The sequence below is a fragment of the Streptomyces sp. NPDC055632 genome, from assembly GCF_053618675.1.
In genome coordinates, this window is sequence record NZ_JBSHHY010000008.1 from 57,672 (window position 1) to 114,880 (window position 57,209).

Annotated in this window: 45 protein-coding genes, 1 tRNA gene and 1 pseudogene (1 of these 47 only partly in view); 19 read left to right on the forward strand and 28 right to left on the reverse strand. The window is 73.4% G+C overall.

Features of this window, described 5'->3' with window-relative positions:
* Positions 1-7: 7 nt before the first annotated feature.
* The 13 genes from ACWGSR_RS13615 to ACWGSR_RS13675 all read right to left on the reverse strand — a co-directional run bounded on the left by ACWGSR_RS13615 (position 8) and on the right by ACWGSR_RS13675 (position 17,648).
* Entirely contained in the window at positions 8-1,237 is a 1,230-nt protein-coding gene (locus ACWGSR_RS13615) for an aminotransferase-like domain-containing protein (protein WP_453566271.1), read from the reverse strand.
* Positions 1,234-2,619, reverse strand: coding sequence for an MFS transporter (locus tag ACWGSR_RS13620; protein WP_376236191.1), 1,386 nt, complete (start codon positions 2,617-2,619; stop codon positions 1,234-1,236). The genes ACWGSR_RS13615 and ACWGSR_RS13620 overlap by 4 nt, the downstream gene beginning before the upstream one ends.
* Positions 2,616-5,228: an ATP-grasp domain-containing protein gene (locus ACWGSR_RS13625; RefSeq protein ID WP_453566274.1), complete on the reverse strand. Its 2,613-nt coding sequence runs from the start codon at positions 5,226-5,228 to the stop codon at positions 2,616-2,618. Before ACWGSR_RS13625 ends, ACWGSR_RS13620 begins: the two co-directional genes overlap by 4 nt.
* Before the next feature lie 155 nt (positions 5,229-5,383).
* Positions 5,384-6,634, reverse strand: coding sequence for an ATP-grasp domain-containing protein (locus ACWGSR_RS13630; protein WP_453566276.1), 1,251 nt, complete (start codon positions 6,632-6,634; stop codon positions 5,384-5,386).
* Entirely contained in the window at positions 6,631-7,920 is a 1,290-nt protein-coding gene (locus ACWGSR_RS13635) for an amidohydrolase (RefSeq protein WP_453566279.1), read from the reverse strand. Before ACWGSR_RS13635 ends, ACWGSR_RS13630 begins: the two co-directional genes overlap by 4 nt.
* Before the next feature lie 7 nt (positions 7,921-7,927).
* Positions 7,928-9,526, reverse strand: a complete 1,599-nt coding sequence (locus ACWGSR_RS13640; protein ID WP_453566281.1) for an MFS transporter — start codon at positions 9,524-9,526, stop codon at positions 7,928-7,930.
* Entirely contained in the window at positions 9,523-10,257 is a 735-nt protein-coding gene (locus tag ACWGSR_RS13645) for a hypothetical protein (RefSeq protein WP_453566283.1), read from the reverse strand. The genes ACWGSR_RS13640 and ACWGSR_RS13645 overlap by 4 nt, the downstream gene beginning before the upstream one ends.
* Positions 10,258-10,318: 61 nt before the next feature.
* Entirely contained in the window at positions 10,319-11,665 is a 1,347-nt protein-coding gene (locus tag ACWGSR_RS13650) for a diaminobutyrate--2-oxoglutarate transaminase family protein (RefSeq protein WP_376236175.1), read from the reverse strand.
* A gap of 4 nt (positions 11,666-11,669) precedes the next feature.
* Positions 11,670-14,045 carry a carbamoyltransferase HypF gene (gene hypF, locus ACWGSR_RS13655; protein ID WP_453566286.1) on the reverse strand — a complete coding sequence of 792 codons (2,376 nt, stop codon included), beginning with the start codon at positions 14,043-14,045 and terminating at the stop codon, positions 11,670-11,672.
* Positions 14,046-14,074: 29 nt separating this feature from the next.
* Entirely contained in the window at positions 14,075-15,103 is a 1,029-nt protein-coding gene (hypE, locus tag ACWGSR_RS13660) for a hydrogenase expression/formation protein HypE (protein ID WP_453566289.1), read from the reverse strand.
* 29 nt (positions 15,104-15,132) lie between these two features.
* The gene (locus ACWGSR_RS13665; RefSeq protein ID WP_365538520.1) at positions 15,133-15,717 is read right to left on the reverse strand and encodes a cysteine hydrolase family protein; all 585 of its coding nucleotides are present in this window, start codon (positions 15,715-15,717) and stop codon (positions 15,133-15,135) included.
* Positions 15,718-16,055: 338 nt separating this feature from the next.
* Complete coding sequence (locus ACWGSR_RS13670; protein ID WP_376236166.1) at positions 16,056-16,643, reverse strand: GNAT family N-acetyltransferase; 588 nt, start codon at positions 16,641-16,643, stop codon at positions 16,056-16,058.
* A gap of 204 nt (positions 16,644-16,847) precedes the next feature.
* On the reverse strand, positions 16,848-17,648 hold the full coding sequence (locus ACWGSR_RS13675) for a heme oxygenase-like domain-containing protein (RefSeq protein WP_366374858.1): 801 nt from the start codon (positions 17,646-17,648) through the stop codon (positions 16,848-16,850).
* Between the two features lie 409 nt (positions 17,649-18,057).
* On the opposite strand from ACWGSR_RS13675, the gene ACWGSR_RS13680 reads away from it, so the two are divergent.
* The gene (locus tag ACWGSR_RS13680; protein ID WP_453566292.1) at positions 18,058-18,981 is read left to right on the forward strand and encodes a LuxR C-terminal-related transcriptional regulator; all 924 of its coding nucleotides are present in this window, start codon (positions 18,058-18,060) and stop codon (positions 18,979-18,981) included.
* A gap of 60 nt (positions 18,982-19,041) precedes the next feature.
* Here the strand turns inward: ACWGSR_RS13680 and ACWGSR_RS13685 are convergent, their stop codons facing one another.
* The gene (locus ACWGSR_RS13685) at positions 19,042-20,001 is read right to left on the reverse strand and encodes an EamA family transporter (RefSeq protein WP_376236160.1); all 960 of its coding nucleotides are present in this window, start codon (positions 19,999-20,001) and stop codon (positions 19,042-19,044) included.
* Between the two features lie 108 nt (positions 20,002-20,109).
* Between ACWGSR_RS13685 and ACWGSR_RS13690 the strand changes: the two genes are divergently transcribed.
* Complete coding sequence (locus ACWGSR_RS13690) at positions 20,110-21,021, forward strand: LysR family transcriptional regulator (RefSeq protein ID WP_376236157.1); 912 nt, start codon at positions 20,110-20,112, stop codon at positions 21,019-21,021.
* 203 nt (positions 21,022-21,224) lie between these two features.
* Complete coding sequence (locus tag ACWGSR_RS13695) at positions 21,225-23,093, forward strand: glycoside hydrolase family 3 protein (protein WP_453566296.1); 1,869 nt, start codon at positions 21,225-21,227, stop codon at positions 23,091-23,093.
* Positions 23,094-23,146: 53 nt separating this feature from the next.
* Here ACWGSR_RS13695 and ACWGSR_RS13700 read toward each other — a convergent pair whose 3' ends face one another.
* The 6 genes from ACWGSR_RS13700 to speB all read right to left on the reverse strand — a co-directional run bounded on the left by ACWGSR_RS13700 (position 23,147) and on the right by speB (position 32,270).
* Positions 23,147-24,616 carry an aminopeptidase gene (locus tag ACWGSR_RS13700; protein WP_376328331.1) on the reverse strand — a complete coding sequence of 490 codons (1,470 nt, stop codon included), beginning with the start codon at positions 24,614-24,616 and terminating at the stop codon, positions 23,147-23,149.
* A gap of 99 nt (positions 24,617-24,715) precedes the next feature.
* Entirely contained in the window at positions 24,716-25,138 is a 423-nt protein-coding gene (locus ACWGSR_RS13705) for a hypothetical protein (protein WP_376231606.1), read from the reverse strand.
* An 82-nt stretch (positions 25,139-25,220) separates the two neighbouring features.
* Positions 25,221-28,940 (reverse strand): ABC transporter ATP-binding protein, encoded by a 3,720-nt coding sequence (locus ACWGSR_RS13710; protein ID WP_453566299.1) that lies wholly within the window; start codon positions 28,938-28,940, stop codon positions 25,221-25,223.
* 142 nt (positions 28,941-29,082) lie between these two features.
* Positions 29,083-29,388, reverse strand: coding sequence for a lysine transporter LysE (locus ACWGSR_RS13715; protein WP_376231601.1), 306 nt, complete (start codon positions 29,386-29,388; stop codon positions 29,083-29,085).
* Between the two features lie 75 nt (positions 29,389-29,463).
* Positions 29,464-31,146, reverse strand: coding sequence for a thiamine pyrophosphate-binding protein (locus tag ACWGSR_RS13720; protein WP_453566303.1), 1,683 nt, complete (start codon positions 31,144-31,146; stop codon positions 29,464-29,466).
* A 146-nt stretch (positions 31,147-31,292) separates the two neighbouring features.
* Entirely contained in the window at positions 31,293-32,270 is a 978-nt protein-coding gene (speB, locus tag ACWGSR_RS13725; RefSeq protein WP_376231595.1) for an agmatinase, read from the reverse strand.
* Between the two features lie 139 nt (positions 32,271-32,409).
* Here speB and ACWGSR_RS13730 point away from each other — a divergent pair, with 139 nt between their 5' ends.
* On the forward strand, positions 32,410-33,915 hold the full coding sequence (locus ACWGSR_RS13730) for a PucR family transcriptional regulator ligand-binding domain-containing protein (protein ID WP_453566304.1): 1,506 nt from the start codon (positions 32,410-32,412) through the stop codon (positions 33,913-33,915).
* Positions 33,916-33,932: 17 nt separating this feature from the next.
* Here ACWGSR_RS13730 and ACWGSR_RS13735 read toward each other — a convergent pair whose 3' ends face one another.
* A complete protein-coding gene (locus ACWGSR_RS13735; protein WP_376231589.1) occupies positions 33,933-34,538 on the reverse strand; it encodes a hypothetical protein in 606 nt (201 codons plus the stop codon).
* A gap of 163 nt (positions 34,539-34,701) precedes the next feature.
* Between ACWGSR_RS13735 and ACWGSR_RS13740 the strand changes: the two genes are divergently transcribed.
* From ACWGSR_RS13740 to ACWGSR_RS13755, 4 genes are all read left to right on the forward strand, one after another.
* A complete protein-coding gene (locus ACWGSR_RS13740) occupies positions 34,702-35,898 on the forward strand; it encodes a helix-turn-helix domain-containing protein (RefSeq protein ID WP_453566306.1) in 1,197 nt (398 codons plus the stop codon).
* Between the two features lie 104 nt (positions 35,899-36,002).
* Complete coding sequence (locus ACWGSR_RS13745) at positions 36,003-37,160, forward strand: acyl-CoA dehydrogenase family protein (protein WP_376231585.1); 1,158 nt, start codon at positions 36,003-36,005, stop codon at positions 37,158-37,160.
* On the forward strand, positions 37,161-38,069 hold the full coding sequence (tesB, locus tag ACWGSR_RS13750) for an acyl-CoA thioesterase II (RefSeq protein ID WP_376231582.1): 909 nt from the start codon (positions 37,161-37,163) through the stop codon (positions 38,067-38,069).
* Between the two features lie 19 nt (positions 38,070-38,088).
* On the forward strand, positions 38,089-39,039 hold the full coding sequence (locus ACWGSR_RS13755) for a cation diffusion facilitator family transporter (protein ID WP_453566310.1): 951 nt from the start codon (positions 38,089-38,091) through the stop codon (positions 39,037-39,039).
* A gap of 9 nt (positions 39,040-39,048) precedes the next feature.
* On the opposite strand, the gene ACWGSR_RS13760 is transcribed toward ACWGSR_RS13755, so the two are convergent.
* A complete protein-coding gene (locus tag ACWGSR_RS13760) occupies positions 39,049-39,828 on the reverse strand; it encodes a phosphatase (protein WP_053642224.1) in 780 nt (259 codons plus the stop codon).
* A gap of 78 nt (positions 39,829-39,906) precedes the next feature.
* Entirely contained in the window at positions 39,907-40,506 is a 600-nt protein-coding gene (locus ACWGSR_RS13765) for an SACE_7040 family transcriptional regulator (protein ID WP_453566313.1), read from the reverse strand.
* Between the two features lie 87 nt (positions 40,507-40,593).
* Here ACWGSR_RS13765 and ACWGSR_RS13770 point away from each other — a divergent pair, with 87 nt between their 5' ends.
* From ACWGSR_RS13770 to ACWGSR_RS13790, 5 genes and pseudogenes are all read left to right on the forward strand, one after another.
* The gene (locus ACWGSR_RS13770; protein WP_453566316.1) at positions 40,594-42,201 is read left to right on the forward strand and encodes a carboxyl transferase domain-containing protein; all 1,608 of its coding nucleotides are present in this window, start codon (positions 40,594-40,596) and stop codon (positions 42,199-42,201) included.
* A gap of 50 nt (positions 42,202-42,251) precedes the next feature.
* Positions 42,252-44,183, forward strand: a complete 1,932-nt coding sequence (locus ACWGSR_RS13775) for an ATP-binding protein (protein ID WP_453566318.1) — start codon at positions 42,252-42,254, stop codon at positions 44,181-44,183.
* 14 nt (positions 44,184-44,197) lie between these two features.
* Positions 44,198-45,115: a hydroxymethylglutaryl-CoA lyase gene (locus ACWGSR_RS13780; RefSeq protein ID WP_453566526.1), complete on the forward strand. Its 918-nt coding sequence runs from the start codon at positions 44,198-44,200 to the stop codon at positions 45,113-45,115.
* An 8-nt stretch (positions 45,116-45,123) separates the two neighbouring features.
* Entirely contained in the window at positions 45,124-46,284 is a 1,161-nt protein-coding gene (locus tag ACWGSR_RS13785; RefSeq protein ID WP_453566320.1) for an acyl-CoA dehydrogenase family protein, read from the forward strand.
* Positions 46,285-46,333: 49 nt separating this feature from the next.
* Positions 46,334-46,489: pseudogene (locus ACWGSR_RS13790) on the forward strand (pyridoxal-dependent decarboxylase); the annotation flags it as partial.
* Between the two features lie 121 nt (positions 46,490-46,610).
* Here ACWGSR_RS13790 and ACWGSR_RS13795 read toward each other — a convergent pair.
* Together ACWGSR_RS13795 and ACWGSR_RS13800 are read right to left on the reverse strand one after the other, a co-directional pair.
* Positions 46,611-46,751, reverse strand: coding sequence for a hypothetical protein (locus ACWGSR_RS13795; protein ID WP_453566323.1), 141 nt, complete (start codon positions 46,749-46,751; stop codon positions 46,611-46,613).
* 253 nt (positions 46,752-47,004) lie between these two features.
* A complete protein-coding gene (locus ACWGSR_RS13800; RefSeq protein ID WP_453566326.1) occupies positions 47,005-48,639 on the reverse strand; it encodes a beta-N-acetylhexosaminidase in 1,635 nt (544 codons plus the stop codon).
* A 193-nt stretch (positions 48,640-48,832) separates the two neighbouring features.
* On the opposite strand from ACWGSR_RS13800, the gene ACWGSR_RS13805 reads away from it, so the two are divergent.
* Together ACWGSR_RS13805 and glmS are read left to right on the forward strand one after the other, a co-directional pair.
* A complete protein-coding gene (locus ACWGSR_RS13805; protein WP_030210307.1) occupies positions 48,833-49,108 on the forward strand; it encodes a hypothetical protein in 276 nt (91 codons plus the stop codon).
* 71 nt (positions 49,109-49,179) lie between these two features.
* The gene (glmS, locus tag ACWGSR_RS13810; protein WP_376231545.1) at positions 49,180-50,997 is read left to right on the forward strand and encodes a glutamine--fructose-6-phosphate transaminase (isomerizing); all 1,818 of its coding nucleotides are present in this window, start codon (positions 49,180-49,182) and stop codon (positions 50,995-50,997) included.
* 125 nt (positions 50,998-51,122) lie between these two features.
* Here glmS and ACWGSR_RS13815 read toward each other — a convergent pair whose 3' ends face one another.
* Both ACWGSR_RS13815 and ACWGSR_RS13820 read right to left on the reverse strand, forming a co-directional pair.
* Positions 51,123-51,692, reverse strand: a complete 570-nt coding sequence (locus ACWGSR_RS13815; protein WP_453566329.1) for a GPR1/FUN34/YaaH family transporter — start codon at positions 51,690-51,692, stop codon at positions 51,123-51,125.
* A 163-nt stretch (positions 51,693-51,855) separates the two neighbouring features.
* Entirely contained in the window at positions 51,856-52,377 is a 522-nt protein-coding gene (locus ACWGSR_RS13820) for a universal stress protein (protein WP_376231539.1), read from the reverse strand.
* Between the two features lie 366 nt (positions 52,378-52,743).
* Between ACWGSR_RS13820 and ACWGSR_RS13825 the strand changes: the two genes are divergently transcribed.
* The 4 genes from ACWGSR_RS13825 (at position 52,744) to ACWGSR_RS13840 (ending at position 55,606) form a co-directional block, all read left to right on the forward strand.
* Positions 52,744-53,082, forward strand: a complete 339-nt coding sequence (locus ACWGSR_RS13825; protein WP_376231537.1) for a hypothetical protein — start codon at positions 52,744-52,746, stop codon at positions 53,080-53,082.
* A 422-nt stretch (positions 53,083-53,504) separates the two neighbouring features.
* On the forward strand, positions 53,505-54,674 hold the full coding sequence (locus tag ACWGSR_RS13830) for a helix-turn-helix domain-containing protein (RefSeq protein WP_376231535.1): 1,170 nt from the start codon (positions 53,505-53,507) through the stop codon (positions 54,672-54,674).
* 140 nt (positions 54,675-54,814) lie between these two features.
* Entirely contained in the window at positions 54,815-55,417 is a 603-nt protein-coding gene (gene orn, locus ACWGSR_RS13835; RefSeq protein WP_453566333.1) for an oligoribonuclease, read from the forward strand.
* A gap of 116 nt (positions 55,418-55,533) precedes the next feature.
* A tRNA-His gene (locus ACWGSR_RS13840) sits at positions 55,534-55,606 on the forward strand.
* Between the two features lie 160 nt (positions 55,607-55,766).
* On the opposite strand, the gene ACWGSR_RS13845 is transcribed toward ACWGSR_RS13840, so the two are convergent.
* Positions 55,767-57,209, reverse strand: partial view of a glycoside hydrolase family 18 protein gene (locus tag ACWGSR_RS13845; RefSeq protein ID WP_453566336.1) — the 3' portion only. 66 nt of this gene lie beyond the right edge of the window; the window shows 1,443 of its 1,509 coding nt (coding positions 67-1,509); its start codon lies beyond the right edge, outside the window — the gene reads right to left on this strand; its stop codon occupies positions 55,767-55,769.

Sequence of the window (57,209 nt, forward strand, 5' to 3'; positions counted from 1 at the left end):
GGGTGGTTCAGTGCGCGTCGGCGCGCGCCTTGTCGAAGGCCGTCGCCAGTCGGGAGACGCCCTCCCGCCGCTGCTCCTCGTCGAGGGTCGCGAAGGAGAGCCGCAGCAGCCGGGAGCCGTCCTGCTCGATGCAGAACGGCGCTCCGGGCACGAGCGCGAGCCCCTGGGCCAGGGCGTGCGCGTACAGCAGGTCCGAGGTGACCCGGGGGTCGTCGACGGAGCACCAGAAGAACAGGCCGCCGCGCGGGTCGTCGAAGCCGAGCCACGGCAGCCGCGCGCGCAGCAGCGCCGCCGTCGCCCGCGCCTTGTCCCCGTACAGGGTGCGCAGGCGGGCGAGGTGGGCGGGGAGGAACGACGGGTCGCCGAGGAGTTCGGCGAGGACGTGCTGCCCGAAGGTGTTCGTCTGGAGGTCGCTGCTCTGCTTGGCCGCCACCAGTTCGCCGAGCAGGCCCGCCGGGGCGGTCAGCCCGGCCACCCGGAACCCCGGGCAGAGCGTCTTCGACAGGCTCATCAGCCGGATCACCCGGTCGCCGTGCACGTCCGTGGACGGCAGCCGCTCCCCCTCGAACGCCAGGTCCCCGTACGGGTCGTCCTCAACGATCAGGAAGCCGTAGCGGTCGGCCAGGCCCGCGAGGTCCCGGCGGCGCTCCTCGGTGAGCACGCCGCCGGTGGGGTTGTGGAAGTGCGGGACGACGTAGACCAGTTTGGGCCGGGCGCCGGCCGCGAGCCGCTCCGCCAGGACGTCGGTCCGCATGCCGTCGCGGTCCGTGGGCAGCGGCAGGAGCCGGGCCCCGGCGCCCCGGAAGGACTGCACGGCGCCCAGGTAGCTGGGGTCGTCCAGGGCCACCTGGTCGCCCTCGTCGAGGAGCGTCCGGGCCACCAGGTCCAGGCCCTGCTGGCTGCCGCCGGTGACCATCGCCCGCTCCGGGCCGACCGGCGCGCCGGTCTCGCCCGCGCGCCGGGCCACCGCCTCGCGCATCGCCGCGGTGCCCGCCGTGGGGGCGTACTGGAGGGCGGAGGCGGCCGACCGGGAGAGGATCCGGTCCGTCACCTCGGCGAGCCGGGCCACCGGGAAGCTGTCGGGGGCCGGGATGCCCCCGGCCATCGACAGGACGCCCGGCGCGTTCGCGGCCGACAGGATGCGGTCGATGGCGTCCGAGCGGCCCCAGGAGGTGCGCCGCGCCAGGAGCCCGGAGAAGTCCCCCGCCGTCGCGGCCCCGCCGCCGTCGCCCGTCATGACGTCACCGCCGTCTTCTCCGACCCCTCCGGCTCCGCGCCGATCTGCGGCGGGAAGTCCTTGAGCCGCCACACCGGCGAGAGCAGCACCACGAGGACCGCCGAGAGGAAGGCCCCGGCGGTCACGAACAGCGTCTCGCGCAGGCCGATCAGGTCGCCCAGCCAGCCGCCGACGAGCGCGCCGAGCGGGAGCATCCCCCAGGACACGAAGCGGTAGCCGGCGTTCATCCGGCCGAGCAGTTCGTCGGGGGTGATCGACTGGCGCAGGCTGATGATGTGGATGTTGGCCATCGTGCCGCCCGCGCCGATCAGCGCGAACGCGGCGACGAACAGGACGAGGGTGAGGATGCCGTCGTTCGCCGGGGCCAGCGGGATGATCACGGGCGCGGCGCAGCACAGCACGAGCGCCGCCAGGATCGCGGGGCCGAGCCCCATGGACCGCTTCAGGCTCCGGGCGACCAGGGAGCCGCCGAGCGAGCCGACCGCGCCGGTGCCGAGCAGCAGGCCGATCGTCCCCGGGGAGAGGTCCAGGCGCCGGGCCGCGTACAGCACGAAGACGGTCTGGAGCGACATCCAGCAGAAGTTGTAGAGCCCGGACTGGAGGGCGCAGGCCCGCAGGTGGGCGTTGTGCCAGATGATCCGGATGCCGTCGCCGACGCTCTTCCACAGGCCGGTGCGGCGCTCGGGCACGACCGGCGGCGGCTCGGGCCTGCGGACCGCGAGCAGCGTGGCCACCGAGACCAGGTACGAGGCGCCGTTGATGAGCAGGGCGTACGGCGCCGTGACCCAGCCGATGAGCAGGCCGGCCAGGCCGGGGCCGCCGATCTGCGCGAGGGAACTGGTGCCCTGGAGCTTGCTGTTGCCCTCCACCAGGTGTTCCTTGCCGATGAGGGTCGGCAGGTACGACTGGTAGGCGACGTCGAAGACGACGGTGAGGACCCCGATGAGGAGGGCCGCCACGTACACGAACTCGATGCGCAGCAGGTCCGTCACGGCGAGCAGGGGGACCGCCGTGACGAGCAGCGCGCGTCCCACGTTCGCCGTGATCATCAGCGGGCGGCGGCGGACGCGGTCGACCCAGACCCCGACGAGCAGGGTGACGAGCAGGAACGGGGCGTAGGAGGCGGCGTTCACCAGGCCGACCTGGGAGGAGGACGCGTCCAGGGTGAGCACCGCCGTCAGCGGCAGGGCCAGGGTGGTGACCTGGGCGCCGATCTGGGAGATGCCCTCGCCCGTCCAGAACTTCATGAACTCGGCGTCGCGCCACAGCGCTCCGCGCTCGCGCCCCCCGGCGGCGGGCGCGCCGCCGGGGGCCGCCGGGCCGGCCGGCTCCGTGGAGCCGGCCGGGCCCGTCGAGCCGTTCGAGTCGGTCGACCCGGTCACGCGTCCCCCTCGGCGGAGGCCGGGTCGGCCACGTGGAAGGCGCAGCCGATCTGGGCGCCGCGCAGCATGCTGACGATGCCGACGGCCGGGTCGGTGACGCCCCGGGCCAGGGTTCCGGCGTACTTGCCGTCGACCATGAGGGTGCCGTAGGCGACGGCCATGTCCTCGGTGGTGACCCCGTCCTCGGAGAGGAACCGCTCGGTGGTCGGGAGCAGGCGGCGCTGGAGGACGAAGGGTCCGCCGACGGCCTGGTGGAGCTTCTCCACCCACTCCTTCTGGTCGGTGGTCCAGCCGGGGGTGACGCCGACGCCGCCGTAGAGCAGCGTGGGCTTGAGGACCAGGAGGTCCTTGTTGGCGACGGCGTACGGCAGGAGGTCGATCTTCTCGCCCTCGAAGGTGACCTTCTCGTCGCGGACGAAGCGGGTCCAGGGCAGGATCCGGTCGACGAGGGCGCGCTCGTCCTCGGTGAGGGCGGCGCGGTTGCGCTCGTCGCTGAGCATGGCGAGGCTGCCCTTGTTGCCGTACAGCTCGCAGTCGAGCGAGGCGAACAGCTCGACCTGTCCGGCCTCTGCGGCGTCCAGGAGCGGGTTGACGAGGTCGTACGTGCGCGGCTCGTCCGGCATCTCGCCGGGCAGGAACAGGCGGTAGACGACGTCGACGCGCCGCCCGTCGTACACGACCTTGCCCTCCTCGTAGGTGAAGTCCCCGAGGTGGCAGACGACCGGTTCGAAGCCGAGGTCCTTGAAGGCGGGGACGACGAACTCCATCCAGCACTTGGACTTCTCGAAGCCGTCGGGCCAGTCGGTGATGGCGAGCAGCGGGCGCTCGGTCCCGGCGAGGGACGGGGCCTGGCGGCGCAGCACGTCGGTGATGCGGGCCAGCGGGTCGGGGTAGACCAGGTTCTCGGCGGCGGCGAAGGCCGCGAACTCCTCGTCCTTGATCAGGGCGCGGGCGAACTCGCCCATCTGCCAGCCGCCGAGCGAGGTGCCGGTGTTCAGCTCCATGAGGCGGAAGCCGTCGGTCTCGCGGTAGAGGTCGGCGCGGGACAGCGGCGGGATCTCGTCGACCGCGCCGCGCAGGACCAGGTCGGCCTGGGTGGCGCTCATGCCGACGGCCTCGGCGAAGGCCCGCAGGTCGCCGCCGAAGAGGCGCTCGGGGACGGACTTGAGGAGTTCGAAGAGGCCGTTGAGGTCGCGTTCGAGGCCGGCGACGTCGTCGGCGCTGAGGAAGACGGGGCGGTTGAGGCCCTCGCCGCCGCCGGCGCCGTAGCGGAACCACTCGACGCCCCGGACGCCGGAGACCGTCATGCGGGCGGCGGTGCGCTCGTGGTCGAAGAAGCGGCGGGTGACGGCGTTCTCGACGCGCGCGCCGAGCTTGTGGGTGCTCGCGCCGGTCACCTCGGTGCGGGAGAGGCCCTCGGCCCGGTCCAGGGCGCGGCGGGTCTCGACCGGGTCCTCGCCGACGGCGACGAGGGCGGCGGAGCGCGGGGTGAGGCCGCGCGGCGGGAGCTGGAGCTCGTCGCCGGGCTCGACGAGGGCCACGGCCTCGACCAGGCCGTCGACCTCGGACGGGTCGGGCAGGACGACCCGGTCGATGGTGCCGTCGTACGAGGGGTAGAGGAAGCGGACCTCGCCGCTGAGCGCGCGGGTCGGGGTGAGGTCGGGGACGCGCTCGAAGGCGATCTCGGCGGCGGCGACCGCCAGGTCGATGCCGGTGGCGAGCTGGTGGACGTGCGGGATGAGGTCGCCGCCGAGGCGCCCGTTCAGCTCGATCAGGCGCGGCCCGTCGGCGCTGACGCGCAGCTCGGTGTGGGTGACGCCGTAGTCGACGCCGACGGCCCGGTGGGAGTCGCGGACCAGCTCCACGACCGCCTCGGCCCACGGCTCGTCCTTCCAGCCGGTGACCAGGTGGCCGACCTCCTCGAAGTACGGCTGGGGGCCGAGGCGCTTGCGGGCGACGCAGACGGGGGTGACGACGCCGTCCACGACGGTGCTGTCGACGCTCAGTTCGGGGCCCTCGACGTACTCCTCGACGAGGACGGTGTCGGCGGTGCCGGCGCCCTGGAGGCGGCTGGCGGCGGCGAGCCGGTAGGCCTGGCGCAGGCCGTCGGCGTCGCGGGCCACCATGACGCCGAAGCTGCCGCCGAGGGTGCGGGGCTTGACGACGACCGGGAAGCCGATGGCCTCGGCGGCGGCGACGGCCTCGTCCTCGCTCGCGGCCGGGGCGTGGCGGACGGCCGCCATCCCGGCGGCCTCCAGGGCCTGGCGGGTGGCGTACTTGTCGCGGCAGATCTTGGCGGCGGCCGGGTCCATGGCCCGCAGGCCGAGGCGGGCGGCCACCGAGGAGACGGCGGCGAGCGACCACTCGTCCCAGGTGACGATCGCGGCCTCGGCGACCTCGCCGCGCAGGTCGGCGACGGAGGGGAAGAGCTTGTGCGCGTCCGTCGTGTCGGCGATCCGGTGGGTGTCGACGTACTTCGCCTGCCAGCTGGGCGCCTCGGGGGCGATCAGGGTGACCTCGTACCGCGCGGCGAGGGAGGCGAGCGCGTACTCCCGGTACTGACGGATGCGGCTGCCGACCAGGATGACGCGCGGGCGTTCGGTGGTCATGACGGACACGGTGTGTGTTCCTTTCCGATGCGGGCGGTGCGTGGGGCCGGGGTGTGATCCGCCGGACTGGCCCCGGGTGTGGCAGGCGGTGCGGGTGGTGCCAGGATTTTGGTGGTGCGGGTGCGGGTGCGGGTGCGGCCCGGGGCGACGGCCGGTTACGCGTCCAGGGGCGTGCAGGTGAGCCGGAAGCCGTTCGCGGAGGCCCCGATGGCCTCCTCCACGGCCGCGGTGGACGGGCCGCGGAAGCGGAAGCGGGTGCCGACGTGCTCGTATCCGCTGATCGGCGGGACCCGTTGGCCGACGGGCACGTGCAGCACCGCGTACGGTTTGCGCTCCTCGGCCGGCGGCGCGGTCCAGTCGGCGCGTTCGACCAGGCAGGGCGCCGGGACGGGCAGCGGCAGGAGCAGGTAGCCGCCGACCTCGCCGGTCTTCGGGGCGGGCAGGACCGGCGCCCGGCCGAGCTGGATGTCGGCCGCCGCGGCCATCAGGTCGGCGCCGTGGACGTCCCGCCAGGTGAAGGGGATCTCGCCGCCGCCGACCCGGGCCCCGCACTCCAGGAAGACCGGGACGGGCCCGCCGTCCGCTCCCCGGGTGACGAACGCCTCCAGGTGGAAGACCCACGGCCGGCCGCCGCCGAGGGCGGCCCCGACGGCGGCGGCGAACGGCTCCACGGCGGCGAGCAGCACCGGGTCGTCCTCCTCGACCGAGCCCAGCCAGTTGCCCTGGGTGAAGTCGGCGCAGGTGCCGCCCACGTAGCGGGAGGCGGTCCAGCCGCCGAGCCGGTCGCCCTCCCACAGGCCGTCGATGTGCAGGATCGGGGCGTCCACGTACGTCTGGGCGAGGAACGGCTCGGCCGCGAGGTCGGCGGCCAGCTCCGGGTGCGCGTCCAGGTCGGCCTCGGAGTCGAGCCGGACCACTCCCCTGCTGGCGGTGCCCCGGTGCGGCTTGCAGACCAGCGGCCAGCCGTGGGCGCGCCCGAACTCCCGTACGGCGTCGGGGTCGGGGACGTGGGCGAGCGTCGGCACCGGGAGGCCGGCGGCGGCCACCGTCGTGCACATCAGGAGCTTGTCGCGGAAGACGGCGAGCTCCTCCGGGGTCTGCCCGGCGATCCCGAACTCCTCGCGGACCAGGGCCGCCGTGTCGAGGTCGCCCTCGTTGAGCGCGATCAGCGCCTCCGGCGGGCCGTACCGCTCGACGAGCGCGGTGAGGGCCGCGCGGACGGCGGGCAGGTCGTCGGTGAGGCCGACCGTGACGACGGCCTCGGCGGCCCCGGGGACGGAGGCGCGGCCGAGTTCGGTGCTGATGTAGGTGACCCGGTGGGTGCCGTGGTCGACGTAGTCGGCGTAGAGCGCGTGGGTGTCCCGCCAGCGGTGCAGGACCGTCACGTGCGGGCGGGGCCTGGTCATGCGGTCGTCTCCTCCGCGTCCGCCGGGGAGGCGGACAGCCAGGACAGGGCCGCCGCCACCATCGAGCGGACGCCGACGATCAGGGCGGGGCCCGACTGCGGGGCGAAGGTGGGGGCGTGGTTCTGCGGGATGTCCTCGTCCAGGCGTCCGGCGGCGAACGCGGCCGTGAACACCTCCGGGTCGAGGCCGCCCCAGAACCAGTACACGGACGGCACCCGGGCCGCCGTCGCCAGGATGCCGAAGTCCTCGCTGGCCGTGGTCGGGCCCATCGTCATCACGGCCCCGTCGCCGAAGGCCTTCCGGTGCGCGTCGGCGACCCGCTCGGCGGCGGCCGTGTCGTTGACCGTCATCGGCAGGTGGTAGACGGAGGTGATCTCCGGCTCCGCGGTCGCGCCGGCCGCGTCCGACTCGGCCTTCGCCAGGCGCTCGATGGAGGCGAGGACCTTGTCGCGGACGGGCGCCGAGCTGGTGCGGACGTTGATGCCGAGCTCGGCCGTGTCCGGGATGACGGCGGCCGTGGTGCCCGCGTGCAGCTTGCCGACGGTGACCACCACCGGCTCCTGGGCGGGGGTCTCGCGGGAGACGATGGTCTGGAGCCGCAGGACGAGCGAGGCGGCCATGAGGACCGGGTCCACGGCCGACTCCGGCTTGGAGCCGTGTCCGCCGCGTCCGAAGAGCTTGACGGTGATGGAGTCCGTGGCGCCCATGACGGTGCCGGGGCAGGTGGCGATGAGGCCGACGGGACCGGGGCCCACGTGCTGGCCGAGGATGACGTCCGGCTTCGGGAAGCGCTCGAACAGGCCGTCGTCGACCATCGAGCGGGCGCCGTAGCCGCTCTCCTCGCCGGGCTGGAAGACGGCCACGACCGTGCCCTTCCAGTGCTCCGTGCGGGAGGAGAGCAGCGCGCACGCCCCGATCAGGGCGGCCACGTGCAGGTCGTGGCCGCAGGCGTGCATCACCGGGACCTCGGTGCCGGAGTCGTCGGTGGCGGTCGCGGTGCTCGCGTACGGCAGGCCGGTGGCCTCCTTGACCGGCAGGGCGTCCATGTCGGCGCGCAGCATGACCACGGGGCCCTCGCCGTTGCGCAGGACGGCGACCACGCCGGTGCGGCCCACGCCGGTGGTGATCTCCCAGCCGCCCTGCGCCGCGAGCCGCTCCGCGACGAGGGCCGCCGTGCGCTTCTCCTGGAAGGCGAGCTCGGGGTGGGCGTGCAGGTCCTTGTAGTCGGCCTCCAGGGCGGGGAACAGCGGTTCCAGCGCGTCGAGCACTGCGGTCAGGGAGTCCATGGCGTCCTCACTCGGAGACGGGGGTGTCGGGAAGGGGGTGCTCGCGCACGCCCCAGGAGGCGAGCAGCGCCGCCGCGCAGGTGATCGCCGGCCACCACGGCACCCAGCCGCCGTGGCCGGCGGAGCGCAGCCACTCGGCGAGGGCCGGGAAGGTGCCGCCGAAGAGGCTGATCGCGAGGGCGGCGGGCAGGCCGACGGCGACCGCCCGGACGGCGGGCGGGAAGAGCTGCCCCGCGAAGACGTTGCTGACGGCGAGGGGCAGGGCGAGCAGGAACAGCAGCACCACCGTGACGACCGGGACGGGCACGCGGCCCGCGACCATGCCGGCGAGCAGCGGTACGGAGCCGAGCGCGAGCCCGGCGAAGCCGGTCCGCAGGACGGGCAGGGCCCCGAACCGGTCGGCCGCCTTCCCCGCGGCGAGCATGCCGCCGAGGAGCGCCACCATGCCGAGGAGCAGGGCCCCGGAGGCCTCCTCCTTGGTGGCGGCGCCCGCAGCGGCGGCGTACGCCGGGAAGTCGACCGTGAGGAAGTAGAAGACGGTGGTGGCGCCGGAGGTGATGGCGAACACCACGGAGAGCGGACCGAGGTGGGCCCGCAGGACGGGCCAGGGGCTCGCGCCGCGCGCGCGGGCGCCCTCGCGCTTCCCCGCCTCCTCGGCGAAGACCTCGCTCTCGGCCGCGCCGCGCCGGATCCACAGGGCCGTCAGGCCGAGCAGCGCGCCGAAGACGAAGGCGAGGCGCCAGGCGCCGTCCTCGACGCCCGCCTCCCCGAACACCCCGAGCAGGACGCTGAGCACGACGAACGACAGGGCGCTGCCGAGGACCACGCCGCCGTAGGAGATCGCGCTGTAGAAGTACCGGCTGCGGCCGGGGGCCGTCTCGGTGACGTACGCGGCGGCGCTCGGGTTCTCGGCGCCGACGGACAGGCCCTGCACGAGCCGGGCGGCGACCACGAGGAGCGGGGCCGCGATGCCGATCGAGGCATGGCCGGGAATCACCGCGAGGAGCAGCGAACCGGCCGCGATCAGGCCGACGGTGAGGGTGAGCCCGAAGCGGCGCCCCCGGGTGTCGGTGAGCCGCCCGATGACGACGCTGCCGAGCGGCCGCACCAGGAAGCCGAGCGCGAAGCCGAGGTAGGCGGCGATCAGCCGGGCGGTGGGCGAGGACCCGGGGAACAACTGCTCGGCGAAGTACGGCGCGAGCACGCCGTAGATCGTCCAGTCGTACGCCTCCACGACGGACCCGACGCTGGCGGCGAGGAGTTCGCGGCGGGGCTTGCGGGCGGGGGCGGGGGCCTTGCCGGCCGGGGTGGCGGGAGCGGGGGCCTTGCCGGTCGGGGTGGCGGGAGCGGGGGCCTTGCCGGTCGGGGTGGCGGGAGCGGGGGCCTTGCCGGTCGGGGTGGCGGGAGCGGGAGCGACGCCCTTGCCGACGACCGGCACCCCGGGTCCGGAAGCCACCGGCCCGGCGGAGTCCGGGGCCGCCGGGGCCGTGGGCACCGGGTCCGAAGCCGTCGCGTCCGGGGCGACCCGGGCCGACGGGCTCGCTGCTCCGGTGGGGGCCGGTCCCGGTGGGATCGCGGCCCCCGTGCCTATCTCGGAGGTGCTCATCCGGCCACCCCGTACACCCGTACGCCGTCCCCGTCGCCGTGTCCGGCCGGGTGCGGGACCGCGTGCAGGCGGGCGCCGACGGCCGGGAGGTCCGCCAGGCCGGTCAGGCCGGTGAGGACGGGCAGCCCGGCCTCGGCGAGGGCCTTGGCCGCGGGCCCGTCCCGCTCAGCGCTGTCGGTGGCGACCAGGGCGGCGCCGCGCTCGGCGAGGAGCGCGACGGCGTCCGGGGTGAGCCAGGGGCCGTCCGGGCGGCCGGTGTGGACGACGACGGCGTGCCCGGCCGGTTCGAAGGGCGCGAGCGCGAGCCGGTCGGCGACCGGTTCGGCCGTGCCCACGAGCCGGACCAGGGCGACGGGCAGGTCGACCAGGCCCCCGATGCCCTCCGGCGCCCCGGCGGGCCGGTCGAGGCGGGTGCCGGGGCCGGTCAGGTCGACCGTGCGGCGGACGGGGGCGCCGTCCGCCGCCCCGGCCGTCCCGCTCGTCCCGGCCGTCCCCGTGTTCCGCGAGCCCTTGTGCGGCTCCTGGATCAGCTCCTTGCGGCTGATGGTCGTGCCGCCGACCATCAGCAGCCCCAGGTGGCGCACGAGGAGTTCGCCGAGTTCGGCGTCGTCGATGTCGTCACCGGGGATGTCGAGGCGGAAGCCCTCGGTCCGCAGGGATCCGCCGTTGCTGAAGACCACCTCGGCGTCGAAGTCGACCCGCCACTGCCCGGCACCGGTTGCCGTCGTCATGTGCTTCGTTCCTTCACTTCGTCACGTGGTTCGCGTGGTGCGCCGCTCCGGGAGCGGGCCCTCAGGCGCAGTCGATGAGGGCCTTCTCCAGGGCGCCGACCACTTCGTGGAGCTCTTCCTCCGTGATGGTGAGGGGCGGAAGGAGCCGGAGCACGGCGCCGTGCCGACCGCCGCTCTCCAGGAGCAGTCCGTGTTCCAGGCAGGCCTTCTTGACGCGGCGGGCGCGGTCGCCGTCGGCGGGCCGGGCGCCCAGGGCGTCGGGCTCGCCGGCCGGGTCGACGAGTTCGATGCCCCACATCAGGCCCTTGCCGCGGACGTCGCCGATCTCCGGACGGGTCAGGGCGAGGCGCCGCAGCAGGCCGCCGAGCAACTCTCCCTTGACGGCGGCCTTCTCCACGAGTCCTTCTTCGGCCAAGACGTCCAGGGCGGCGGCGCCCGCCACCAGGGCGATCTGGTTGCCGCGGAAGGTGCCCGCGTGGGCGCCGGGCCGCCAGGCGTCGTACCTGCCGTGGTAGAGCATCAGGGCGAGCGGGAAGCCGCCGCCGACCGCCTTGGAGACGAGGACGGCGTCGGGTTCGATGCCGGACTCCTCGAAGGCCCACATGGTGCCGGTGCGGCCCCAGCCGGCCTGGATCTCGTCCAGGACGAGCGGGATGTCGAGGCGGGCGGTGATCTCGCGCAGTCCGCGCAGCCACTCGGGGGGCGCGGGGATCACGCCGCCCTCGCCCTGCACGGCCTCCACGAAGACGGCGGCGGGCTTGGTGATGCCGCTCTCGGGGTCGGTGAGCAGCCGCTCGATGTAGGTGAGGCCGACCCGGATGCCCTGGTCGCCGCCGAGGCCGAAGGGGCAGCGGTAGTCGTAGGGGTACGGCAGGTGGTGCACGTCCGGCATGAGCGAGGCCACCGGCTCCTTGGCGCCCAGGTTGCCGGTGAGGGCCAGCGAGCCGGCCGTCATGCCGTGGTAGGCGCCGTGGAAGGCGAGGACGGTGCGGCGGCCGGTGGCGGTCTTGAAGAGCTTGATCGCGGCCTCGGTGGCGTCCGCCCCGGCGGGCCCGCAGAACTGGGTGCGGAAGGTGTCGGCCATCGTGCCGGGCAGCTTCTCGTAGAGCGCCGACAGGAAGGCGTACTTGGCGGGGGTGGTGAGGTCGAGGGCCTGCTGCACCTGGCCGGATTCCAGGTACGCGCGGACCCGGCGCAGCACCTCGGGGTGGTTGTGGCCGAGGGCGAGGGTGCCGGCGGCGGCCAGGCAGTCGATGTACTCGGTGCCGTGGCCGTCGCGGACGCGGGCGCCGTGCCCGTCCTGGAGGACCTGGCCGAAAGCGGTGGCGTAGGTGCGGGCGCCGGATTCGCGGGCCTGGACGTACGCGTAGATCTCGTCCGGCGTGGGGGCGGTCGTGCGGGTGGTCACGTCATCACTTCCCAGGGGATGTACGGGCGTCCGCGACCATGACCTGGCCGAGGGCGATGCCCCCGTCGTTGGTCGGGACCTGTCGGTGGACGTAGGTGTCGAAACCGTCGGCGGTCAGCCCGGTCAGACAGTTGAGCAGCAGGAACTCGTTGAGGAACACGCCGCCGGAGAGGACGACCTGCCGCACGCCGGTCTCCTCGCGGAAGGCCCGGCAGCGGTCGCGGACCATCTCCACGACGGCGGTGTGGAAGCGGCGGCTGATGCGGTCGGCGGGCAGGCCGGCCGCGAGGTCGTCGGCCATGGCCCGGATCACGGGCCGGGGGTCGACCTCGACGGGGCCGTCCTCGTCGGGCGTGCGGGCGTCGAAGCGGTAGGCGGTCTCCGGGGCGGAGTCGCGGGCGAGCAGGCCCTCCAGCTCGATGGGGCCCTGGGCCTCGTACTCGGCCAGGGAGCAGACCCCGGCGAGCGCGGCGGCGCCGTCGAAGAGGCGGCCCATGCTGGAGGTGGCCGGGGAGTTGATCCCCCGGGCGGCCATGGTGGCGTACACGTGCCGCTGCTGCTCGTCGAGCGCGGCGAGGGCGGGGAAGGCGGCGACGGCCTTCTCCCGGTCGCCGTCGAAGGCGTCGAGGGCGAGGGCGTAGCCGGTGCGGACGGGTTCGCGGACGGCCTGGTCGCCGCCGATGAGGGGCAGTCGGCGCAGGCGTCCGACGCGCCGGTAGGCGGCGTAGTCGCCGAGGAGGAACTCGCCGCCCCAGACGGTGCCGTCCTCGCCGTAGCCGAAGCCGTCGAAGATCACGCCGAGGGTGGTGCCGGTGACGTGGTTCTCGGCCATGCAGGAGGCCATGTGGGCGTGGTGGTGCTGCACCTCGACGACGGTCCGGCCCGCGCCGTCCTCGTCGAGCGCCGCCCGGGTGGAGCGGAACTGCGGGTGCAGGTCGTGCGCGGTCAGGCGCGGCTCCAGGGCGTAGAGCCGGGCGAGGTGGCGGGCGGTGCGCCGGTGGGAGGCGAAGGTCTCGTCGTTCTTGAGGTCCCCGATGTGCTGGCTGAGGAAGACCTTGCTGCCGTGCGACAGGGCGACCGTGGTCTTCAGCTCGGCGCCGAGCGCGACGGCGGGCGCCACCTCGCGGCCGACGTCCACGGGGTACGGGGCGTAGCCGCGGGCTCGCCTGATGAACTGGAGCAGGGGCGCGTCGAGTGCATCGTGGACGGAGAGCCGGACGACGGAGTCGTCGACGCGGATCTCGATGTCGCGGTCGTGGTAGAGGATGACGTCCGCGATCCCGAAGAGCTGTTCCAGGGCCTCTTCGTTGCGGTACGCGATGGGGTAGCCGGAGATGTTGCCGCTGGTCATCACCAGTGCTTCCAGGCCGGGTTCGTCCAGGAGCAGGTGGTGGTGGGGCGCCGAGGGCAGCATGATCCCGAGGTTGGGGTTGCGGGGCGCGACCGACTCGGGCAGGGCGTCGGGCTGTTTGCGGGCGAGCAGGATGGGGCGGGCCGGGGAGCGCAGGACGTCGATCTCGTCCTCGGAGAGGACGGCGAGTCGCTGGGCGGTGGCCAGGTCGCGGACCATCACCGCGAAGGGCTTGGAGTCGCGGCGCTTGCGGCGGCGCAGCAGGGCCACGGCCTCCGGCTGGGTGGCGTCCACGGCGAGGTGGAAGCCGCCGACGCTCTTGACGGCGACGATCCCGCCGTCGGCGAGGACCTGGGCGGCGCCGCGCAGGGCGGTGTCCCCCTCGGTGGTGCGGCCCTCCCGGTCGGTGAGCAGGAGCCGGGGCCCGCAGTCGGGGCAGGCGTTGGGCTGGGCGTGGTAGCGCCGGTCGAGCGGGTCCTCGTACTCGGCCTTGCAGGCGGCGCACATGGTGAAGGACGCCATGGTGGTGGCCGGCCGGTCGTAGGGCAGGTCCTGGATGATGGAGTAGCGCGGGCCGCAGTTGGTGCAGTTGATGAACGGGTAGCGGTGGCGCCGGTCGCGCGGGTCGCGCAGTTCGCCCTGGCAGTCGCCGCAGACGTGGGTGTCGGCGGGGAGCAGGGCGGTGCGGACGCCGGTCTGTTCGCTGTGGACGATGGTGAAGGGGCCCGCGGGCACGCTGCCCGCGGGGAGCCCCCGGGTCACCACGACACCGTCGACGCGGGCGAGTTCGGGCGCGCGGTCCTTCAGACCGGCGGCGAACTCGGCCAGGGCGGCGTCCGGACCGGACGCCTCCACGAGGACACCCTCGGGGTCGTTGCGGACCCAGCCGGAGAGGCACAGTTCACGGGCCAGCTTGTAGACGAACGGCCGGTAGCCGACGCCCTGCACCACCCCGGTGACCCGCAGCCGCCACTCCTCGGCGGCCGGCGGGGAGGTCGCGGTGTCCGGCGGAGACGTCACGGTGCTCATGGTGATCCCCTCGTTTCCTGGTCGGATCCTCAGCAGAGCCGGGGCAGTTCGGCCCCGAGGAGTTCTTCGAGCTGCGTCTCCCGGCCGTCGGCGTCCCGCAGCAGCACCAGGGCCCCGGTGTCCTCGGAGACCTCGCCGATGGTCACGGCGTGCTCGCCGTACCGGAGCGAGCGCAGCGCCGCCAGGACGTCCGCCTCGGCGGCGGGGTCGACGAAGACGGCGAGGCAGCCCTCGTTGGCGCAGTGCAGCGGGTTGATGCCGAGCATGTCGGCCGCCATGGCGGTCTCGTGCTGGATCGGCAGGCTGGGGGTGTCGACCCGGATCGTGCGGCCGAGCTTCCCGGCGTACTCGTGGAGGACGGCGGTCAGTCCGCCGCGGGTGACGTCGCGCATCGAGCGGACGGCGCCGGCCGGCGCCCGGCCGAGGACCCCGTCGACGAGGTTGTTCAGCGGGGCGCAGTCGCTGTCGACGCGCTGCTCGAAGCCGAGGCCCTCGCGGATGGAGAGCAGGTGGACGGTGTGGTTGCCGATGGGGCCGCTCAGGATCACCTTGTCTCCGGGGCGCACGTCGGTCATGGAGAGCGGCTCGCGCTCGAAGACGCCGACGCCCGCGGTGTTGAGGTAGAGCTGGTCGGCCTCGCCCTTGCGGACCACCTTGGTGTCGCCGCCGACGATCTGCACGCCGGCCTCGCGGGCCGTCTCGCGGATCGACACGAGGACCTGGGTGAGGCGCTCGATGGGCAGGCCCGTCTCCAGGATCAGGCCGAGGGTGAGGTACTTGGGGCGGGAGCCGGCGACGGCGAGGTCGTTGACCGTGCCGCAGACGGCGATCTTGCCGATGTCGCCGTTGCCGAAGAACGGCGGGTCGACGACGAAGGAGTCCGTCGTCATGGCGATGCGTCCGGTCTCGACCGGGAGGATCGCGCTGTCCTCCATGATGCCGACGTAGACGTCGCCGAGGGTCTCGGCGATGAGCTGGACCAGTTCCTGGCTCAGCTTCGCCCCGGTGCCGTGGTCGAGGAGGATCTCGTCACTGCTGCCGGCCGTGCTCGCGGTCATGGCTGCTCCTGGGTCGGGGAGGGGCGCGGTCACGGGGTCTTGATGTTCTTGCGGGGCAGGGTGCCCTCGGCGTCGAGGACGCTGATGACCTCGGCGGAGTCGGAGACGGTGGCGCAGTAGCCGTCCAGCCACTCCAGGGCGCGGTCCTTGTCCTCCTGGCGGGCGGAGACGACGCAGTCGGAGGGGACCCAGATGTTGTAGCCGCGGAAGAAGGCGTCGGCGGCGGTGGTCTGGACGCAGATCTGGGTCTGCATGCCGGTGATGAGGACGGTGTCGACGCCGAGGGCCTGGAGGCGCTCGTGCAGGTCCGTCTCGTAGAAGCCGGAGTCCTTGCTCTTCTCCATGACGACGTCCTCGGGGGCGAGGAACTCCTCCAGGACCTCGGCGCCGCGGGTGCCGCGCTGGACCGGGAGGTGGCCGTCGTAGCGCTCGGCGTTCGGGTCGTCGGGGTCGTTGACGAGCTGGAGGTGGAAGACGTGGTGGCCGCGGCGGCGGATCTCGTCGAGGAAGCCGGTGAAGTGCGGGGTGGCGGCGGCGACGGCCGCGACGCGCTCGGGGTTCTTCTCCACGAGCTCGTACTGGAGGTCGTTGGTGAGGACGGCGATCTTGGACATGGGTGTGCCCTTCGGTGAGGCCGTGCGGGTGTGTGGGCGCCGGGCGCGCGGAAGGGCGCGGCGGCGGGAAGGGTGCTCCGGGACGGACGGCGGCGGCACGCCGGGCCGGGTGCGGGCACGGCGGGGCCGGCCCGCGGGGCGCGGGCGGGTCCGGGAGGGAGCTGGAGACGTACGCGCCCGGGGCGTCCGGAGGGACGGGGGCGGTACGGGAAGGGGTGGTGCGGGAGGAGCGGTGGTGCGGGAGGAGCGGTGGTACGGGAGGAGCGGTGGTACGGGAGGAGCGGTGGTACGGGAGGAGCGGTGGTACGGGGAGGGCGGGCGGTACGGGGAGCGCGGGGTCAGCCCGCGAGGGCGGCGCTCTCCCGCTGCGGCTCGTGCAGCCAGGTGCCGGTGGCCTCGAAGTGGGCCAGGACGTCGGCGATCCGCGCGTACAGGTAGTGGCCGGTGACGGCCTCGCGCCCGTCGAGGCGGGCGTAGTCGGGCAGCTGCCCGTACTCGCGGAAGCCGAGCCGCTCCCAGAGGCCGACGGGGCCGTCGCTGCGGACTTCGAGGGTGATGACCTCACAGCCCATGTCGCGCGCCTTGTGCAGGGCCACGGACCAGCCCTCCAGGAGGAACTCGCCCCGGCGGTCGGGGGCGATGACACATCGGCGCATGTCGACGATGTGGCGGCGGGCCGGCAGCGGGGCCCGGGCGAGGGTCACCATGCCGACGATCCGGTCGTCCTCCTCGTCGCGGACCGCGAGGACGTCGATCGCGCCCTTGCGCAGGTCGGCGTCGAAGGCCCGCATCAGCGGCAGGCCCTTGTCGAGCCCGACGGGCTCGTAGAAGCCGAGGGTCTGCTCCTTGACCGCGACGGCGTCCATCAGCTCGATCATCTCGCGCATGTCCTTCTCGGACAGTTCGCGCGGCCATTCGTATCGCATGGGTCTTCCCGTGGGTTTGCCGGACGGTGGGCAGCCCGCGGGGACACCGGACACCGCCGCCCGCGCCGCCCGGCGCCGCGGCGGGCGGCGTGGGGCGGGGGTATGGGTACGCGGTGTCCGGTGTCGCCGGGGGGTGTTCGGGTGCCGGGCGGGTCCGCGGCGCGCTCCGGGGCGGCGTCGCCCCGGAGCCCCGGACCCCGAGCGTCAGACCGCGGCGACCCGAGCCTGCAGGTTGGTCTGCACCGCGGCGCCGGGCGAGACCTGCGTCAGCTGCGACGGGTCGGACCCGAGGCCGAGGACCGTGGCGGCGTAGACCTCGACGAAGTACGAGACGAAGAGGGAGTTGATCTTCGTGAGGTGCTCGACGAAGCGCTCCTCGTCCTCCTCGTCCTTGATCACGCGCATGATCATGTTCCAGACCATGTCGACGTGGTCGTCGTCCTCGTCGAGCGCGAGGTGGGCACGGGCGCCCTTGGTGTTGTTGGCGCCGACGTGCTGCTCCATGATGTCGAGCCAGTCGGGCTGGGTCTTGCCCGCGATGTACTCGAGGTAGAAGCCGCTGATCATCGAGGCGAGCGGGCCCTCGGTGGCGAGCGTGTAGTAGAAGTAGCCGTTGAGCAGCTCGGTGGCGAAGGTCGGACGGATCGCGTAGATCTCCTCGTCCGTCATGCCGACCTTGTGCAGGTCGCCGGCGAACATGCGGTCGTGGCGGCCCTCCTCGGCGCCGTACAGGCCCCACTCCTTGGAGAGCTGCGGGTCGCGGGTGGCCCAGTAGTTGGCGACCAGCGGGTCCACGGCGCGCTTGAGACCGATCCGGATCATGGTCTCCACGTTGTGGCGCTTGTAGAGGTCCATGTCGAACTTGTTCGCGTCGAGCATGCCCTCCGCGCCCTTGCTCTTCTCGTAGAAGTCACGCTCGAACTTCAGGAGGAGCTCGTCCACGCGCTTGCGGAACTCGGGGCGCTGGAGGCTGGAGTACGTGTTGTACGACTTGCTACGAGGCATGGTCATCCCCATCCGAGGTCGTTGATCACTTTGCCCTGGCCGGATCCGGCGAGGAATGCGCGCTCTTCCTGGGTACCGGTCCCCTGGACGAGAAGGAAGGACAGAGCCGCGGAAGCCGTGATCGCGAGAATGTTTCTCGCTGCACGTGCCATGGAAAACCCCTACCTTTCGGATGAGCGTTGAGGTCGTCAGCGCTTCGCTCATCCTCCGGCGGAAAGCCGTTTCTAGGCCAGTCCCCTCTGGGATCATGTTGCTCCTGGCGGAAACATGACAGGGGGATACAGTGAATGAAACCGACAGAAGCGGTGCGATTACCCCGCCACTGCTCCACGAATCGGCGGATCGTTTGTACCGCTTCGTATCGGAATCGCCCAGGTGCACCGTCGAAGCGGCGGCGGAGGCCCTCGGCATGGACCGGCACGAGACCGACGAGGCCGTCCGGGACCTGCGCGAGCTGGGGCTGCTGAGCACCGACACCAGTGGCAACAGCGGCCCCACGGACACCGGCGGCACCACCGGTACCGGTACGGAACCCCTGGTCCCGCATCCGGTGGACTTCGCCCGCGTGAAGGTCCTCAACCCGCTCCAGCGGGAGCTGAACCGCGCTCAGGCGCTCGTCGACGAGCTCCGGAGCGGCCTGGACCGGCTGGAGCTGTGCACTCCGCACTCCCAGCACGCCCACTGCTCGCTGGAGGTCGTCCACGAGCTGTCCGACGTGCGCCGGCTGATCACCGGCTTCGCCGACGAGTGCTGCGAAGAGGCGCTCACCTCGCAGCCGGGCGGCGCCCGCGTGGAGGAGGTGCTCGTGGACAGTATGGACCGCACGACCAGACTCCTCGGCCGCGGGATCCGGATGCGGACGCTCTACCAGCACACCGCCCGCTTCAGCCCCGCGACCCTCTCGTACGTCGACCTGGTGACCCCCCTCGGCGCCCAGGTCCGCACCCTCGCGGGCGGTTTTCCGCGCTGCATCATTTTCGACCGGAAGATCGGAATCCTGCCGCTCGTCAACGATTCGAAAGGCGCCGTGATCGTACGGGACCCGCAGGTCGTCGCTTTCGTGGCGGACGCCTTCGACCGGGTCTGGACGACCGCTTCCGACCTCTCCCCCGAGGAGCGCCGTTCCGACCGGGTCGCGGCCACGTCCGAGATTCAGCACGCCATTATCTCGCTTCTCACCCAAGGGGAATCGGACAAACGAATAGCCCAGGTCGTCGGAATTTCCCTGCGGAATTGCCAGCGACACATCTCCCACATCATGAAAAGCATCGGCGCCCGCAACCGGCTGCACGCCGGCTACCTGCTGAGCAAGGAGCCGTTCGGCGGCCATTAGGGCGTGTCCGGCGGGCCCGGCCGTGATGCGCCGGACGGGCCGCCGGGGGTGTCCGGCGGATCACGGCCCGAGCGGGCCGCCGCCGGAGGGGCCGCCGCTGGGCAGCGGGTCCCGGGGAGCCGTCTCCCGTTCCGCGGGCGTCACCGCCGGCGGGGCCGGGGGCGGCGTCCCCTTCCACAGCGACGTCAGCGCCACGCCGCCGACGAGCAGCGCCGCCGCGCACCAGCGCAGACCGCTGATCCCCTCGCCCAGGAACAGCGCCGCCGACGACATCCCGAAGACCGGGACGAGGAGCGAGAACGGCGCCACGGAGGAGGCCGGATAACGGCGCAGGAGCCAGCCCCACGCGCCGAAGCCGAAGATGGTGGTGATCCAGGCGACGTAGACGATGACGCCGACGCCCGTCCAGTCCAGCCCGCGCAGCGCGGCGAGGTCCCGCTCGGGCCCCTCCACGAGGAGCGAGAGGACGAGCAGCGGCAGGACCGGCACGGTGCTGACCCAGACCATGAAGTTGAGCGCGTCGGGCGGGGAGGCCTTGCGGGTCAGGACGTTGGAGACGCCCCAGCAGACCGCGGCGCCGATCACCAGGAGGAAGCCGATCAGGGGGCCCGAGGTGCCCTCGTCGACCGCCGCGACCGCGATGCCCGCGAGGGCGATCGCCATGCCCGCCACCTTGACCCGGCCCGGCCGCTCCCCGAGGGCGACGAAGGCGAACAGGGCCGTGAAGACGGCCTGGACCTGGAGGATCAGCGAGGAGAGCCCGGCCGGGGCGCCCAGGTCCATGCCGATGAAGAGCAGGCTGAACTTGACCACGCCCAGGACGAGTCCGACGCCCAGGATCCACTTCCAGGCCACTTTGGGGCGGCCGACGAGGAAGACGGCGGGCAGGGCGGCGGCGAGGAACCGGAGGGCCGAGAAGAGCAGCGGCGGGAAGTGGCCGAGACCGATCTCGATGACGACGAAGTTGACTCCCCAGACGGCGGCGACCAGCGCTGCCAGGGCGATGTGTGCGGGGCGCATGGTCCGAGGATCCCCTCGGCAACCGTGTAGCACCAGCACGGATCGCTACATGATGGGATGTAGCAACGCTTCATCCCGCGCTCCTCCGAACCCTCCGAGGTGGTCACCGTGCTGGACATCGGCCGTCTGCGGGCCCTGCACGCCGTCTCCGTCCACAAGACGGTGGGCGCCGCGGCCGAGGCCCTGGGGTACACCCCGTCCGCGATCTCCCAGCAGATCACCAAGCTGGAGCGGGAGACCGGCACCACCCTGCTCGAACGGCAGGGCCGGGGCATCCGGCTCACCGACGAGGCCCACCAGCTCGCCGCCACGACGAGCCGGCTCCTCGCCCTGATGGAGGAGGCGGAGGTGCGTCTGGAGGAGCGGCGCGGCAAGCCCTCCGGGCGGCTCACGATCGGCTGCTTCCCGAGCGCGGCGCGCGGTCTGATGCCCCGGGCGCTCGCGGAGCTGACCCGGCGCCACCCCGACGTGGACGTCCGGCTCTCGGAGGTGGACACGCACCTGTCGGTCGACCTGGTGGCGCGGGGCGTGATCGACCTGGCCGTGGCGCACGACTGGGACATCGCGCCGCTGCCGGCCCCGCCGGGGGTCGAGCAGGCGGTCGTCGGCGACGACCTGTGCGACATCCTCGTCCCCCGGGACCATCCGCTGGCGGCGCGGGACTCGGTGCGGCGGGAGGAGCTGGCGGACGAGCGGTGGATCTCGCAGCCGCCGGGCTCGGTCTGTCACGACTGGCTCGTACGGACGCTGCGGGCGACCGGGTACGAGCCGCTGATCGTCCATCAGGCGGGCGAGAACCACACGCAGGTGGCGCTCGTGGCGGCCGGCCAGGGCATCGCCCTGGTCCCCCGCCTGGGGCGCGGGGCGCTGCCGCCGGAGGTGACGCCGATCCGCCTGGACCCGATGCCGAAGCGCCGTCTGCACGCCATGTGGCGCACGGGCGCGGCCCGCCGCCCGGCGATCCGCGAGACGGTGAGCACCCTCCAGGAACTCTGGCCGTCCATAGCGTCCCCGGCCTGACGGAACCCGTCCCCGGGCAGCACCCCGACAAACCCCCACCGACCGGCCGCCCCACAGCCCCGCCGCCGGGCGGTCCCGTACGCCTCCACTCAGGCCCGCCGCCAGGCGATTCCCGCGCGGGTCCTTGACCTGGCAGTTACTTTCCGGCTATCCGTGTCCCCTTGGAAGTTTCCTTCACCCCCGCACGGCCGGAAGGAGCATCAGTGCACCACCGCGCCCCCGCACCCCCCTCCGCCCCCGCACCCGCCCCCGCCCCCGCTCCCGTCCCCTCCCGACGCACCCTCCTCGCGGTCACCGCCGCCGCCGCGGTCGCCGCCGTCACCGGGACGGGCGCCCCCGCCCTGGCCGCCCCCGAGCGGCACGACGACCGGAGGCTCCGGCGGATCGTCGACCGCATGTCCCTGGAGGAGAAGGTCGGCCAGCTCTTCGTGATGCGGGTGTACGGGCACTCCGCGACCGATCCGGACCGGGCCGACGCCGACGCCAACCTCGCCGAGATCGGGGTCCGCACGGCCGCCGAGCTGATCGCGCGCTACCACGTCGGCGGGATCATCTACTTCTCCTGGGCCCACAACACCCGCGACCCGCAGCAGATCGCCGACCTCTCCAACGGCATCCAGCAGGCCGCCCTCGCACAGCCCGTCCCGGTCCCCGTGCTCGTCTCCACCGACCAGGAGCACGGGATCGTCTGCCGGGTGGGCGAGCCCGCCACCCTGCTGCCCGGCGCGATGGCCCTCGGCGCCGGCCGCTCGCACGCCGACGCCCGCCGGGCCGCGCGGATCGCGGGCGCCGAACTCGCCGCGATGGGCATCCGGCAGAACTACGCCCCGGTCGCCGACGTGAACGTCAACCCGGCCAACCCGGTCATCGGCGTCCGCTCCTTCGGCTCCGACCCGCGCGCGGTCGCCGGACTCGTCACCGCCCAGGTCGAGGGATACCAGCGGGCGGGGGTCGCGGCCACCTCCAAGCACTTCCCGGGCCACGGCGACACCGCCGTGGACAGCCACTACGGCCTGCCGACCATCACCCACACCCGGGAGCAGTGGGAGGAGCTGGACGCCCCGCCGTTCCGCGCCGCGATCGCCGCCGGGATCGACTCGATCATGACCGCGCACATCGTGGTCCCGGCGCTCGACCCGAGCGAGGACCCGGCGACCCTCTCCCGGCCCATCCTCACCGGCATCCTGCGCGAACGGCTCGGCTACGACGGCGTGGTGGTCACCGACGCGCTCGGCATGGAGGGCGTGCGCACCAAGTACGGCGACGAGCGCGTCCCGGTCCTCGCGCTCAAGGCCGGGGTGGACCAGCTCCTCAACCCGCCGAAGCTCGACGTCGCCTGGAACGCGGTCCTGAACGCGGTCCGCACCGGCGAGCTGACCGAGGCCCGGCTGGACGAATCGATTCTGCGCATCCTGCGCCTGAAGGCGAAGCTGGGCCTGTTCCGGCAGGCGTACGTGACCCGGGCGGGCGTCGAGCGGGTGGTCGGCGCGAAGGCCCACCTCGCGCAGGCCGACCGGATCGCCGAGGCGACCACCACCCTGCTCCTCAACGAGGGCGGCCTCCTGCCGCTGCGCCCCGCGCGCCACCGCTCGGTCCTGGTCGTCGGCGCCGACCCGGCCTCGCCCTCCGGCACCACCGGGCCGCCCACCGCGACCCTGGCGGCGGCCCTGCGGGAGCTGGGGTTCACCGCGACGGCGCTCTCCACCGGGACGGCACCGACCGCCGCGAAGATCGACGAGGCGGTGGCGGCCGCGGCCGGCAAGGACGCGGTGGTCGTGGGCACGTACAACGTCACCGCGACCAGCACCCAGCGCACCCTGGTGGCGCGGCTCGCGGCGACCGGGGTGCCCGTCGTGACGGTCGCGATCCGCAATCCGTACGACGTCGCGCACCTGACGGGCCAGCGGGCGACCCTCGCCGCGTACTCCTGGACCGACGTCGAACTCCGGGCCGCCGTCCGGGTCCTGGCCGGGCGGGCGAAGCCGGTGGGCCGGCTCCCGGTGCCGGTGCAGAGCGCGGACGACCCGGCCCGGGTGCTGTACCCGGTCGGGTACGGCCTGTCGTACCGCTGAACGACGGCGGGGGCGCGCCCGGACGGGCGCGCCCCCGCTTCACGCGCAGGGGGTCACGGCCGCAGGCCGTGCTCCCGCGTCGCCTCCTCGTCGACCGCCCGGTCGAGGCGGGCGTCGAAGCGGGCCAGCGGCTGCGCCGCCTGGGCGGCCGGGGCGGGGACGCCGGCCCAGGCGAGGATGCGGGCGGTGGCCTTCGCCCGCTCGGCCTCGACCAGGCCCTCCACGTTCGCTCCGTGGTTGGCGCCCGGGGCCACGTACACGTAGCTGTCGCGCGCGCCCTTGCCCAGGCGGAACTTCTCGGAGCCCCACGGGTCGTTGCCGCCGTAGACGAACAGCATCTGCCGCGCGTTGTTGCGGACCCAGGAGTCCACGTCCTTCATGGCGCGCGGGTCGAACTTCATCGGGATCTCGCGCGGCACGAAGTTGCGGGCGGGCTGGTAGCCGTAGCGGCTCAGGCCCTTGAGGTGCGGCTGCTTGATGAAGGGCGCGCCGAGCTGGGTCGCCGCCTGGTAGTAGTACGGCGTGTACGTCTCCAGGCCCTGGTCGGTGTAGGCGGACCAGCCGGAGTAGGCGTCGATCGTGTCGTACACCTCGTCGTCGGTCGCGGTCTTCGCGACCGGGATCTGATCGCAGACGTCCTGGCCGTAGTACTGCCAGAAGCCCCACACGAAGTCGAGGACGACGGCCTCGTAGGCCTTGTCGAGCGTGCCGACCGTGTTGAAGGTGGCGCCCTGCTCCTGGGCCCACGCCTTGTACTTGGCCTGGAGGGGGCCGCGCCGGACGAGCGCCTCGCGCTGGAGGTCGTTCAGGCGGTCGCGGCACTCCTTGGTGCCGACGGTCGCGAAGAAGCGGTCGTAGGCCGAGTCCTCGTCGTTGACCACGTCGTTCGGGGCGACGTAGGCGACGACGCCGTCCATGTCGCGCGGGTAGAAGCGCTCGTAGTAGGTGGCGGTCATGCCGCCCTTGGAGGCGCCGGTGGAGAGCCACTTCTTGCCGTAGATCTTCTTCAGGGCGGTGAAGATCCGGTGCTGGTCGCTGGCGGCCTGCCAGATGTTCAGCTTCGACCAGTCGGCCGGCTGCGGCCGGGACGGGGTGAAGAAGCGGTACTCCATGGAGATCTGGTTGCCGTCGACGATCCGGGTCGGCTCGGCCCGGCTCGGCGTGGTGCTCAGGTTGTATCCGCTGGTGCGGAAGACGGTGGGGCGGTCCGTGTCCTTGTGAAGGACCGAGATCCGCTGCTGGAACGTGCCCTTCCAAGGGCGCGCGTGGTCGATCGGCTGTTCGTAGTTCAGGACGAAGTAGCGGTAGCCGGCGTACGGCTTCTCCTCGATCAGGGTCATTCCCGGGATCGCCAGGATGCGGTCCTTGATGTCCTCGGCGGCGGCCCGGTCGGCGGCCCCGCCCCGCGAGTCGGCGACGGACGCGGTGCCGGTGTCCGTGTCCGCGGCGGTGGCCACGCCGGTGGAGCCCACGGTGCCTATCAGCACCGAGAGCGACAGCAGCAGCCTGAGCGACGTGCGCATGCACCCTCCCCATGATTCACAACGGTGTCGCGAACCTAGCGGGGGCAACGTGTGGACCGCCAGACCCAGTTGGTCCTTACTCGTGAACTTTCCTGTGCTTCAGCACAGGATCCACCCCGTGGAGGTCCCCCGGCCGGCCACCGAACCCGCCGCCCGGACGCAGCGGTTGAGGGCGTGCACGGTGAGGGTCCCGGTCTGCCGGTCGAACAGGCCGGACCTGACGGCGGGCCGGCCGCCGCGCGGCTGGATCGAGACGGACATGGGCCGGCGGGGCCCCGAGGCCCTGGCGACGGTGAGGGCGCAGACGTACTGCCGGGTCCGGTAGAGGCGCAGCTCCCCGGTGGGGAAGGCGATCGTCCGGGTGGGCCGCCCCTGACAGACGGAGACGGCGTCGGCGGTGCCGGCCCCCGGGCCGGCGGGGAGGGGCAGCAGGAGCAGCGCGAGGGCGGTGAGCAGCGGTACGAGGACACGGGCGGCCGGCCGCCGCCCGCGCCGTGCGGCCGGCGTGTCGTCCGTGGCCATGCGTTCCCTCCCGGGCGTAGCTCCGCACTGGTGTACGGGACTACGACGCACCGACCCCTCGAACGGTTGCCTCCGGCACGCCTCAGGCCTCGATCCGCGCCGGCTCCGCCTCCCCCACGAAGGTGCTCCAGAGCTTCGCGTACCGCCCGCCCAGGGCGAGGAGTTCGTCGTGGGTGCCGTCCTCCGCGACCCGGCCGTGGTCCATGACGACCACCCGGTCGGCGCGGGCGGCCGTGGTCAGGCGGTGGGCGACGACGAGGGTGGTGCGGCGGCCCGCGATCCGGTCGGTGGCCTGGTTGACCTGGGCCTCGGTCGCCAGGTCCAGGGCCGCCGTCGCCTCGTCCAGGAGCAGGACGTCCGGGTCGACGAGTTCGGCGCGGGCCAGGGCGATGAGCTGGCGCTGCCCGGCGGAGAGGTTCCGGCCGCGCTCGGCCACCTCGTGGAGGTAGCCGCCGTCGAGCGTGGCGATCATCTCGTGCGCGCCGACCGCGCGGGCCGCCGCCTCCACCTCGGCGTCGGTCGCATCCGGCCGCCCGTAGGCGATGGCGTCGCGGACCGTCCCGGCGAAGAGGTACGCCTCCTGGGGGACGACCCCGAGCCGGTGCCGGTACGCGGTGAGGTCGAGGTCCCGCAGGTCGGTGCCGTCGGCGGTGACCCGGCCGCCCGTGGGGTCGTAGAACCGCGCGACCAGCTTGACCAGGGTGGACTTCCCCGCGCCGGTCTCGCCGACGAAGGCGACGGTCTGCCCGGCGGGGATCCGCAGGTCGACCCCGGTCAGCGCCTCTTCCTCCTCCCCGTACGCGAAGGAGACGTCCTCGAAGGCGATCTCGCCGCGCAGCGAGAGCACGTCCAGGGGCGCGTCGGCGGCGGCCGTCGACGTCGGCTCCTGGAGGAGCTCCTGCATCCGCTTCAGGGAGACGGCGGCCTGCTGGTAGCCGTCGAAGACCTGCGAGAGCTGCTGCACGGGCGCGAAGAACAGGTCGATGTAGAGGAGGTAGGCGACGAGGGCGCCGGTGGTGAGCGTCCCGGCCTCGATGCGGTTCGCGCCGACGACCAGGACGGCCGCGGCGGCGGCCGAGGACAGCAGGGTGACGAACGGGAAGTAGATCGAGATCAGCCACTGGCCCCGGACGCGGGCCTCGCGGTAGGAGTCGCTGCGCTCCGCGAACCGCTCGGCGCCCGACCGCTCGCGGCGGAAGGCCTGCACGATCCGCAGCCCGGCCACCGACTCCTGGAGGTCGGCGTTGACGACGCTGATCCGCTCGCGCGCCAGCTCGTACGCCTTCACGCTGGAGCGCCGGAACCAGTACGTGGCCACGGCGAGGACCGGCAGGGTCGCGAAGACCACCAGGGCGAGCTGGAGGTCGAGCACGAGCAGCGCGACCATGATCCCGAAGAAGGTCACGACGGAGACGAAGGCGGTGACCAGGCCCGTCTGGAGGAAGGTGGACAGGGCGTCCACGTCCGTGGTCATCCGGGTCATGATCCGGCCGGTCAGCTCGCGCTCGTAGTAGTCCAGGCCGAGCCGCTGGAGCTGGGCGAAGATCTTCAGGCGCAGGGCGTAGAGGACCCGCTCGCCGGTGCGGCCGGTCATCCGGGTCTCGGCGGTCTGCGCGACCCACTGCACGAGCACGGTGACCAGGGCGAGCGCGGAGGCCGCCCAGACGGCGCCGATCGCGAGCCGGTTCACGCCCTCGTCGATGCCGTGCCGGATCAGGACGGGCAGCAGGAGTCCGGTGCCGGCGTCGAGGGCGACCAGGCCGAGGCTGATGAGCAGGGGCAGGCCGAAGCCCCGCAGCAGCCGGCGCAGGCCGTAGGCGTCCTCGGGGGCCACGGCCCGGGCCTCGTCGATGTCGGGGACGTCGGTGGCGGGCGGCAGGGCCGCGACGGCGGCGAGCAGCTCGGGGGTGGCCCCGGGCACGGCGCTCTCCCGGCCGGTGGCCCCGTCCCGTACCCACAGGGTGGGGGTGATGCCCCGCTCGGCGTCGAACTCGGCGTCCAGCTCGTCCCGCAGCGTGCGGTCCTCGGCCGGTGCCGGCGGGGTGACGTGGCCGGGCGAGACGGCGCCCAGCTCCTCGGGGTCGGTGAGCAGGCGGCGGAAGAGCGGGGAGCGCTCCTCCAGCTCGGCCTGGGTGCCGATGTCGGCGAGGCGCCCGCCGTCGAGGACGGCGATGCGGTCGGCGAGGTTGAGGGTGGAGCGGCGGTGGGCGATGAGCAGGGTCGTACGGCCCGCCATCACCGACTTCAGGGCCTCGTGGATCTCGTGCTCGACCCGGGCGTCCACGGCGGAGGTGGCGTCGTCGAGGAGCAGCAGCCGGGGGTCGGCGAGGATCGCGCGGGCGAGCGCGACGCGCTGGCGCTGGCCGCCGGAGAGGGTCAGTCCGTGCTCGCCGACCTTGGTGTCGTACCCCTGGGGCAGCTCGGCGACGAACCGGTCGGCCTGGGCGGCGCGGGCGGCGGTCTCGATCTGCTCCTGGGTGGCGTCGGGGGCGCCGTACGCGATGTTGGCGCGGACCGTGTCGGAGAAGAGGAAGGAGTCCTCGGGGACCAGGCCGACGGCGGCGCGCAGCGAGTCGAGGGTGAGCTCGCGGACGTCGTGGCCGCCGACGAGGACGGCGCCCCGGGAGACGTCGTAGAAGCGGGGCAGGAGGAGCGAGACGGTCGACTTGCCGGAGCCGGAGGCGCCGACGACGGCGACGGTCTCGCCGGGCCGGATCTCCAGGGAGAACCCGTCGAGGACGGGACGCCCGTCCTCGTAGGCGAAGGTCACGTCGTCGAACTCGACCGTGGCGGGGGCGTCGGCCGGGAGCTCCTTGGTGCCGTCCTTCACGACCGGCTCGGTGTCGACGAGGTCGAGGACGCGCTCGACGCCGGCGCGGGCCTGCTGGCCGACGGTGAGGACCATGGCGAGCATGCGGACCGGGCCGACGAGGGAGGCCAGGTAGGAGGAGAAGGCGACGAAGGTGCCGAGGGTGATCTGCCCCTTGTAGGCGAGCCAGCCGCCGAGGGCGAGGACGGCGACCTGGCCGAGGGCGGGCACGGCCTGGAGGGCGGGGGTGTACCGGGAGTTGAGCCGGACCGTCCGCAGCCGGCCGGCGAAGAGCCTGCGCCCGGCCTCGCGGATCTTGCCGGTCTCCTGGTCCTCCTGCCCGAAGCCCTTGACGACCCGGACGCCGGACACGGCCCCGTCGATGACCCCGGCGACCAGGGCGGCCTGCTGCTGGGCGTGCCAGGTGGCGGGGTGGAGGCGGGTGCGACTGCGCCGGGCGATGTACCAGAGGGCGGGGGCGACGGCGAGGGCGACGAGGGTGAGCGGCGGGGAGAGCCAGGCCATGACGCCCAGCGAGATCAGGAAGAGCAGGACGTTCCCGACGGTCATCGGGAGCATGAAGAGCAGGCTCTGGATGAGCTGGAGGTCGGTGGTGGCCCGCCCGACGACCTGCCCGGTGGACAGCTCGTCCTGCCGCCGCCCGTCGAGCCGGGTGATCGTGCCGTACATGTCGGTGCGCAGGTCGTGCTGCACGTCGAGCGCCAGGCGCCCGCCGTAGTAGCGGCGCACGTAGGTGAGGGCGTAGACGAGGACGGCGGCCCCGATCAGGAGCCCGGTCCAGGTGGCGAGGTCCCGGGTCTTCGTCCCGATGACGTCGTCGATGATCACCTTGGTGAAGAGCGGCACGAGGGCGAGGACGCCCATGCCGACGAGGGACGACCCGAGCGCGAGGAGCGTGTTGGCCCGGTACCGCCAGGCGTACCCGGCGAGCCTGCGCGCCCAGCCCTGCTGTTTCTCCCCGACCGCCGCCACGTGTGACCTCCCGTCCGTCCTGTTCTACCGGAAGGCCCAACGCGGCCGACGTGCGATTTCATCCCGCCGCAACAAAGACGGGGCCCGGGTCGGAGGAGGATCGGACCGTGGTCCCAGGCCCCTCCCCGGCGCACGGCAGGCGTCAGCAGTAGCAGTTGCTCGCGTAGTACGCGAAGACGAGGACGACCGTGGCGGTCACGACGGCGGCGCTCGCCAGGCGTCCCTTGCGGTGCCGCTCGGAGCCCCGGAACAGCTCCCAGAGGCCGTACCCCGTGAAGAGGGCGAAGAGCCCGCCGCCCGCGCCGGTCAGGACGGGGCTCACGCTCCAGCCCCACAGGGCGAGGGCCACCAGGCCGACGAGGAGCGCACAGGCCAGGAGCTGCAGCAGCAGTTCGCCCACGGTCTCGACGACCGCCTCCTTCAGGAACTCCACGACCTTTCCCGCCACGACTCCCCCTCGCACACGCACACGGACCGTCGGCGGGAAGGACCCGCGCGGGGCCGGAAGGGTTGCCCGGCCCCGTCACAGGTGCGTCGGCTCGAACATCCTCAGCAGGGCCGGGAGGACGACCACCGAGGGGCCCGGGGTCGCGAGGGACTTCGCGAGGTCGGCCGCCAGGGTGTCGGGAGCGGTGAGGACGCCGGGGACGCCGAAGGACTCGGCGAGGGCGACGAAGTCCGGGCGGGTCAGCTCGGTGCCGGTGGCCTCGCCGTACGCGTCGGTCATGTACTCGCGCAGGATGCCGTAGCCCCCGTCGTCCACGATCAGCCACGTCACGTCGAGGCCGTACTGCTTCGCCGTGGCCAGCTCCGCGAGCGAGTACATCGCGCCGCCGTCGCCGGAGACCGCCAGGACCGGCTGGGAGGGGTCCGCGACGGCCGCGCCGAGGGCGGCGGGGAAGGCGTAGCCGAGGCCGCCGGCGCCCTGCGCGGAGTGCATGGTGTTCGGGTGCCGGGCGTCGAAGGCCGACCAGGCCCAGTACGCGAGGATCGTCATGTCCCAGAAGCTCGGGGAGCGGGCCGGGAGCGCCTCGCGCACGGCGGCGACGACCCGCTGCTCCGTGTCGAGGCCCTGGGCGGCGATCCGGTCCCGGACCCGGCCGAGGACGGCCGCGACCCGCTCGGGGGCGGTCGGGTCGGTGCGCTCCCCGACCATCTCCAGGATGGCCTGGAGCGCGAGCCGCGCGTCGGCGTGGATGCCGAGCGCCGGGTGGTTGGACTCCAGCTTCCCCGCGTCCGCCTCGATCTGGATCACCCGGCCGCGCGGGGCGAAGGTGTGGTAGTTCGAGGACAGCTCGCCGAGCCCGGAGCCGACGACGAGGAGGACGTCGGCGTCCTCCAGGAAGTCGGTGGTGTGCCGGTCCTCCAGCCAGGACTGGAGGGACAGCGGGTGCTTCCAGGGGAAGGCGCCCTTGCCGCCGAAGGTGGTGACCACGGGCGCGTCGATCCGCTCGGCCAGGGCCCGCAGCTTCCCGGACGCGTCGGAGCGGACGACCCCGCCGCCCGCGACGATCACCGGCCGCTCGGCGTGCGCGAGCAGATGGGCCGCCACCGCCGTCAGCTCGGGGCGCGGCACGACCTCCTCGGGGGTCGCGTCCATCGCGGTGACCACCGGCAGCGTCGTCCGCGCCGTGAGCACGTCCTGCGGGATCTCCACCCAGACGGGCCCGTGCGGGGCGGTCAGCGCCGACTCCCAGGCGGCGGCGATCGCGGAGGGGATCTGGGACGGCGTGCGGGCCGTGTGGACGGACTTCACGACGTCCCGGAAGGAGGCCTGCTGGTCGCGCAGCTCGTGCAGGTAGCCGTGCCGGCCGCCGCCGAGCCCGGCCGCCGGGACCTGGCTGCCGATCGCGACGACCGGGGCCGAGGCGGCGGCGGCCTCCTGGAGCGCGGCGAGCGACAGGAGCGCGCCGGGCCCGGTGGAGAGCAGCAGCGGGGCCGCCTCGCCGGTGATCCGGCCGTACGCGTCGGCGGCGAAGCCCGCGTTGTTCTCGACGCGCAGGCCCACGTACCGCAGCGGCGAGCGGCGCAGCGCGTCGAACATCCCGAGCGCGTGCTGCCCCGGGATCCCGAAGACGGTGGTCGCGCCGAGCCCGGAGAGGGTCTCGACGACGAGGTCCCCGCCGGTCCGCCCCGGGGGCGGGTTCAGGGCCGCCTCGATCTGGGCGGGCGTGGGGCGCAGGACCAGGTCGTGGTCGTGGGTCATGGCGGGTCCCTCGGAGCGGTGGCGGGCGGGGTCGGGTGCGGCCGGGAGCGGCCGCGCCCGACGCTCACCAGTGTCGCGCGGAGCGGGAGCGGGGACGGGCCGGGTCGCGCGGGCCGGGGCCGCGCCCCGCCCCGCGCGTCCGCCGGCTACTTCGCCGCGCGGCCCGCCGCGATCTGGCGGGACATGATCGTCGTCAGCTCGTACGCCGTGTGGGAGGCGGCGACGGCGGTGATCTCGGCGTGGTCGTAGGCCGGGGCGACCTCGACGACGTCGGCGGAGACCAGGTTGCAGGAGGACAGGCCGCGCAGGATCTCCAGGAGCTCGCGGGAGGTCATGCCGCCCGCCTCGGGGGTGCCGGTGCCGGGCGCGTGGGCCGGGTCGAGGCAGTCGATGTCGATGGAGATGTACAGCGGGCGGTTCCCGATGCGCTGGCGGAGCTGGTCGGCGACCTCGTCGGCGCCGCGCCGGTAGACGTCGGCGGAGGTGACGATGCCGAAGCCCATCTTCTCGTCGTCGGTCAGGTCCTGCTTGCCGTACAGCGGGCCGCGCGTGCCGACGTGCGACAGCGCCTCGGTGTCGAGGATGCCCTCCTCGACGGCCCGGCGGAACGGGGTGCCGTGGGTGTACTCGGCGCCGAAGTAGGTGTCCCAGGTGTCGAGGTGCGCGTCGAAGTGGAGCAGGGCGACCGGGCCGTGCTTCTTGGCGACCGAGCGGAGCAGCGGGAGCGCGATGGTGTGGTCGCCGCCGAGGGTCATCATGCGGGCGCCGGTGCCGAGGAGTTCGTCGGCGGCGGCCTCGACGGTCTCGACGGCCTCGTTGATGTTGAACGGGTTGGCGGCGATGTCACCGGCGTCCGCGACCTGCGCGAGGGCGAACGGGGAGGCGTCCTGCGCCGGGTTGTACGGACGGAGCAGGCGGGAGGCCTCGCGGATGGCGTTGCCGCCGAAGCGGGCGCCGGGGCGGTAGGAGACGCCGCTGTCGAAGGGGACGCCGACCACGGCGACGTCGGCGGTGCCGACCTCGTCGAGCCGCGGCAGCCGGGCGAACGTCGCGGGACCGGCGTACCGCGGGACGCGGGACGAGTCGATCGGGCCGCGGAAAGCGTTCTGGTCGCTGCTGCTCATGGTCGGGTCCTCCGGGGGGCGAGGGGGTTTCCGGCTCGGTTCTCCGGCTCGGTTCTCCGGCACGACGATAGGCACCGGGAAAGCGGCACAGAAGTGTACGTTCACTCCACTCTACGAGCCGATGATGTACGAAGGGTCCATGACGACGAGTCCCGCGCACCCCGCCTCCACTCCCCCGGCCCCGCCGGTCTCGCTGGCCGCGCTGCTCGCCCGCCGGGACCTGGGCCTGCGGCTGCTCGCCGGACCCGGGGACGTACCGCTGCACTGGGTGCACACCTCGGAGATGGCCGACCCGTACCCGTACCTGCTCGGCGGCGAGCTCCTGATGACGGCGGGGGTGCAGCTCGCCGATCCGGCGCGGTACGTGGAGCGGGTCGTGGAGGCGGGGGCGGCGGCGCTCGCGTTCGGGGTGACGCCGGTGTACGACACGGTCCCGGCGGAGCTGGTCGAGGCCTGCGAACTCCAGGGCCTCCCGCTCCTGGAGGTGCCGCCGCGCACCCCGTTCACGGCGGTGGCGCGGGCGGTGTGGCGGCTGATGGCGGAGGCGCGGCTGCACGAGCTGCGCCGGGTGACGGAGGCCCAGCGGTCCCTGGCGACGGCGGCGGCACGGCCGGCCCCGGTCCCGGCGGTCCTCGGCGCGCTCGCCGCCCGGCTCGGCGGCCGGGCGGTCCTCCTCGCCCCGGACGGCACGGAGTCGGCGGCGGCCGGCCGGGAGGTCCCGGCGGAGGCGTCCCGGGCGCTGCGGGAACTGGCGGGGGTCCTGGGCCCGCGCCCCGGCGGCCCGGCGTCGGCGGGCGGGGAGAGCGGGGGCCTGCGCCTCGCGGCGTACGCGCTCGGCGGCGGCGACGGACTGGCCCTGGGGGTGGCGACGGAGCGGCGGGACCCCGGCGACCGCACGATCGCGGGCGTCGCGGTGGTCCTGCTCTCCCTCCTGACGGCCCCGCACCGGGGCGCGGACGCGGCGGTACGGGACGGGGCCCTGGTCCGGCTGCTCCTGGGCGCCTCCCCGGCGGAGGCGGCGGCCGCCCTGGACCCGGGCCCGTGGACGGTGGTCCACGCGCGGGGCGGCGACGGCACCCCGTTCGCGACGGCGGACCTGGCGGCGTCGCTGGGGACGGCGCTGGTGGAGACGGAGCACGCGGCGACAGAGCCGCCCACAGCGCGCGGAGAGGAGCTTGGGGAGGCAGGAGCGGCCCGTGTCTCCGGGGCGGCCCCCGCCTCCGTACGACTCCTTCTGCCCGCTTCTTCCCCCGTCACCGCCCGGCCCGGCTGGTTTCTCGGCGTCTCCGCCCCGGCCGCCGCCGGGGACCTCCCCGCCGCCGACAAGCAGGCGGCGCGGGCGCTGCGCCGGGCGGAGGCGACCAGGAAGCCCCTGGTCCACCACCGCCCGGGCGGCCTCGCGTCCCTCGTGGACCCGGACGAGGCCGCCGCCCACGCCCGGACCCTCCTCGCCCCTCTGAACGAACCGCTCAGGGAGACCCTGCGCGCCTGGCTCTCCCTCCACGGCAGCTGGGACCGGACGGCGGTGGCCCTGGACGTGCACCGCAACACCGTCCGCCAGCGCATCACCCGCTGCGCGGCGCTCCTCGACCGGGACCTGGACGACCCGGACGTGCGGATGGAGCTGTGGTTCGCGCTCGGGTGAGGACGTGGATCAGCGGATCAGTAGAGCTTGTTGACGGCGGTCTTCGTCGTCGTACGGAAGGCGGTCAGCGGGGCGTCCTTCAGGTCGCCCATCTGCCCCCAGCGGACCAGGGTGACGGTGCGGCCGTCGCGGCCGACGGAGAAGAGGTGGATGTCGGTGCTGCCGATCTGCGGGTCGGCGGTGTCCAGGCTGTAGACCCAGGCGCCCTCCTCGACGGCGACCTTGCCGTGGGAGGCGCTGACGGCGTGCAGGCCCGGGTTCTGCTGCTCGAGCAGGGGTCCGCAGCCGGCGAGGGACTTGCGGAGGGTGTCGACCAGCTTCACGGCGTCGGCCTCGGTGCGGGCGACGGTGGTGACCTGGACGCCGTTGGTGTCGAGCTCGGTGTTGAACTCGCGGTAGCGGGTGTTCTGCGCCGGGATCTTGTACGGGGCGCAGAGGACGCCGCCGTTCTCCGGGACGCCGGTGAAGACCTGGGTGGCGGTCCACGGCGTCGACGACGGCGGCATCTGGGAGGCGGCGAGGAAGGCGGGCTGGGCGGCGGCCTGCGCCGGCTCCGTGGCGAGCGCCGCGAAGCCCAGGGCGGCAGCGGCGGCGGTGGCGAGTGCGGTGCGGAGCTTGTTCATGGTGGTGGATCCCCCGTGGGTCGTTCGGTCAGTGCTCCACCAGCGTCGGGGGTGGCGCCCGCCGCCCGCAACGGTGACGCGCCCGCCCTCCGTCCCGGAACCATTCCACCCCCGCTGACGTGCAAGGACGTGAAGGGTGGGACGCAAGACCGAGGGGGATGGAATGCCGAAGGACGCCGCCGTCGAGGAGTTCGCGGGGCTCGTGCGCACGCTGAAGGCGCGGGACGGGAGGAGTTACGAGGCGCTGGGCCGGCGGCTGAGCGTCAGCGCGTCCACCCTCCACCGCTACTGCTCCGGCGCGACCGTCCCGGAGGGGTTCGCCGTGGTCGACCGCCTCGCCCTGCTGTGCGGGGCGGACGAGGAGGAGCGGCGGGCCCTGGAGGCGGCCTGGACCCGCGCGGACGGCGCCCGCCGCCCGGCGGCACCGGAACCCGGCGCGGAACCGGCACCCGAGCCCGGCCCGGAGCCGGAGCCGGCTCAGGAGCCCGCGCCGGCCCCGGAGCCCGCGCCCGAGCCCGAGCCGGAGCCCGCGCCCGAGCCCGCGCCCGAGCCCGCGCCCGAGCCCGTGCACGCGCGCGTGCCGGACCTCCCGCCCGCGCGGCGGAGGCGTCGGTGGGGGTGGACGGGCGTGGTCTGCGGGGCGCTGGCGGTCGTGGGGACGGTGACGCTCGGAGCCGTACTCCTGCCGGGGAAGGCCCCGGAGCGGGCCGCCGAACCGCCGGTGCCGCTGACGTGGACGGTCGCCTCGGACCTCTGGAAGAACGGGTGCGGGCACACCTACCTCGTGGAGCGGACGCCCCCGCCTCCGCCGGAGGCGGCCGACGCACGGAGCTGGGCGACGGCGCAGGGGGCCGTGGACGGCGGGGAGACCCTGGTGCGGGTGTCGGTGCAGGGGAAGGGCACGGCGGCGGTGGTGCTCCAGGCGCTGCACGTGCGCGTGGTGGAGCGGGGCGCGACGCTGCCGTGGGCGGCGTACCGGACGGACGACGGGTGCGGCGGGGCGGTGACGCCGCGCCGCTTCGAGGTGGACCTGGACCGGCCGCGGCCGGTGGCACGGCCGCTGGACGGCTACGACGCCTCCGGGCAGGAGGGCCGGACGCTCCCGGCGGTCTCCTTCCCGTACGCGGTCAGCGCCGCCGAGCCGGAGGAGCTGCTGGTCTCGGCGGGTGCGGCGGGGTGCGACTGCCGCTGGTACCTGGAGCTGGAGTGGAGCTCGGAGGGGCGCCGGGGCACGGTCCGGATCGGGGACGAGGACGGCGCACCCTTTCGGACGAGCGGGGCGAAGGGGCGGCCCGTGCACGGGTACGACTCCGTGGGGCGGGCCTGGATCACAGACCAGGAGTCTGGACAGAGCGGGTGACCGATGGGTAACTTCGACTGATACAGGCTGAGCAAGCGCTTAGGCACATGCCGGAGCGTCGGAGCGACCGGCCGGACCAGGACAGGAACCGAAGGAGGCGGCTCGTGCGCCGTACCGTATTCAACGAGGACCACGAGGCGTTCCGGGAGACCATCCGGGCCTTCATCGAGGCCGAGGTCGTCCCGGTCTACGACGAGTGGTTCGCGGCCGGCCAGGCGCCCCGCGACTTCTACTACAAGCTCGGCGAGCTGGGCATCTTCGGCATCAACGTGCCCGAGGAGTTCGGCGGCGCGGGCCTGGACACCCACAAGTTCGAGGCGGTCCTCTACGAGGAGACCGCGCGCGCGGGCGTCCAGTTCGGCGGCTCCGGCGTCCACGTCCTCCTGGCCCTGCCGTACCTGAAGATGCTGGCCACCGAGGACCAGAAGAAGCGCTACCTGCCGAAGTTCGTCTCCGGCGAGGAGATGTGGGCGCTCGCCATGACCGAGCCGGGCACCGGCTCCGACGTCGCGGGCATGAAGACCACGGCCAAGCTCTCCGAGGACGGCACCCACTACGTCCTCAACGGCGCCAAGACCTTCATCACCGGCGGCGTCCACGCCGACCGCGTGATCGTCTGCGCCCGCACCTCCGCCCCGTCGGCCGAGGACCGCCGCTTCGGCATCTCGCTCTTCGCCGTGGACACCAAGTCCGAGGGCTACTCGATCGGCCGCAAGCTCGACAAGCTGGGCCTGCGCACCTCCGACACCGCCGAGCTGGCGTTCGTCGACGTCAAGGTCCCGGTCGAGGACCTGCTCGGCGAGGAGGGCAAGGGCTTCTCCTACCTCGGCCACAACCTCGCCTCCGAGCGCTGGGGCATCGCCTTCGGCGCCTACGCCCAGGCCAAGGCCGCCGTCCGCTTCGCCCAGCAGTACGTCACGGACCGCACGGTCTTCGGCAAGACGGTCGCCTCCTTCCAGAACACCAAGTTCGAGCTGGCCGCCTGCCAGGCCGAGGTCGACGCCGCCGAGGCCGTCGCGGACCGCGCCCTGGAGGCCCTGGACGCGGGCGAGCTGACCCCGGCCGAGGCCGCGAGCGCCAAGCTGTTCTGCACCGAGGTCGCCCACCGCGTCATCGACCGCTGCCTCCAGCTCCACGGCGGCTACGGCTACATGAACGAGTACCCGATCGCCCGCCTGTACGCCGACAACCGCGTCAACCGCATCTACGGCGGCACCAGCGAGATCATGAAGTCGATCATCGCGAAGTCGATGGGCCTGTAAGTGCCCGAGGCGCACGACGCCCAGGGCGTCCAGGACGTCCCGGACACCTCCGGCGCCCTGGACGTCCTGCTCGATCTACTCGATCTGGAGCCGATCGAGCGGGACATCTTCCGGGGACGGTCCCGGTCCTCGCTCGTCCCCCGCGTCTTCGGCGGCCAGGTGGCCGCCCAGGCGCTCGTGGCGGCGGGCCGCACCGTGCCCGAAGACCGTCTCGCACACTCCCTGCACGCGTACTTCCTGCGCCCCGGCGACCCCGGCGCGCCGATCGTGTACTCGGTCGACCGCATCCGGGACGGGCGCTCCTTCACCACCCGCCGGGTCGTCGCCGTCCAGCACGGGCAGCCGATCTTCCACCTCTCCGCCTCCTTCCAGGCGTACGAGGAGGGGCTCGACCACCAGGCGGACATGCCGGCCGCGCCGGACCCGGAGTCGCTGCCGACGGCCGGGGAGATGCTGCCCCGGCACCTGCCGGAGGACGTGGCCCGGCGCCTGATCGAGGCGCGGGCCGCCGTCGACCTGCGGTACGCGGACACCCCGCCGTGGGGCTCGGTCGGCGAGCCGCGCGAGCCGCGCTCACAGGTGTGGTTCCGCACCAACGGCAAACTGGCCGACGACCCGCTCCTGCACGTCTGCCTGGCGACGTACGTCTCCGACATGACGCTGCTCGACTCCGTCCTGCTCGCGCACGGACGGGGCGGCTGGGCCGTCGGGGACGTGGTGGGGGCCTCCCTCGACCACGCGATGTGGTTCCACCGGCCCTTCCGGGCCGACGAATGGCTCCTGTACGACCAGGAGTCGCCCTCCGCGGCCGGCGGGCGCGGCCTCGGCCAGGCCAGGATCTGGACGCGGGACGGGAAGCTGGCCATCTCGGTCATCCAGGAGGGTGTCGTTCGCGTGCCGCGCCCGTGACCGGGCATACGTTCCGATCATGGCGAAGAACGCGAAGGACGGGAACGGCGAGAGCACCTTCACCGTGCTCGTGGCGGCGGGGGCGAACCTCGGGATCGCCGTCGCCAAGGCCGTGGCCGGCCTCATCAGCGGGTCGAGCGCGATGATGTCGGAGGCGGCCCACTCCCTCGCGGACACGGTCACCGAGGTCATGCTGCTCACCGCGCTCAGGAGGAGCGGGAAGCCGGCCGACGAGGACCATCCGGTCGGGTACGCGGGCGAGCGGTACGTCTGGGCGATGCTGGCGGCCGTCGCGACCTTCGTCGGCGGCGCGGTCTTCTCCGTCTACGACGGGATCCACACCCTCACCCACGGCGAGGAGCTGGGCGACCCGCTCGTCTCGTACGTCGTGCTCGCCGTCGCCTTCCTCCTGGAGGGCTTCTCGCTGCGGACCGGCGTCCGGCAGGTCAGGGCCGAGGCGAAGGAGCGGGGGACGCCCTTCGCCACCTATCTGCGGCGCACCCCCGACACCACCGTCAAGGCGGTCGTCATGGAGGACTCGGCCGCCCTCGCCGGACTGCTGCTCGCGGCGGGCGGCCTGCTGGGCGGGCAGCTCACCGGCTCCGGCGTCTGGGACGGCGTCGCCTCGATCCTCATCGGCGCCCTGCTCGTGTACGTGGCCTGGGTCCTCGGCCGCTCCAACGCCGAACTGCTCGTCGGCCGCCCGCTGCCGAAGGAGATGCGGGACGCCGTGCGCGCGGAGCTGCTCGCCGTCCCGCAGGTCGCGGGCGTGCTCGACCTGACGACCCTCATCCAGGGGCCGGGCGAGGCGCTGATCGCCGCGAAGATCGACTTCCGGGACGGGGCCACGGCCGAGGAGATCGAGTGGGCCTGCGAGGAGGCCGAGAACCGGCTCCGCGCGCGCGTGCCCGCGGTCCGCCGGGTGTACCTGGACCCGACGCCGGGCCGGGACCGGCGCGGGCCGGAGTGAGGCCGGGGCTCAGCCCAGACCGGCCGCGTCGAGCAGGTACGCGGTCATCGGCTCGTAGGAGCGGGGGTCCAGGACGTGGTCGTCGAGCGGGATCGTGACCTGCATGGTGCCCTCGGCCTCGCCCAGGAAGAGGGCGGGGTCGTTGCAGTCCGCGTAGCCGACGGAGTCGATGCCACGCTGGCCCGCGCGTCCGGCCCAGCCGTGGTCCGCGACCACCAGGTCGGGCGCGGGCTCGCCGAGCACCTCCAGGCCGTCCAGGATCGCGTTCATCGGCTCCGGGGAGTGGGTGTGCCAGAGGCTGGCGCCCCGCTCGAAGACGGCGACGTCGGCGAACTGCACGACGTACCCCTCGTCCGCGATCAGGCCGCCGGGGATGCGGACGATGTCGCAGCCCCGGGCGCGCAGCGCGGCCGCGACCCGGCTGTGGACGTCGATGAGGGAGCCGGGGTGGCCGGTCGCGAAGAGGACCCGCTCCCGGCCCTCGGCGGCCTTGCGCAGCCGGGCGGCCGCGCGGTCGAGGGCGTCCACGGTCAGCTCGGGGTCGATGGTGTCCTGGCCGGTCCGGTGGGCCGGGTCGTCGACGACGCCGCACCGCTCGGCCATCACGGCGAGTACGTCCTGCTCGTCGGTCCAGCGGTCGCCGAGCTCCAGGCCGAGCCAGTAGTGCCGGTCGCCGTTGGCGAGCCTTCTGTAGTGGGAGAGGTTGTTGTCGCGCGGGGTGGCGACGTCTCCCGCGATCCGGGTGCGGACGAGGTGCTCGACGAGGGCGGGGCGGCTGAGTATCGGCATGGGACTCATTCTGTCCGAGCCCCGGGCGGGGCGGGGACCGGATTCCGCCTCTCGGACGACCGGGGCCGGCGGGACCCCCTAGGAGGTCGCGAGCGCCCCGAAGGCTCCGTGGGCCAGGCGGCGCAGGAGTTCCTCCATGGGGCGGCGGCCGAGGGCGGCCAGGTGGGGGGTGGAGTTGAGCAGGCCGAAGACCGCGTGGACGGCGGTGCGGGCCTCGCTCTCGGAGGCGTCCGGGTAGAGCTCGCGGACCGTCGTCACCCACAGCTCCACGTACTGCCGCTGGAGCTTGCGGACCCGCTTGCGGTCCTCGTCCTTGAGCCGGTCCAGCTCGCGGTCGTGGAGGGTGATCAGGGGCCGGTCGTCGAGGGCGAAGTCGATGTGCCCGTCGATGAGGGCGCCGAGCAGGGCCCGGGGGTCGCCGCCCGCCTCCCCGACCCGCAGCCGGCCGCCGTCGAGGAGCCGCTCGCTGATGCCGACGAGCAGTTCGGCGAGCATCGCGTCCTTGCCGGGGAAGTGGCGGTAGAGGCCGGGGCCGCTGATGCCGACGGCGGCCCCTATCTCGTCCACGCCCACGCCGTGGAAACCGCGCTCGGCGAAGAGGCGGGCGGCCTCCTTGAGGATCTGCTCGCGTCGCGTGGGGGCGTCGATCCTGCCGCCGGAGGCCGTGGTCGTGGTCATGGATTCGATTCTAGACAACCCCGTTAGCGGTCGTTAACCTGTGCGGCATACGTTAACGCTCATTAACCGGACAAGGGAGATCGGTCGATGCAGCAGGCACCCGTGCTGGCGAGTGCGGCGGATCCCGCCTCGCCGGCCTGGCAGGCGAACGAGGCCGCGCACCACGAGCTGGCCGCGACCCTGCGCGCCAAGCTCGCGACGGCCGCGCTGGGCGGGGGTGAGAAGTCCCGGGCGCGGCACACCGCACGCGGCAAGCTGCTGCCCCGGGACCGGGTGGACACCCTCCTCGACCCGGGCTCGCCGTTCCTGGAGCTGGCCCCGCTCGCGGCCGACGGCATGTACGGCGGCCAGGCCCCGGCCGCCGGCGTCGTCGCGGGCATCGGCCGGGTCTCCGGCCGCGAGTGCGTGATCGTCGCGAACGACGCCACCGTCAAGGGCGGCACCTACTACCCGATGACGGTGAAGAAGCACCTGCGGGCCCAGGAGGTGGCCCTGGAGAACCGTCTACCCTGCCTCTACCTGGTCGACTCCGGCGGCGCCTTCCTGCCGATGCAGGACGAGGTCTTCCCCGACCGGGAGCACTTCGGCCGCATCTTCTACAACCAGGCCCGGATGTCCGGCGCGGGGATCCCGCAGATCGCGGCCGTCCTCGGCTCCTGCACGGCCGGCGGCGCGTACGTGCCCGCGATGAGCGACGAGGCCGTGATCGTGCGGAACCAGGGCACGATCTTCCTCGGCGGCCCGCCCCTGGTGAAGGCCGCGACCGGCGAGGTCGTCACCGCCGAGGAGCTGGGCGGCGGCGAGGTCCACTCCCGGATCTCCGGCGTCACCGACCACCTCGCCGAGGACGACGCCCACGCCCTGCGGATCGTGCGGAACATCGTCGCCACGCTCCCCGAGCGCGGCCCGCTGCCCTGGTCGGTCGAGCCGGCCGAGGAACCGAAGGCCGACCCGTACGGGCTGTACGGGGCCGTGCCCGTCGACTCCCGCACCCCCTACGACGTGCGCGAGGTCATCGTCCGGGTCGTCGACGGCTCCCGCTTCCAGGAGTTCAAGGCCGAGTACGGGCAGACCCTCGTCACCGGCTTCGCCCGCATCCACGGACACCCGGTCGGGATCGTCGCCAACAACGGCATCCTGTTCGCCGAGTCCGCCCAGAAGGGCGCGCACTTCATCGAGCTGTGCGACCAGCGCGGCATCCCGCTGGTGTTCCTCCAGAACATCACCGGCTTCATGGTCGGCAAGGCGTACGAGCACGGCGGCATCGCCAAGCACGGCGCCAAGATGGTCACGGCCGTGGCCACCACCCGGGTCCCGAAGCTGACCGTGGTCGTCGGCGGCTCGTACGGCGCGGGCAACTACTCGATGTGCGGCCGGGCCTACTCCCCCCGCTTCCTGTGGATGTGGCCCAACGCCAAGATCTCCGTCATGGGCGGCGAGCAGGCCGCCTCCGTCCTCGCGACCGTCAAGCGCGACCAGCTCGGCGACGACTGGAGCGCGGAGGAGGAAGAGGCCTTCAAGGCCCCGATCCGCGAGCAGTACGAGACCCAGGGCAGCGCCTACTACGCGACCGCGCGGCTCTGGGACGACGGGGTCATCGACCCCCTGGAGACCCGGCAGGTCCTCGGCCTCGCCCTGACCGCCTGTGCCAACGCGCCCCTGGGTGACCCCCAGTTCGGCGTCTTCCGGATGTGAGAGGGCCCCAGGAGATGTCCCAGGAGAGCCAGGAGAGGGAGAGGCCGTCCATGTTCGACACCGTCCTCGTCGCCAACCGGGGCGAGATCGCGGTCCGGGTCATCCGCACCCTGCGGGAGCTGGGCGTGCGCTCGGTGGCCGTCTACAGCGACGCGGACGCCGACGCCCGGCACGTGCGGGAGGCGGACACGGCGGTGCGGATCGGTCCGCCGCCGGCCGCCGAGTCGTACCTGTCCGTGCCCGCGCTGCTGGACGCGGCCCGCCGCACCGGCGCGCAGGCCGTCCACCCCGGCTACGGCTTCCTCGCGGAGAACGCCGCGTTCGCCCGGGCCTGCGCCGAGGCGGGGCTCGTCTTCATCGGGCCGTCCGCCGAGGCGATCTCCCTGATGGGCGACAAGATCCGGGCGAAGGAGACCGTGAAGGCGGCGGGCGTACCCGTCGTCCCGGGCGCCGCCGACCCCGAACTGGCCGAGGCCGCCCGCGAGCTGGGCGCGCCCGTGCTGCTCAAGCCCAGCGCGGGCGGCGGCGGCAAGGGCATGCGGCTCGTGCGGGACCTGGCGGTCCTGGACGAGGAGATCGCGGCGGCCCGGCGCGAGGCCCGCGCCTCCTTCGGCGACGACACGCTGCTCGTGGAGCGGTGGATCGACGGGCCCCGGCACATCGAGATCCAGGTCCTGGCCGACGCCCACGGGAACGTGCTGCACCTCGGCGAGCGCGAGTGCTCGCTCCAGCGGCGCCACCAGAAGATCGTGGAGGAGGCGCCGAGCGTCCTGCTCACCCCGGAGCTCCGGGCGGCGATGGGCGCGGCGGCGGTGGAGGCGGCCCGGTCCTGCGGCTACGTGGGCGCGGGCACGGTCGAGTTCATCGTCCCGGGCGGCGACCCCGCCTCGTACTGCTTCATGGAGATGAACACCCGGCTCCAGGTCGAGCACCCGGTGACCGAGCTGATCACCGGGATCGACCTGGTGGAGTGGCAGCTGCGGGTCGCCGCCGGCGAGCCGCTGCCCTTCGCGCAGGAGGACGTCCGGCTCGACGGCTGGGCGATCGAGGCCCGGATCTGCGCCGAGGACCCCTCCCGGGGCTTCCTGCCCTCGGGCGGCACGGTCCTGGCGCTGAACGAGCCGCAGGGCGGCGGCGCCCGTACGGACTCGGGTCTGAGCGAGGGCACGGAGGTCTCGTCCCTCTACGACCCGATGCTGTCGAAGGTCATCGTGCACGCCCCGGACCGCCCCACGGCCCTGCGCCGCCTCCGCGCGGCCCTCGCGGACACGGTCACCCTCGGCGTCCCCACCAACGCGGGCTTCCTGCGCCGCCTCCTCGCCCACCCGGACGTGGTCTCCGGAGACCTGGACACCGGTCTGGTGGAGCGCGAGGCGGAGGGGCTCGTCCCCAAGGACGTGCCCGTGGAGGTGTACGCGGCGGCGGCGGCCGTACGGCTCGCGGAGCTGGCCCCGGCGCCCCGGGACGGCTGGACGGACCCCTTCTCGGTGCCGAACGGCTGGCGGCTTGGCGGCGCTCCGGCCCCGCTCGCCTTCCCCGTGCGCGTACCGGGCCTCGAACCGGTCACGGTCGAGGCGCCGCCCGGCGCCCGGGTCACGGACGCCTCGGTGACGGTCGTCGTGGACGGGGTCGCCCACACCTTCCACCGGGCCGGTACCTGGCTCGGCCGGGACGGCGACTCCTGGCACGTGCTCGACCACGACCCGGTCGAGGCCGCGCTCAGCGGCGCCGGGCGCGGCGGGGCCGACACGCTTGCCGCGCCGATGCCCGGCACCGTGACCGTCGTGAAGGTGGCCGTCGGGGACGAGGTGGAGGCCGGGCAGAGCCTGCTCGTCGTGGAGGCGATGAAGATGGAGCACGTCATCTCCGCCCCGCACGCCGGCACCGTCACCGAGCTGGACGTCACGCCCGGCACCACCGTCGCCATGGACCAGGTCCTGGCCGTGGTGACCCCGCACGAGACCCCCGGGGAGGACGCGTGAGCGCCGGACTGCCGATGACCGTCCCCGGCCGCGGGCTCCCCGCCCGGGTGCGGATCCACGAGGTCGGGGCCCGCGACGGCCTCCAGAACGAGAAGGGGGCCGTCCCGACGGAGGTGAAGGCGGAGTTCGTCCGGCGCCTCGCCGCCGCCGGGCTCGGCACCGTCGAGGCGACCAGCTTCGTGCACCCCGAGTGGGTGCCCCAGCTCGCCGACGCCGAGGACCTGTTCCCGCTGGTCCGCGACCTCCCGGTCCGCCTCCCGGTCCTGGTGCCGAACGAGCGCGGGCTCGACCGGGCCCTCGCGCTCGGCGCCCGGGAGATCGCGGTCTTCGCCTCGGCCACCGAGTCCTTCGCGAAGGCCAACCTCAACCGGACCGTCGACGAGGCGCTCGCCCTCTTCGCGCCGACCGTCATCCGCGCCATAGAGGCCGGCCTGAAGGTCCGCGGCTATCTGTCGATGTGCTTCGGCGACCCCTGGGAGGGCCCGGTCCCGATCGAGCAGGTCGTCCGGGTGACCAAGGCCCTCGCCGACATGGGCTGCGACGAGCTGAGCCTCGGCGACACCATCGGCGTCGCCACCCCCGGCCACGTGGAGGCGCTGCTCACCGCGCTGAACGAGGCCGGGATCCCCACCTCCCGCCTCGCCGTGCACTTCCACGACACCTACGGACAGGCCCTGTCCAACACCCTGGCCGCGCTGCGGCACGGGGTGACCACGGTCGACGCCTCCGCCGGCGGCCTCGGCGGCTGCCCGTACGCGAAGAGCGCGACCGGCAACCTCGCCACCGAGGACCTCGTGTGGATGCTCGACGGCCTCGGCATCGAGACCGGGGTCGATCTGGCCGCCCTCACCGCCACGAGCGTGTGGATGGCCGAACAACTGGGCCGGCCCAGCCCGTCCCGTACCGTCCGCGCCCTCTCCCACAAGGAGTGAACAGCCCCATGTCCCTCGACCACCGGCTCTCCGCCGAGCACCAGGAACTCCGCCGCACCGTCGAGGCGTTCGCCCACGACGTGGTCGCCCCGAAGATCGGCGACTACTACGAGCGGCACGAGTTCCCGTACGAGATCGTCCGCGAGATGGGCCGCATGGGCCTGTTCGGGCTGCCGTTCCCCGAGGAGTACGGCGGCATGGGCGGCGACTACCTGGCCCTCGGGATCGCCCTGGAGGAGCTGGCCCGGGTCGACTCCTCGGTGGCCATCACCCTGGAGGCGGGCGTCTCGCTCGGCGCGATGCCGATCCATCTCTTCGGCACCGAGGAGCAGAAGCGGGAGTGGCTGCCGAGGCTGTGCGCGGGCGAGGTCCTGGGCGCGTTCGGCCTGACCGAGCCCGGCGCGGGCTCGGACGCGGGCGGCACCCGCACGACGGCCGTCCGCGACGGCGACGAGTGGGTGATCAACGGCTCGAAGTGCTTCATCACCAACTCGGGCACGGACATCACGGGCCTGGTGACGGTCACGGCGGTCACCGGCCGCAAGCCGGACGGCCGCCCGCTGATCTCCTCGATCATCGTCCCCTCCGGCACCCCGGGCTTCACGGTCGCCGCCCCGTACTCCAAGGTCGGCTGGAACGCCTCGGACACCCGCGAGCTCTCCTTCGACGGCGTCCGGGTGCCGGCGGGCAACCTGCTCGGCGAGGAGGGCCGGGGGTACGCGCAGTTCCTCCGCATCCTGGACGAGGGCCGGGTCGCCATCGCGGCGCTCGCGACGGGCCTCGCGCAGGGCTGTGTGGACGAGTCCGTGAAGTACGCGAAGGAACGTCACGCCTTCGGACGTCCGATCGGCGACAACCAGTCCATCCAGTTCAAGATCGCGGACATGGAGACCCGGGCGCACATGGCCCGGATCGGCTGGCGGGACGCGGCCTCGCGCCTGGTCATGGGCGAGTCCTTCAAGAAGGAGGCGGCCATCGCGAAGCTGTACTCCTCCACGGTGGCCGTGGACAACGCCCGCGAGGCGACCCAGATCCACGGCGGCTACGGCTTCATGAACGAGTACCCGGTGGCCCGCATGTGGCGCGACTCGAAGATCCTGGAGATCGGCGAGGGCACCAGCGAGGTGCAGCGGATGCTGATCGCGCGGGAGTTGGGCCTGTCGGCCTGATCCCGTACGCGTGAGGGCCCGTCGTTCCCGTGAAGGGAGCGGCGGGCCGGAGGACGTCCGCCTCCGCGACGCCGTCCACTTCCACCACCCCCGCTACCCGGGCCGCCTGAACCGCCCGGTCGTCGTCCCCGCCGTCGTCGGCGAGGCCGTCCTCTGGGCGGTCGACTCCTCCCCGGACACCTGGGACCAGAGCACCGACGGCACCCAACCCGGTCACCCGCTTCGCCTGACCCGAGAACCCTCCCGAGACCGGTGCGGGCCCCGGCGGAGCACGGTCGCTCCGCCGGGGCCCGCGCCTTTCCCGGCTCCGGCCCCTCGTGAACCGCTCAGTCGGGCAGCCGGTCGAGCACCCACTCGCCGACGGCGGGGGTCATGGCGGTGTGCGGGTCGTTGTCCGCGGAGAGCAGGAAGTCGTCGAACATCGACCCGGCGGCTTTCCTGGCCTTCTCGGTGCTGCTGTCGGCCACGGAGGGCCCCTTTCCACGTCGCTGTCAACGGGTCAAGGGACATGCTCGGCGTGACGAACCGTCATTTCAGGCATGCCGCGCGCTCTTCACCGCATTGGAGGGCGCGCCCCGTCCGCGGGTACGCCGGGGCGCACGCGGACGGCGCCCTCCCGGCACGGTCGGAAGCCCCCGCAGGGGCAGGAGACGCCGGCCTCGCGCGGGCGGGCGACGGGCCCGCGACGCGTACGGCCGGGCGTCCCCGTTCAAGCGGCGGCTACTCCGCCGGCCACGGCACCTCCGGCGAGCGGTACCAGTCGATGCCGAGGGCCTCGAAGCGGGGGGCCTGTTCGGCGAGGCGGACCTTGTACGCGTCCCAGTCGTGGGTCGCGGCCGGGGACCAGCCCAGTTCGGCCACGCCCGGCAGGCGCGGGAAGGCCATGGCGTCGAGGTCGCCGGTGGTGGCGAGGGTCTCCGTCCAGAGGGGGGCCTCGACGCCCCGGACGGCGCTCTCGGGGGCGCCGGGCAGGTAGGCCGCCGGGTTCCAGTCGTACGACCGCCGTACCTCGACGTATCCGGCCCAGGAGAGGCCGAGCGGGGTGTCCTTCGTGTACTTCATGTCGAGGTAGGTGCGGTCGGCGGGCGAGAGGATCAGGCCGGTGCCGTTCCGCGCGGCGGCGGCGACCCGTTCCTTCTCCTCGGCGGGGGTGCGGTCGAGGCCCCAGTACTGGACGAGGGCGCCGGGGGCGGGGGTGGTGCCGGTGAGCTGGTGCCAGCCGACGACCTTCTTGCCGTACTTGGCGACGACCGGCTGCACCCGGTCCATGAAGGCCACGTAGTCGGCGTGGCTGGTGGAGTGGGCCTCGTCGCCGCCGATGTGGAGGTAGCGGCCGGGGGTGAGGGCGGCGATCTCGCGGATCACGTCGTCGACGAAGTCGTACGTGACCTGCTTGGGCACGCACAGGGAGCTGAAGCCGACCTTGGTGCCGGTGTAGAGGGGCGGGGCGACGCCGTCGCAGTTGAGCTCGGGGTAGGAGGCGAGGGCGGCGTTGGTGTGGCCCGGCACGTCGATCTCCGGGATCACCTCCTGGTGGCGGGAGGCGGCGTACCGGACGATCTCCTCGTACTCCTCCTTGGTGTAGGAGCCGCCGGGGCCGCCGCCGACCTCGGTGGAGCCGCCGTAGGTGGTGAGCCGGGGCCAGGAGTCGACGGCGATGCGCCAGCCCTGGTCGTCGGAGAGGTGCAGGTGGAGGGTGTTCACCTTGTAGAGGGCGAGCTGGTCGATGTACCGCTTCACCTCGTCGACGGTGAAGAAGTGGCGGGCGACGTCGAGCATGGCGCCCCGGTAGGCGTAGCGGGGGGTGTCGGTGATCGTGCCGCCCGCGACCTTCCAGGGGCCCTTCTGGACGGTCCTGCGCTCGACGGCGGAGGGCAGCTGCTGGCGCAGGGTCTGGACGCCGCGGAAGAGTCCGGCGGGGCGGTGGGCCGTCAGGGTGATGCCGTCCGGTCCGGAGCGGAGCCGGTAGCCCTCGTCGCCGAGGGCGGTGTCGGCGGCGCCGAGCCGGAGCCGGATGCCGCCGCGGGCCGCCTGCTCGTCGACGACGGGCAGCGGGAGGCCGGTGGCGGGCCGGAGCAGTCCGGCGAGGTAGTCGCCGATCTCCCTGACCTCGCGGGAGGAGGTGTCCACCCCGATGCGGGTGGCGGTGGTGAGGGCGTAGGGCTCGCCCTTGGGGGTGACGGAGGCGGGTACGGGGACGATGCGGCCGAGCGGGCGGACCTCGGGCTCGGCGGCGGCCCGGGGGCCGGGCGCCTTGCCGTCGGCCTCGGCGGCGGCCTCGCCGCAGCCGACTCCGGCGGCCGCGACCAGGAGCAGGGATCCGATCAGGCGCGGAATCCTTCGGCGCTGTCTCACGGGCGGGCTCCCCTTCGGGTGGTCGACGCGTCTGTCGTTTTCTATATCCGAACCGTGCTCCTGTGTACCGCTGCCCTCCTCGACAGCCAAGGTCTAGGCCAATCACCCGATTCGGAGAGGTGAATCGGCCTTCCCTGCCCGATTTCGGGCAGGATTCTTGCGTGGGGACGGAAGTACCCCTCAGTATTCACGGGTGCTCGAACGCCGCCCGTCGCACGACGACCTCATCGACCACCTGGTCCGCAGCACCGCGCTCCAGCGCGGTGAGGCCGCCCGGGTGGTGCTCGACGTGCTGGCGTACTTCGACGAGACGACCGAGGAGTTCGTCCGCCGCCGCCACCGCGAACTGCAGTCCGGCGGGGCCGTGAACGCCGAGATCTTCGAACGGATCGCGGCGGAGCTGCCGCACCGGGCCGTGGCACCGCCGGAGCTCTCGCTCCGGCAGCTGCGCCGGATCGTGTACGGCTGAGCGGCCGCGCCTCCCGCAGCACTCGCTCGGGCGGCCGAGTACATCCACTGACCTGGAGGGGTTTCACCTTTATGTGCGGAATTGTCGGTTACATCGGTAAGCGCGACGTGGCACCGCTGCTGCTCGAGGGCCTGCAGCGCCTGGAGTACCGCGGATACGACTCCGCCGGCATGGTCGTCACCAGCCCGAAGGCCACCGGCCTGAAGATGGTGAAGGCCAAGGGCCGGGTCCGTGACCTGGAGGCCCGCGTCCCCAAGCGCTTCACCGGCACCACCGGCATCGCCCACACCCGCTGGGCCACCCACGGCGCGCCGAGCGACGTCAACTCGCACCCGCACCTGGACCCCGAGAACAAGGTCGCCGTCGTCCACAACGGCATCGTGGACAACGCCCAGGAGCTCCGCGCCAAGCTGGAGGCCGACGGCGTCGTCTTCGCCTCCGAGACGGACACCGAGGTCATCACCCACCTCATCGCGCGCTCCGAGGCCGAGACGCTGGAGGAGAAGGTCCGCGAGGCCCTGAAGGTCATCGAGGGCACCTACGGCATCGCCGTGATGCACGCCGACTTCAACGACCGCATCGTCGTCGCCCGCAACGGCTCGCCGGTCATCCTCGGCATCGGCGAGAAGGAGATGCTCGTCGCCTCCGACGTCGCCGCCCTGATCGCCCACACCCGCCAGGTCGTCACCCTCGACGACGGCGAGATGGCCACCCTCAAGGCCGACGACTTCCGCACCTACACGACCTCCGGCGCGACCACCACCGCCACCCCGGAGACCGTCGAGTGGGAGGCCGCCTCCTACGACATGGGCGGCCACGACACCTTCATGCACAAGGAGATCTCCGAGCAGCCCGACGCGGTCGACCGCGTCCTGCGCGGCCGGATCGACGACCGCTTCTCCACCGTGCACCTGGGCGGCCTGAACCTGGACCCGCGCGAGGCCCGCACCATCCGCCGCATCAAGATCCTCGGCTGCGGCACCTCGTACCACGCCGGCCTCATCGGCGCCGGGCTCATCGAGTCCATGGCCCGCATCCCCGCCGACGCCGAGCCGGCCTCGGAGTTCCGCTACCGCAACCCGGTCGTGGACCCCGACACCCTCTACATCGCCGTCTCCCAGTCCGGCGAGACCTACGACGTCCTCGCCGCCGTCCAGGAGCTCAAGCGGAAGGGCGCCCGCGTCCTCGGCGTCGTCAACGTGGTCGGCTCCGCCATCGCCCGCGAGGCCGACGGCGGCGTGTACGTCCACGCGGGTCCCGAGGTCTGCGTCGTCTCCACCAAGTGCTTCACCAACACGGTGACCGCCTTCGCGCTGCTCGCCCTGCACCTCGGCCGCATCCGCGACCTGTCCGTCACCGACGGCAAGCGGATCATCGAGGGCCTGCGCAAGCTGCCCGCCCAGATCGAGGAGATCCTCAAGGGCGAGGACGAGATCAAGCGCCTCGCCGAGGAGTACGCGGGCGCCCAGTCGATGATGTTCATCGGGCGCGTGCGCGGCTACCCGGTCGCCCTGGAGGCCTCCCTCAAGCTCAAGGAGATCTCCTACATCCACGCCGAGGCCTACCCGGCCTCCGAGCTCAAGCACGGCCCGCTGGCCCTCATCGAGCCGGCCCTGCCGACGGTCGCGATCGTCCCCGACGACGACCTCCTTGAGAAGAACCGCGCCGCCCTGGAGGAGATCAAGGCCCGCAGCGGCCGCATCCTCGCGGTCGCGCACCAGCCGCAGGAGAAGGCCGACCACACCCTCGTGGTCCCGAAGAACGAGGACGAGCTGGACCCGATCCTCATGGGCATCCCGCTCCAGCTCTTCGCGTACCACACCGCCCTCGCCATGGGCCGCGACATCGACAAGCCGCGCAACCTGGCCAAGTCCGTCACGGTCGAGTAGCGAGCGGGGTCCGGGCCTGTCCCCCGGACCCGCCGCCGGGCCTGTCCCCCGGCGCCGCCCGACCTGACACACGACGGTCCCCGTGCACACACCTCCCGTGCACGGGGACCGTCGTACTTCCCGGACTAGCCCGCGGCGGCCGGGGCGCTCTCGGCCGTCCGGCGCCGGAGCGCCGTCGGCCAGCCCGCGACGGCGGCCGTGGCGCCGTACCAGGCGAGCAGTCCGGCGACGGCGGCGACCCAGCCGCCCGCCTTCCCGAGGCCGCCGTTGCCGGCCAGGGCGCCGATGCCGAGCAGCACCAGCGCGACGAACAGCAGCCCGTACACGCCCTGTCCGAAGAGCCCGCCGCCCGAGGCCGCCAGGGTCAGCGTGAGCGCGAGGAGCGCCCACAGGAGCAGGAAGACCCCCACGGCGTCGGCCGAGGCTCCGCCGCCGACGGCGGTCCCCCAGGTGAACCAGAAGGCGCCGAGCGCCGTGTACGCCATGCCCTCCCGGGTGTCGCCCGCGCGCAGCGCGAGCAGGCCGACGAGGAAGAGCGTCACCCCGCCGACCCAGGTGGCGAGGCCCGCGGCGTCCGTCGCCGCGACGTTGTCGATGACACCGGTGCCGCCCAGGCCGAAGGCCAGGAGGGTCAGTCCGAGTGCGAGGTGGCCGAGCGTGGAGCTGGTGTTTCCCGCGGCGACGTCGTTGTCCACGGCGGGCTCCCTTCAGATGCGCAGTCGTGCTGCGTGAGCTGCTGTGTTCCGTGGCCTTTATCTACCCTTCACAAGTACACAATTCACCTGAGGAAGGCCGAAATTATGGCCGGATGGCGGCAGTTGGGGGAGTGACGGGGAAGCGCGGGGAACGGGACGGCGGCTACGGGATGACGACGACGGGCCGCTGGGCGCGGCGCGCGAGGCGGCCGGCCACCGAGCCGAAGATCCGCCCGACGATCCCGTGCGTGGAGCCGACCACGATCGCGTCGGCCGAGTACTCCCGGCCGACCTCCTCCAGCTCGTGGCAGATGTCGCCGCCGCGCTCGACCAGGATCCACGGCACCTCGGCGAGGTGCTCGGCGCAGGCCAGCTCCAGACCGAGGACCTCGGTGCGGTGGTCCGGCACGTCGACGAAGACGGGGGGCTCGCAGCCGGCCCACACCGTGGTGGGCAGCCGGTTGGCCACGTGCACGATGATCAGGCCCGAGCCGGAGCGGCGGGCCATGCCGATGGCGTACGCGAGGGCGCGCTCACTGGACGTGGAGCCGTCGAAGCCGACGACGACACCGTGCCGGAAGGCCGGGTCGCAGGCATGACGTGGCTGTTCTACCGCGAGGGGGTCGACCGTGGAGTCGGCGACGCGCTTGCGGTCCGCGGGTTCGGAGAATTCGTGACCGGCCATCGGTGTCTCGGCGAAGAGGGTCCTCGTGGGAAGGGACGGGAGAAGGGGGAGAGGAACGACGGGTGACGGCGGAGCTGTGTCCGGGAATCATCTTCCCAAGCCCATACCCCCAAGGGTACGGCGGCACTCCTCTCCTGCCCAGGGCCCACCGCGTCCCGCCCGGCGTGCACACCGCTCGCGCGCGGCGTTCCAGGGAGCATGCACGAGCGCTTCGGGATCTGGCAATGCCGGTTGTGTCCTACAGGCGTCCGCCCGGGGGCCGGGGCCGGAACCCCGCGCAGGGCCGAACGGTCGTCGCCGAGAGTGACCGGAGCGCTCCGTTCCTCGTTGCCACAGGTCCGCCCCACCGTCGCAGGGAGAGCGCCCGTGCCCGTACCGCCGACCGCCGCCGCCCGGTCCTCCGCCGTCCCCACCCCGACGCTCGCCGCGCCCCGCGCCCACCGCCGCACCGACGCCCCTCCCGCATCCGCGGAAGCGGGAGAGAAGAGGGACAAGGGGGAGCAGGCCGCCGGTGAGGTCGTCCGCTGGGCGGCCTTCTGCTGCGTCCTGGTCCCGGTGGTGCTCGTCGTCTACGGCACCTCGCTCGCCGGGGCGGCCGGGGCCGCCCTCGGCCTCGTCTCGGTGACGGCGGCCTGCCGGCTGCTGCTGCGGCGCTCGGAGCGGGGTCTCCGCGCGGAGACCGCGCGCGACGGACGCCGGCACTAGTTCCGGAAGGGGTCCCCGGACGCTCCGAACCCCCTTCGAGTTGACAGGCTCGCACACCCGAGCCCATATGTTTTCAGCCAACTTCCGGTGCCCGGCGAGTCCTTGGCGTAACGATTGGCCAACCTCGGGCCCGACACCCCCGGAAGCCCCGTCCCAAGGGGTCAGACCCCCCGTGTACCGGGGCGTTCATCCCCCCGGCGCACCCCTCGCGAGCCTCCGGGCACGACGCCTCGCCAGCGATCGCTTCGCGCCAAGTTGCCTTGTCGACAATCCACCGGTTGGAGAACTTGTCACGCCGGCGCCACGGGACGCAGTAGATTCGATCATGGGTACCGAAGACTGGGGTCTCGTGCAAAACCGAGGGGAAACGTGCAGGAGCGACACGACCAGGGAGACGCGAACACCGAGGGGGGCTTAGCGTCATGAGCCAGGACTCCACCGCAGCGGAGGCCGGACGGAAACTGTCCGGGCGCCGCCGTCGCGAAGTCGTCGCGGTGCTGCTGTTCAGCGGCGGCCCCATCTTCGAGAGCTCCATCCCGCTCTCCGTGTTCGGCATCGACCGGCAGGACGCCGGAGTGCCACGTTACCGGCTGCTCGTCTGCGCCGGCGAGGAAGGACCGCTGCGGACCACCGGCGGGCTCGAACTCACCGCGCCGTACGGCCTGGAGGCCATCGGCCGGGCGGGCACCGTCGTCGTCCCGGCCTGGCGGTCGATCACCTCGCCGCCGCCGCCGGAGGCGCTCGACGCGCTGCGCCGCGCACACGAGGAGGGGGCCAGGATCGTCGGGCTGTGCACCGGGGCGTTCGTCCTGGCCGCGGCCGGACTGCTCGACGGCCGCCCGGCGACCACGCACTGGATGTACGCGCCGACGCTCGCCAAGCGCTATCCGTCGGTCCACGTGGACCCGCGGGAGCTCTTCGTCGACGACGGGGACGTACTGACCTCCGCCGGCACCGCGGCCGGAATCGATCTGTGTCTGCACATCGTGCGGACCGACCACGGCACGGAGGCCGCGGGCGCCCTGGCGCGCCGGCTGGTCGTCCCGCCGCGGCGCAGCGGCGGTCAGGAGCGCTACCTCGACAGGTCTTTACCCGAAGAGATCGGCGCCGACCCGCTGGCCGAGGTCGTCGCCTGGGCGCTCGAACACCTCCACGAGCAGTTCGACGTGGAGACGCTCGCGGCGCGCGCGTACATGTCACGGCGGACCTTCGACCGCCGGTTCCGCTCCCTCACGGGCTCGGCCCCGCTCCAGTGGCTGATCACCCAGCGGGTGCTCCAGGCGCAGCGGCTGCTCGAAACCTCCGACTACTCGGTCGACGAGGTGGCGGGCAGGTGCGGCTTCCGCTCCCCGGTGGCCCTGCGCGGCCACTTCCGGCGCCAGCTCGGCTCCTCGCCGGCGGCCTACCGGGCGGCGTACCGCGCCCGGCGTCCGCAGGGCGAGACCGGCACGACGGTGCTCGACCCGATCGTGCCCGCCCAGCTCACGGCCGGCGTACGGCGGCCGGGCCCGCCGCTGGAGCCGGGGAAGCCGCCGTCCGACGCCTACGCGTCCGGACGGCCCTCCCTGCCGGGGCAGCGCAGCGCGCCGTGACCGGGGCGCCGTGACCGAGAGACCCGCGGCCACAAGCCGCGCACCGCAGGAACGACGGGCGTCCGGGGGCACCTCCCCCGGGCGCCCGTCGGGCTGCCGGGCCAGGTCCGATCCTCCCGCGCACCCCCTAAGGTGGACGCATGAACGATCGCATGGTGTGGATCGACTGCGAGATGACCGGGCTCTCGCTGACGGACGACGCACTCATCGAGGTGGCCGCACTGGTCACCGACTCGGAACTGAACGTGCTCGGCGACGGCGTGGACATCGTGATCCGCCCACCGGACGCCGCCCTGGAGACCATGCCGGAGATCGTGCGCCAGATGCACACGGCCTCGGGGCTGCTCGACGCGCTGCCGGGCGGCACCACGCTCGCCGACGCCGAGGCCCAGGTCCTCGCCTACGTCCGCGAGCACGTCAAGGAGCCCGGCAAGGCGCCGCTGTGCGGGAACTCGGTCTCCACCGACCGCGGCTTCCTCGCCCGCGACATGCCCGCCCTGGAGGGCCACCTGCACTACCGGATCGTCGATGTCTCCTCGGTCAAGGAGCTGGCCCGCCGCTGGTACCCGAGGGCGTACTTCAACAGTCCGGAGAAGAACGGCAACCACCGGGCGCTCGCCGACATCCGCGAGTCCATCGCCGAGCTGCGCTACTACCGCGAGGCGGTCTTCGTCCCGCAGCCCGGCCCCGACTCGGAGACCGCGAAGCGGATCGCGGCGCGCCACGTCCTCTCCTCGGAATGACCGTACGCTCGCGCCCCGCACGCCCCTCCGGGAAACGTGGGCGCGAGCACCCTTCGGGACCCTGTAGACTTCTTCTCGGCCGGTCGGGGAAACCTTCGGGAAAACCGCCGGTCATGGTGGGTATAGCTCAGTTGGTAGAGCACCTGGTTGTGGTCCAGGATGTCGCGGGTTCGAGTCCCGTTACTCACCCTGTGTGACGGAGGCCCCGGTTCGGAAGAACCGGGGCCTTCGTCGTTCCCGTACGTCGTTCCCCTACGTCGCTTCCGTACGGGAAAGGGGGCGCGCCCCGGTCGAGGGGGGGAACGACCGGGGCGCGCGGGGTGGGGGGCACAGTGGTTCTTCGGGGGTCCTACCGGTGGGCGGCGAAGGCCTTCGTGAAGGCCAGCGGCTGCTGGAGGATCGAGGAGCAGGTGGCGTCGGCGCGGTTCACGGCGCCGTCCGGGCACTGCTTGTCACGGGTCGAGGACCACATCGAGAGCCAGCCGAGCCCCTTGGTCCTCGCGAAGTCGACGAGCTGGGTGGCGTCGTCGACCGTGAAGATCTCGGTGGTGACGTCGTTGACGCCGATCATCGGGGTGACGGCGACCGCCTTCCAGGCCGCCGCGTCGGAGAGCCCGAGGACGCCCTTGATCTGGGCCTGGGTCGCGGTCGCGGCCTGGATCGCGTACGTACCCATGTCGGCGCTGTACGCCGGGCCGTAGTCCATCGCCATGATGTTGACGGCGTCGACGCGGACCCCGTTCCGCTTGGCGTCGGCGAGCAGGTCCACGCCCGGCTGGGTCAGGCCCTCGGGCATGACCGGCAGGGTGAAGGACACGTTCAGGCCCGGGTGGTCCTTCTGGAGCGCGGCGATCGCCTGCGAGCGGCGGGTGTTGGCGGCGGTGTCCGGCAGGGCCGCGCCCTCGACGTCGAAGTCGACCTTGGTCAGCCCGTACTGGTCGACGACCTTGCCGTACGCGGCGGCGAGCGCGGAGGCCGAGGAGCAGTTCAGGGCCAGCTCGTGGCCGGCGGCGCCGCCGAAGGAGACGCGGACGTCGCCGCCCTTGGCGCGCAGGGCGCCGATCTGGGCGGCGACCCTGTCGTTCGCCAGGTCGGTGACCCCGCCCCACAGCGGGGCGCAGGCGCCGCCGGAGGTGATGAAGGCGAGGTTGAACTCCTTCACGCCGGTGGCGTCGGCGGTGGCGAGCAGGTCGTACGCCGGGTAGAGCGAGGTGTCGACGTACGGGGCGAACTTCGCGCCGGTGACGGGGGCCGGCGTGGAGGCCGTCGGGGTGGGCGTCGGGGCCGGGGTCTGCGTCCGCGTGGGGGTCGGCACGGGGGCCGTGGTGGCGGTCGCGGTCGGGGTCGGCTTGGCCGTCGCCGTGGGGGTGGGGGTGGCGGTGGGCTGGTCGGTGGGGCGGCCGCTGGGGGTGGGTGCGGGGCCTCCGGCCGAGCAGGACGCCTTGTTGATCAGGCAGTTCGCGGGGTCGCCCGCCTCGCCCGCGGCGGAGGTGACGAAGCCGACGGTGACGGACTGTCCCGGGGCCAGCTGCCGGTTCCAGCTCGCGGGCCTCACGGTGACGTGCCGGCCGGAGACGGTGTGCTCGCCGTTCCAGAGGGAGCCGATGGTGGTGCCGGCCGGGAGGTCGAACTCCAGGGTCCAGTCCGACTGGGCGGCGGACGTCTCGTTGGTGACGACGTACTGGCCGGTGTAGCCGCCGGTCCAGGAGCTGGTCCGGGTGTAGGCGGCGCCGACGGAGGCGGCCTGGGCGGTGCCGGTGAGCGCGAAGGCCGCGCCGCCGACGACGACCGC

What these genes read in the sequence shown, in the direction of transcription:
- ACWGSR_RS13615 (WP_453566271.1), bottom strand. Translation starts at nt 1,237, where the DNA reads ATGACGGGCGACGGCGGCGGGGCCGCGACGGCGGGGGACTTCTCCGGG.
- ACWGSR_RS13625 (WP_453566274.1), bottom strand. Translation starts at nt 5,228, where the DNA reads ATGACCACCGAACGCCCGCGCGTCATCCTGGTCGGCAGCCGCATCCGT.
- ACWGSR_RS13630 (WP_453566276.1), bottom strand. Translation starts at nt 6,634, where the DNA reads ATGACCAGGCCCCGCCCGCACGTGACGGTCCTGCACCGCTGGCGGGAC.
- ACWGSR_RS13635 (WP_453566279.1), bottom strand. Translation starts at nt 7,920, where the DNA reads ATGGACTCCCTGACCGCAGTGCTCGACGCGCTGGAACCGCTGTTCCCC.
- ACWGSR_RS13640 (WP_453566281.1), bottom strand. Translation starts at nt 9,526, where the DNA reads ATGAGCACCTCCGAGATAGGCACGGGGGCCGCGATCCCACCGGGACCG.
- ACWGSR_RS13645 (WP_453566283.1), bottom strand. Translation starts at nt 10,257, where the DNA reads ATGACGACGGCAACCGGTGCCGGGCAGTGGCGGGTCGACTTCGACGCC.
- hypF (WP_453566286.1), bottom strand. Translation starts at nt 14,045, where the DNA reads ATGAGCACCGTGACGTCTCCGCCGGACACCGCGACCTCCCCGCCGGCC.
- hypE (WP_453566289.1), bottom strand. Translation starts at nt 15,103, where the DNA reads ATGACCGCGAGCACGGCCGGCAGCAGTGACGAGATCCTCCTCGACCAC.
- ACWGSR_RS13665 (WP_365538520.1), bottom strand. Translation starts at nt 15,717, where the DNA reads ATGTCCAAGATCGCCGTCCTCACCAACGACCTCCAGTACGAGCTCGTG.
- ACWGSR_RS13670 (WP_376236166.1), bottom strand. Translation starts at nt 16,643, where the DNA reads ATGCGATACGAATGGCCGCGCGAACTGTCCGAGAAGGACATGCGCGAG.
- ACWGSR_RS13675 (WP_366374858.1), bottom strand. Translation starts at nt 17,648, where the DNA reads ATGCCTCGTAGCAAGTCGTACAACACGTACTCCAGCCTCCAGCGCCCC.
- ACWGSR_RS13680 (WP_453566292.1), top strand. Translation starts at nt 18,058, where the DNA reads ATGGACCGGCACGAGACCGACGAGGCCGTCCGGGACCTGCGCGAGCTG.
- ACWGSR_RS13685 (WP_376236160.1), bottom strand. Translation starts at nt 20,001, where the DNA reads ATGCGCCCCGCACACATCGCCCTGGCAGCGCTGGTCGCCGCCGTCTGG.
- ACWGSR_RS13700 (WP_376328331.1), bottom strand. Translation starts at nt 24,616, where the DNA reads ATGCGCACGTCGCTCAGGCTGCTGCTGTCGCTCTCGGTGCTGATAGGC.
- ACWGSR_RS13705 (WP_376231606.1), bottom strand. Translation starts at nt 25,138, where the DNA reads ATGGCCACGGACGACACGCCGGCCGCACGGCGCGGGCGGCGGCCGGCC.
- ACWGSR_RS13720 (WP_453566303.1), bottom strand. Translation starts at nt 31,146, where the DNA reads ATGACCCACGACCACGACCTGGTCCTGCGCCCCACGCCCGCCCAGATC.
- speB (WP_376231595.1), bottom strand. Translation starts at nt 32,270, where the DNA reads ATGAGCAGCAGCGACCAGAACGCTTTCCGCGGCCCGATCGACTCGTCC.
- ACWGSR_RS13730 (WP_453566304.1), top strand. Translation starts at nt 32,410, where the DNA reads ATGACGACGAGTCCCGCGCACCCCGCCTCCACTCCCCCGGCCCCGCCG.
- ACWGSR_RS13735 (WP_376231589.1), bottom strand. Translation starts at nt 34,538, where the DNA reads ATGAACAAGCTCCGCACCGCACTCGCCACCGCCGCCGCTGCCGCCCTG.
- ACWGSR_RS13740 (WP_453566306.1), top strand. Translation starts at nt 34,702, where the DNA reads ATGCCGAAGGACGCCGCCGTCGAGGAGTTCGCGGGGCTCGTGCGCACG.
- ACWGSR_RS13755 (WP_453566310.1), top strand. Translation starts at nt 38,089, where the DNA reads ATGGCGAAGAACGCGAAGGACGGGAACGGCGAGAGCACCTTCACCGTG.
- ACWGSR_RS13760 (WP_053642224.1), bottom strand. Translation starts at nt 39,828, where the DNA reads ATGCCGATACTCAGCCGCCCCGCCCTCGTCGAGCACCTCGTCCGCACC.
- ACWGSR_RS13765 (WP_453566313.1), bottom strand. Translation starts at nt 40,506, where the DNA reads ATGACCACGACCACGGCCTCCGGCGGCAGGATCGACGCCCCCACGCGA.
- ACWGSR_RS13770 (WP_453566316.1), top strand. Translation starts at nt 40,594, where the DNA reads ATGCAGCAGGCACCCGTGCTGGCGAGTGCGGCGGATCCCGCCTCGCCG.
- ACWGSR_RS13775 (WP_453566318.1), top strand. Translation starts at nt 42,252, where the DNA reads ATGTTCGACACCGTCCTCGTCGCCAACCGGGGCGAGATCGCGGTCCGG.
- ACWGSR_RS13780 (WP_453566526.1), top strand. Translation starts at nt 44,198, where the DNA reads ATGACCGTCCCCGGCCGCGGGCTCCCCGCCCGGGTGCGGATCCACGAG.
- ACWGSR_RS13785 (WP_453566320.1), top strand. Translation starts at nt 45,124, where the DNA reads ATGTCCCTCGACCACCGGCTCTCCGCCGAGCACCAGGAACTCCGCCGC.
- glmS (WP_376231545.1), top strand. Translation starts at nt 49,180, where the DNA reads ATGTGCGGAATTGTCGGTTACATCGGTAAGCGCGACGTGGCACCGCTG.
- ACWGSR_RS13820 (WP_376231539.1), bottom strand. Translation starts at nt 52,377, where the DNA reads ATGGCCGGTCACGAATTCTCCGAACCCGCGGACCGCAAGCGCGTCGCC.
- ACWGSR_RS13830 (WP_376231535.1), top strand. Translation starts at nt 53,505, where the DNA reads ATGAGCCAGGACTCCACCGCAGCGGAGGCCGGACGGAAACTGTCCGGG.
- orn (WP_453566333.1), top strand. Translation starts at nt 54,815, where the DNA reads ATGAACGATCGCATGGTGTGGATCGACTGCGAGATGACCGGGCTCTCG.